General features: G+C 31.4%; 48 protein-coding genes (2 of these 48 cut by a window edge). 18 read left to right on the top strand and 30 right to left on the bottom strand.

Going from position 1 to position 57,671, the window contains the following annotated elements:
- From ITJ86_RS06740 to ITJ86_RS06710, 7 genes are all read left to right on the top strand, one after another.
- Positions 1-163, top strand: the 3' portion of a protein-coding gene (locus tag ITJ86_RS06740) for a glycosyltransferase family 39 protein (protein WP_195870864.1). 1,250 nt of this gene lie to the left of the window's left edge; 163 of the gene's 1,413 nt are visible here — the last part of the coding sequence; its start codon lies beyond the left edge, outside the window; its stop codon occupies positions 161-163.
- Positions 164-184: 21 nt separating this feature from the next.
- The gene (locus ITJ86_RS06735) at positions 185-658 is read left to right on the top strand and encodes an SRPBCC family protein (protein ID WP_195870863.1); all 474 of its coding nucleotides are present in this window, start codon (positions 185-187) and stop codon (positions 656-658) included.
- A 47-nt stretch (positions 659-705) separates the two neighbouring features.
- Positions 706-1,602, top strand: a complete 897-nt coding sequence (locus ITJ86_RS06730) for a DMT family transporter (protein WP_195870862.1) — start codon at positions 706-708, stop codon at positions 1,600-1,602.
- A 210-nt stretch (positions 1,603-1,812) separates the two neighbouring features.
- Entirely contained in the window at positions 1,813-3,672 is a 1,860-nt protein-coding gene (locus ITJ86_RS06725; RefSeq protein WP_195870861.1) for a DNA topoisomerase IV subunit B, read from the top strand.
- Positions 3,673-3,682: 10 nt separating this feature from the next.
- On the top strand, positions 3,683-4,567 hold the full coding sequence (locus ITJ86_RS06720; protein ID WP_195870860.1) for a hypothetical protein: 885 nt from the start codon (positions 3,683-3,685) through the stop codon (positions 4,565-4,567).
- Positions 4,568-4,580: 13 nt separating this feature from the next.
- Positions 4,581-5,051, top strand: coding sequence for a hypothetical protein (locus ITJ86_RS06715; protein WP_195870859.1), 471 nt, complete (start codon positions 4,581-4,583; stop codon positions 5,049-5,051).
- A 6-nt stretch (positions 5,052-5,057) separates the two neighbouring features.
- Positions 5,058-7,715, top strand: a complete 2,658-nt coding sequence (locus ITJ86_RS06710; RefSeq protein WP_195870858.1) for a DNA gyrase/topoisomerase IV subunit A — start codon at positions 5,058-5,060, stop codon at positions 7,713-7,715.
- On the opposite strand, the gene ITJ86_RS06705 is transcribed toward ITJ86_RS06710, so the two are convergent.
- The 4 genes from ITJ86_RS06705 to ITJ86_RS06690 form a co-directional block, all read right to left on the bottom strand.
- Positions 7,704-8,654, bottom strand: coding sequence for an SGNH/GDSL hydrolase family protein (locus ITJ86_RS06705; protein WP_195870857.1), 951 nt, complete (start codon positions 8,652-8,654; stop codon positions 7,704-7,706). The two genes, ITJ86_RS06710 and ITJ86_RS06705, sit on opposite strands and share 12 nt — an antisense overlap.
- Positions 8,655-8,657: 3 nt before the next feature.
- Positions 8,658-10,067 carry an MBOAT family O-acyltransferase gene (locus ITJ86_RS06700; RefSeq protein ID WP_195870856.1) on the bottom strand — a complete coding sequence of 470 codons (1,410 nt, stop codon included), beginning with the start codon at positions 10,065-10,067 and terminating at the stop codon, positions 8,658-8,660.
- A 226-nt stretch (positions 10,068-10,293) separates the two neighbouring features.
- A complete protein-coding gene (locus ITJ86_RS06695; RefSeq protein WP_195870855.1) occupies positions 10,294-10,680 on the bottom strand; it encodes a hypothetical protein in 387 nt (128 codons plus the stop codon).
- A 40-nt stretch (positions 10,681-10,720) separates the two neighbouring features.
- Positions 10,721-11,101, bottom strand: coding sequence for a helix-turn-helix domain-containing protein (locus ITJ86_RS06690; protein WP_195870854.1), 381 nt, complete (start codon positions 11,099-11,101; stop codon positions 10,721-10,723).
- 303 nt (positions 11,102-11,404) lie between these two features.
- Here ITJ86_RS06690 and ITJ86_RS06685 point away from each other — a divergent pair, with 303 nt between their 5' ends.
- The 3 genes from ITJ86_RS06685 to ITJ86_RS06675 all read left to right on the top strand — a co-directional run bounded on the left by ITJ86_RS06685 (position 11,405) and on the right by ITJ86_RS06675 (position 13,696).
- Entirely contained in the window at positions 11,405-12,547 is a 1,143-nt protein-coding gene (locus ITJ86_RS06685; RefSeq protein ID WP_195870853.1) for a M14 family zinc carboxypeptidase, read from the top strand.
- 82 nt (positions 12,548-12,629) lie between these two features.
- Positions 12,630-13,109: an Lrp/AsnC family transcriptional regulator gene (locus tag ITJ86_RS06680; protein WP_195870852.1), complete on the top strand. Its 480-nt coding sequence runs from the start codon at positions 12,630-12,632 to the stop codon at positions 13,107-13,109.
- 68 nt (positions 13,110-13,177) lie between these two features.
- Positions 13,178-13,696: a DinB family protein gene (locus ITJ86_RS06675; RefSeq protein WP_195870851.1), complete on the top strand. Its 519-nt coding sequence runs from the start codon at positions 13,178-13,180 to the stop codon at positions 13,694-13,696.
- Here ITJ86_RS06675 and aroB read toward each other — a convergent pair.
- Positions 13,693-14,763 (bottom strand): 3-dehydroquinate synthase, encoded by a 1,071-nt coding sequence (gene aroB, locus ITJ86_RS06670; RefSeq protein ID WP_195870850.1) that lies wholly within the window; start codon positions 14,761-14,763, stop codon positions 13,693-13,695. The two genes, ITJ86_RS06675 and aroB, sit on opposite strands and share 4 nt — an antisense overlap.
- Positions 14,764-14,863: 100 nt before the next feature.
- Here aroB and ITJ86_RS06665 point away from each other — a divergent pair, with 100 nt between their 5' ends.
- The gene (locus ITJ86_RS06665; protein ID WP_195870849.1) at positions 14,864-16,036 is read left to right on the top strand and encodes a proline dehydrogenase family protein; all 1,173 of its coding nucleotides are present in this window, start codon (positions 14,864-14,866) and stop codon (positions 16,034-16,036) included.
- A gap of 94 nt (positions 16,037-16,130) precedes the next feature.
- Here the strand turns inward: ITJ86_RS06665 and ITJ86_RS06660 are convergent, their stop codons facing one another.
- From ITJ86_RS06660 to ITJ86_RS06645, 4 genes are read right to left on the bottom strand one after another with little or no spacing between them, the layout of a single operon-like run.
- A complete protein-coding gene (locus tag ITJ86_RS06660) occupies positions 16,131-18,452 on the bottom strand; it encodes a GumC family protein (RefSeq protein WP_230080241.1) in 2,322 nt (773 codons plus the stop codon).
- Positions 18,453-18,509: 57 nt separating this feature from the next.
- Positions 18,510-19,286: a polysaccharide biosynthesis/export family protein gene (locus ITJ86_RS06655; RefSeq protein ID WP_195870847.1), complete on the bottom strand. Its 777-nt coding sequence runs from the start codon at positions 19,284-19,286 to the stop codon at positions 18,510-18,512.
- A 35-nt stretch (positions 19,287-19,321) separates the two neighbouring features.
- The gene (locus ITJ86_RS06650) at positions 19,322-21,217 is read right to left on the bottom strand and encodes a polysaccharide biosynthesis protein (RefSeq protein WP_195870846.1); all 1,896 of its coding nucleotides are present in this window, start codon (positions 21,215-21,217) and stop codon (positions 19,322-19,324) included.
- A complete protein-coding gene (locus ITJ86_RS06645) occupies positions 21,211-22,338 on the bottom strand; it encodes a DegT/DnrJ/EryC1/StrS family aminotransferase (RefSeq protein ID WP_195870845.1) in 1,128 nt (375 codons plus the stop codon). Before ITJ86_RS06645 ends, ITJ86_RS06650 begins: the two co-directional genes overlap by 7 nt.
- 392 nt (positions 22,339-22,730) lie before the next feature.
- On the opposite strand from ITJ86_RS06645, the gene ITJ86_RS06640 reads away from it, so the two are divergent.
- Together ITJ86_RS06640 and ITJ86_RS06635 are read left to right on the top strand one after the other, a co-directional pair.
- Entirely contained in the window at positions 22,731-23,702 is a 972-nt protein-coding gene (locus ITJ86_RS06640; protein ID WP_195870844.1) for an ATP-grasp domain-containing protein, read from the top strand.
- On the top strand, positions 23,686-24,342 hold the full coding sequence (locus ITJ86_RS06635) for an HAD family hydrolase (protein WP_195870843.1): 657 nt from the start codon (positions 23,686-23,688) through the stop codon (positions 24,340-24,342). The genes ITJ86_RS06640 and ITJ86_RS06635 overlap by 17 nt, the downstream gene beginning before the upstream one ends.
- A 3-nt stretch (positions 24,343-24,345) precedes the next feature.
- On the opposite strand, the gene ITJ86_RS06630 is transcribed toward ITJ86_RS06635, so the two are convergent.
- The 5 genes from ITJ86_RS06630 to ITJ86_RS06610 form a co-directional block, all read right to left on the bottom strand.
- Positions 24,346-24,963, bottom strand: coding sequence for a sugar transferase (locus ITJ86_RS06630; RefSeq protein ID WP_195870842.1), 618 nt, complete (start codon positions 24,961-24,963; stop codon positions 24,346-24,348).
- Complete coding sequence (locus ITJ86_RS06625) at positions 24,960-26,039, bottom strand: glycosyltransferase family 4 protein (RefSeq protein WP_317190618.1); 1,080 nt, start codon at positions 26,037-26,039, stop codon at positions 24,960-24,962. Before ITJ86_RS06625 ends, ITJ86_RS06630 begins: the two co-directional genes overlap by 4 nt.
- A gap of 75 nt (positions 26,040-26,114) precedes the next feature.
- Entirely contained in the window at positions 26,115-28,016 is a 1,902-nt protein-coding gene (gene asnB / locus ITJ86_RS06620) for an asparagine synthase (glutamine-hydrolyzing) (protein ID WP_195870840.1), read from the bottom strand.
- Position 28,017: 1 nt separating this feature from the next.
- Positions 28,018-29,169 (bottom strand): glycosyltransferase family 1 protein, encoded by a 1,152-nt coding sequence (locus ITJ86_RS06615; RefSeq protein WP_195870839.1) that lies wholly within the window; start codon positions 29,167-29,169, stop codon positions 28,018-28,020.
- A gap of 2 nt (positions 29,170-29,171) precedes the next feature.
- Positions 29,172-30,236: a glycosyltransferase gene (locus ITJ86_RS06610; protein ID WP_195870838.1), complete on the bottom strand. Its 1,065-nt coding sequence runs from the start codon at positions 30,234-30,236 to the stop codon at positions 29,172-29,174.
- Between the two features lie 584 nt (positions 30,237-30,820).
- Here ITJ86_RS06610 and ITJ86_RS06605 point away from each other — a divergent pair.
- The gene (locus ITJ86_RS06605) at positions 30,821-31,864 is read left to right on the top strand and encodes a hypothetical protein (RefSeq protein ID WP_195870837.1); all 1,044 of its coding nucleotides are present in this window, start codon (positions 30,821-30,823) and stop codon (positions 31,862-31,864) included.
- 207 nt (positions 31,865-32,071) lie between these two features.
- Here the strand turns inward: ITJ86_RS06605 and ITJ86_RS06600 are convergent, their stop codons facing one another.
- The 3 genes from ITJ86_RS06600 to murJ are packed head-to-tail and all read right to left on the bottom strand — an operon-like array spanning position 32,072 to position 35,708.
- Entirely contained in the window at positions 32,072-33,277 is a 1,206-nt protein-coding gene (locus tag ITJ86_RS06600; protein WP_195870836.1) for a hypothetical protein, read from the bottom strand.
- Positions 33,277-34,368 carry a glycosyltransferase family 4 protein gene (locus ITJ86_RS06595; protein ID WP_195870835.1) on the bottom strand — a complete coding sequence of 364 codons (1,092 nt, stop codon included), beginning with the start codon at positions 34,366-34,368 and terminating at the stop codon, positions 33,277-33,279. The genes ITJ86_RS06600 and ITJ86_RS06595 overlap by 1 nt, the downstream gene beginning before the upstream one ends.
- On the bottom strand, positions 34,365-35,708 hold the full coding sequence (murJ, locus tag ITJ86_RS06590; protein WP_195870834.1) for a murein biosynthesis integral membrane protein MurJ: 1,344 nt from the start codon (positions 35,706-35,708) through the stop codon (positions 34,365-34,367). The genes ITJ86_RS06595 and murJ overlap by 4 nt, the downstream gene beginning before the upstream one ends.
- Positions 35,709-36,300: 592 nt before the next feature.
- Here murJ and ITJ86_RS06585 point away from each other — a divergent pair.
- Positions 36,301-41,526 carry a T9SS type A sorting domain-containing protein gene (locus ITJ86_RS06585; protein WP_195870833.1) on the top strand — a complete coding sequence of 1,742 codons (5,226 nt, stop codon included), beginning with the start codon at positions 36,301-36,303 and terminating at the stop codon, positions 41,524-41,526.
- 440 nt (positions 41,527-41,966) lie between these two features.
- Here the strand turns inward: ITJ86_RS06585 and ITJ86_RS06580 are convergent, their stop codons facing one another.
- The 13 genes from ITJ86_RS06580 to porX form a co-directional block, all read right to left on the bottom strand.
- The gene (locus tag ITJ86_RS06580; protein ID WP_195870832.1) at positions 41,967-42,860 is read right to left on the bottom strand and encodes an SGNH/GDSL hydrolase family protein; all 894 of its coding nucleotides are present in this window, start codon (positions 42,858-42,860) and stop codon (positions 41,967-41,969) included.
- Positions 42,861-42,865: 5 nt separating this feature from the next.
- Positions 42,866-44,299, bottom strand: a complete 1,434-nt coding sequence (locus tag ITJ86_RS06575; RefSeq protein WP_195870831.1) for an MBOAT family O-acyltransferase — start codon at positions 44,297-44,299, stop codon at positions 42,866-42,868.
- Positions 44,300-44,370: 71 nt separating this feature from the next.
- Positions 44,371-44,613, bottom strand: coding sequence for an acyl carrier protein (locus ITJ86_RS06570; protein ID WP_195870830.1), 243 nt, complete (start codon positions 44,611-44,613; stop codon positions 44,371-44,373).
- Positions 44,614-44,621: 8 nt separating this feature from the next.
- Positions 44,622-45,476: a methionyl-tRNA formyltransferase gene (locus ITJ86_RS06565; protein ID WP_195870829.1), complete on the bottom strand. Its 855-nt coding sequence runs from the start codon at positions 45,474-45,476 to the stop codon at positions 44,622-44,624.
- Positions 45,473-46,969, bottom strand: coding sequence for an AMP-binding protein (locus ITJ86_RS06560; RefSeq protein ID WP_195870828.1), 1,497 nt, complete (start codon positions 46,967-46,969; stop codon positions 45,473-45,475). The genes ITJ86_RS06565 and ITJ86_RS06560 overlap by 4 nt, the downstream gene beginning before the upstream one ends.
- Positions 46,970-47,093: 124 nt before the next feature.
- Entirely contained in the window at positions 47,094-48,473 is a 1,380-nt protein-coding gene (locus ITJ86_RS06555; protein WP_195870827.1) for a nucleotide sugar dehydrogenase, read from the bottom strand.
- Between the two features lie 159 nt (positions 48,474-48,632).
- Positions 48,633-49,652, bottom strand: coding sequence for an NAD-dependent epimerase (locus tag ITJ86_RS06550; protein WP_195870826.1), 1,020 nt, complete (start codon positions 49,650-49,652; stop codon positions 48,633-48,635).
- An 86-nt stretch (positions 49,653-49,738) separates the two neighbouring features.
- Positions 49,739-50,116: a hypothetical protein gene (locus tag ITJ86_RS06545; protein WP_195870825.1), complete on the bottom strand. Its 378-nt coding sequence runs from the start codon at positions 50,114-50,116 to the stop codon at positions 49,739-49,741.
- Positions 50,117-50,164: 48 nt separating this feature from the next.
- A complete protein-coding gene (locus tag ITJ86_RS06540) occupies positions 50,165-51,358 on the bottom strand; it encodes an alanine dehydrogenase (RefSeq protein ID WP_195870824.1) in 1,194 nt (397 codons plus the stop codon).
- A 109-nt stretch (positions 51,359-51,467) separates the two neighbouring features.
- Positions 51,468-52,001: a hypothetical protein gene (locus tag ITJ86_RS06535; protein ID WP_195870823.1), complete on the bottom strand. Its 534-nt coding sequence runs from the start codon at positions 51,999-52,001 to the stop codon at positions 51,468-51,470.
- Positions 51,964-52,110, bottom strand: coding sequence for a hypothetical protein (locus tag ITJ86_RS06530; RefSeq protein ID WP_195870822.1), 147 nt, complete (start codon positions 52,108-52,110; stop codon positions 51,964-51,966). Before ITJ86_RS06530 ends, ITJ86_RS06535 begins: the two co-directional genes overlap by 38 nt.
- A gap of 163 nt (positions 52,111-52,273) precedes the next feature.
- Positions 52,274-52,732 (bottom strand): tRNA (adenosine(37)-N6)-threonylcarbamoyltransferase complex ATPase subunit type 1 TsaE, encoded by a 459-nt coding sequence (gene tsaE, locus ITJ86_RS06525; protein ID WP_195870821.1) that lies wholly within the window; start codon positions 52,730-52,732, stop codon positions 52,274-52,276.
- Positions 52,733-52,955: 223 nt separating this feature from the next.
- A complete protein-coding gene (gene porX / locus ITJ86_RS06520; protein WP_195870820.1) occupies positions 52,956-54,503 on the bottom strand; it encodes a T9SS response regulator signal transducer PorX in 1,548 nt (515 codons plus the stop codon).
- 41 nt (positions 54,504-54,544) lie between these two features.
- Between porX and ITJ86_RS06515 the strand changes: the two genes are divergently transcribed.
- From ITJ86_RS06515 to ITJ86_RS06505, 3 genes are all read left to right on the top strand, one after another.
- Positions 54,545-55,774 (top strand): HD domain-containing protein, encoded by a 1,230-nt coding sequence (locus tag ITJ86_RS06515; RefSeq protein ID WP_195870819.1) that lies wholly within the window; start codon positions 54,545-54,547, stop codon positions 55,772-55,774.
- Positions 55,775-55,931: 157 nt separating this feature from the next.
- A complete protein-coding gene (lpxD, locus tag ITJ86_RS06510; RefSeq protein ID WP_195870818.1) occupies positions 55,932-56,960 on the top strand; it encodes a UDP-3-O-(3-hydroxymyristoyl)glucosamine N-acyltransferase in 1,029 nt (342 codons plus the stop codon).
- Positions 56,947-57,671, top strand: the 5' portion of a protein-coding gene (locus tag ITJ86_RS06505; protein ID WP_195870817.1) for a bifunctional UDP-3-O-[3-hydroxymyristoyl] N-acetylglucosamine deacetylase/3-hydroxyacyl-ACP dehydratase. Its footprint extends 682 nt past the window's final position; 725 of the gene's 1,407 nt are visible here — the first part of the coding sequence; it begins with the start codon at positions 56,947-56,949; its stop codon lies off the right edge, out of view. The genes lpxD and ITJ86_RS06505 overlap by 14 nt, the downstream gene beginning before the upstream one ends.

The raw sequence follows: 57,671 nt of genomic DNA, 5'->3' as shown, positions 1-57,671 counted from the left end.
GCGTTATACGGATTTTAATATAGAAACAAATCAATTCATATTACTCTCTAATATAGATAATCAGACTAAAGATGAGGATTTGAATGAAATCATGTCGAATTGGACTTTAGTAAAACGGTATTCGCAGTTAGGAGTTTTTATGGAATTGTATAAAAGACAGTAGGTCGTTTTATTTAATAGAATTATGCCAATCATTGAAATCAAAACAATAATCAAAGCCGATATTAAAACTTGCTTCGATTTGTCTCGTAATATTGATTTTCATCAACAAAGTTTAGAACATTCTAACGAAAAAGCCATTGCTGGTAAAACTTCAGGCTTAATAGAGTTAGGAGAGTCTGTAACTTGGGAAGCTACTCACTTTGGTGTAAAACAAAAGCTAACGTCAAAAATTACAGCATTTGAAAGTCCCTATTATTTTGTAGATGAAATGACTTCTGGAGCTTTTAAATCGTTTAAACACGAACATATTTTTAAATATGAAGAAGGAAAAACCTTAATGGTTGATAAGTTTCAGTTTGAATCGCCTTTTGGTATTTTTGGAAAACTCGCTAATATTTTATTTCTGAAACGGTATATGAAAAATCTGTTAACGACTAGAAATGAGTGTCTAAAAATAAAAGCAGAAGAGGTTTCAACACTTGAACATCGTAATTAATCAGTTGTAAATTTCTAAGTATAAAAACTCTACTATAGTTTCGTTAAATGAAATCGCAGCAGAATGTTATTTATGGTGTTTTAATTGGTGTTTTGGGGATCGTCTTGTTTTCCTCAAAAGCCGTATTGGTAAAATTAGCCTATCGGTATAATGTAGACGCGATTAGTGTTTTGCTACTAAGAATGCTGTTTTCGTTTCCATTTTATATAATCATAGTCTATTTGTATAGGAAGGAGCAAAAAGAAACCACGGTTCCTAAAGATTATGCGTGGCTCGCTTTTTTTGGAATCGTAGGTTATTACTTAGCAAGTTATTTTGATTTTGTGGGTTTAACGTATATAAAAGCGAGTTTAGAGCGCATTATTCTTTTTGTTTACCCGACTATCGTATTATTATTTAATAAGTTGTTTCTGAAGAAAGCCATAACTAAAGTTCAAAAATTAGCAATATTAATTACGTATGTTGGTATTGTAATTACCTTTGGAAGTGAGGTTTCTATGTCTGGGAAGGATACTTATTTAGGTGGTTTTTTTGTGCTGCTAAGTGCTGTAACTTACGCTTCGTATCTTGTAGGAAGTGGTTGGTTAATTCCAAAATTTGGAGTCATGCGATTTACGGCATATGCGATGTTGGTGTCTTGTGTTTGTGTTTTTATTCATTTCGGCATTTTTTCTGATGTTGATATTTTTAATTTCTCTTGGGAAGTCTATGTTTTAGGCTTGTGTATTGCGGTTTTTGCAACAGTAATTCCATCGTTTTTAGTATCTATATCCATAAAATTAATCAGTTCTTCTAATTTTGCTGTAGTTGCTGGTATTGGTCCAATTTCAACGATTATTCTAGCTGTAATTTTCCTAAATGAAAGTTTGTCACTTCTTCAGGTTATAGGAACAGTTGTCGTTATTTTAGGAATTCTAATGGTTTCAAAAAGTAAAACAACGTAATTCAATTTATTATTAGGGGAATTCGGTGTTGTCATTTTAGAATAATAGCAGCAAATTCGTGCTGTACGTGTCAATTTGATGCAATTTTGACCTTATTTTCGATATCAACTTCAATTTCTCATAAGTTGTTAATTACTTTACGTCTTCAATATTTCATGTTTTAAGCTATAGTATTATATTTAGCCTTTCATCTAAATTTTGCCCACTTTTATGTCAGATCAGACTAGCTATACCGAAGATAACATACGCTCACTCGATTGGAAAGAACACATCCGAATGCGACCTGGTATGTATATCGGAAAGTTAGGTGATGGTTCATCTCCTGATGATGGTATTTATATTCTTTTAAAAGAGGTTTTAGATAATTCCATTGACGAATTTGTGATGGGAGCTGGTAAAACCATTGAGATTTCTATTCAAGGTGAACGCGTTATTGTGCGCGATTATGGTCGTGGTATTCCATTAGGAAAAGTGGTGGATGTAGTGTCTAAGATGAATACTGGTGGTAAGTACGACTCAAAAGCCTTTAAAAAATCAGTTGGTTTAAATGGTGTTGGTACCAAAGCTGTAAATGCGCTATCGTCTTATTTTAGAGTAGAATCTACAAGAGATAGCAAATCGGCATCAGCAGAATTTGAGCAAGGAAATCTTACCAATGAAGAACTTTTAGATGAAACCTCGCGAAGAAAAGGAACAAAGGTGTCTTTTATTCCTGATGAAATTATATTCAAAAATTATAAGTTTCGAAGCGAGTATGTCGTTAAGATGCTTAAAAACTATGTGTATCTAAATCCGGGATTAACCATTGTTTTTAATGGTGAAAAATTTTATAGTGAAAACGGTCTTAAGGATTTATTATCTGAGAATATTAACGAATCAGATATGTTGTATCCTATTATTCATCTTAAAGGAGATGATATTGAAATAGCTATTACGCATAGTAGAACACAGTATAGCGAAGAGTATCACTCGTTTGTTAATGGGCAAAATACCACGCAAGGGGGAACGCATTTATCTGCATACAGAGAGGCGTTAGTGAAAACTATAAGAGAGTTTTATGGTAAAAATTATGAAGCTTCAGATATTAGGAAGTCCGTTGTTTCTGCAATTGCTATAAAAGTCATGGAGCCTGTGTTTGAGAGCCAGACAAAAACAAAGTTAGGTTCTACGGATATGGGTGGCGACTTGCCAACAGTTAGAACTTATATCAATGATTTTGTAAAAACATATTTCGATAACTTTTTACATAAAAATCCAGATACTGCAGAAAAAATCCAACGCAAAATCCTTCAGGCTGAGCGCGAGCGTAAGGAATTATCGGGAATTAGGAAGTTAGCGAAAGACAGAGCGAAGAAGGCAAGTCTTCACAATAAGAAGTTGCGCGATTGTCGTGTGCATTTCGGTGACACAAAAAAGGATGGTTATTTAGACACGACTTTATTTATTACTGAGGGAGATTCAGCTTCGGGAAGTATAACAAAGTCGCGCGATGTTAATACACAAGCGGTTTTTAGCTTAAAGGGTAAGCCTTTAAATAGTTACGGTTTAAGCAAAAAAATTGTATATGAAAACGAGGAGTTTAACCTTCTGCAAGCGGCTTTAAATATTGAAGAATCGCTCGAGGATTTACGTTATAATAATGTGGTTATCGCAACGGATGCCGATGTGGATGGTATGCATATTAGGCTATTGTTGATTACGTTTTTCTTGCAATTTTTTCCTGAAGTTATAAAAGATGGTCATTTGTACATTTTGCAAACCCCTTTGTTTAGAGTTCGAAATAAAAAGGAAACGATTTATTGTTATTCGGAAGAGGAGCGACGCAACGCCATGGAAAAATTAAAGCCAAAACCAGAAATCACTCGATTTAAAGGTTTAGGTGAGATATCACCAGATGAATTTGTGCATTTTATAGGTGAAGATATTCGTTTAGATCCTGTGATGTTGGATAAAGAGATGTCTATTGAAGAGTTATTGTCTTTCTACATGGGAAAAAATACACCGACACGTCAAGAGTTTATTATTGATAACTTAAAAGTTGAACTTGATGTTATTGAGGAAGATGTTTAAATTATTTAATTTGAAATTCATTTCGATACTATTCGTGTTCTTTTATTTTTCAAGTATTATAAAGGCTCAGAATAAAGAAATCCCGATAGATAGTATAGATTATGAATTGAGAGCAAATGCTTTTCAATATGCTTTTGGAGCATTGAATTATTGTGAGTTAAGCGATTTTCCTAAGCTAGATGAAAGCAAGGCAACCAGTCGATTTTTGAATAGGTTCATTCCACAAAGAATTTATGATATGTGTGATTGGCTTTTTGATAGGTTTGGAAAGGTCAAAAGCGTTAAATTAAAAAATTTTGTCATTGACAGTTTAGACCGAATACACTTTAGGTATAAAGCTAACTATGCCGAATTTGATAGAGTTGTCGATTTTCGGGTTGTTTTTAATAAGGAAAATAAAGTGCATTGGATGCATTATCAAACACATTGGGATGAAGATTTTAGTTTTTTTAGTGACGAAGAGCTTCAAGTAGTACGCATTGATGACTTACCGTATACTTTAATGGAGCAGCATAAGGAGTTTGTGTTAAGTAATTATCAATATAAAGATTCTACTTTTTTAAACTATATTAAACCAGAGCTATTAGCTTACCCAAAAAAAGTTAAGTCTTGGACCGCAGATATCGTTCATGAGCGTGATTCTATTTATACAAAGTTAGGTGATTTTGAAAACCTAAAACTCAAAGAAAAACTTATTTCAAATAATGATTATTTAGTATATCGTTACAGTGTTAATTTTGATAAATTAGATGACCCTTCTGAGGTTAGACTTTATTGCGATTTAAAAGATAGATATGTAGGGGTTAGAGTGGTTGATATTTGGTGTAATGAATATTATAAAGCAGATGCCAGTTTGAAAGAAAGAATAGCGAAAGATATAATTAAAGGTAAATAATGACAGTAGTTGCATGAGAACAGACAATAGAGACATAAAAAATACTATAATTTCCATTTATTTTATATTAATCATTGCTGCCGTCTTATTGGCTACGGTTTTTCAATCGTATAATTTAGTAGAAGGAAGTTCGCTTTATGTTCTAATAGGCTTATTAGTAGCTGTTGTAGTTGTGCATTTTGTTGCTCGATTTTTTGAATATGATAGTGATGGTGCTAAGGTTATTATTACAAATAGTGGATTAATAGTTGCTGATTTTTTTAATTATAGAGAGAATAAAATTGAAGTCGCAAGAGAAAAAATATCTGGTTATAAAATCAATAACTATTTTCTATATAAAAGCTTAGTTGTTTATACAACATTAAGTAATGGAAAAATTGCGAAAGAAAGTTTTAATATCACCCTTTTAAAACGAAAAAAGGTGAAATATGTGAGGCAGTCGCTCAGAAAGATTATAAAAGAAAATAAAAGTATAAAGTTGTAAAGATAGATGATAGAAGAACATGACGAGTTGTTAAATGAAGACGACGGTAACCAGGAAACGATTACTAAGGTTACCGGAATGTATAAAGAATGGTTCTTAGATTATGCATCCTACGTAATTCTAGAACGTGCTGTACCTGCGATTGAAGATGGGTTTAAGCCAGTGCAGCGTCGTATTATGCATTCTATGAAAGATTTAGACGATGGTCGTTACAATAAAGTAGCGAATATCGTTGGTCATACCATGCAATACCATCCTCATGGAGATGCGAGTATAGCAGATGCTATGGTGCAAATTGGTCAAAAAGATTTACTGATTGATACGCAAGGAAACTGGGGTAATATTTTAACAGGAGATCGTGCAGCAGCATCACGTTATATTGAAGCACGACTTTCTAAGTTTGCTTTAGACGTAGTTTATAATCCGAAAATTACAGAATGGCAAGCCTCATATGATGGCAGACGTAAAGAGCCTATAAATCTTCCAGTGATGTTTCCGTTGTTATTGGCGCAAGGAGGTGAAGGAATTGCAGTTGGTTTGTCTACAAAAATATTACCTCACAATTTTATTGAACTGATTGATGCTTCGGTAAAACATCTAAAAGGAAAACGATTTACAATTTTACCCGACTTTCCAACAGCTGGTATTGCAGATTTTACCAATTATAATGACGGTATGCGAGGTGGAAAGGTGAGAGTACGTGCTTTGATTTCGCAACGCGACAAGAATACTTTAATGATAACTGAAGTGCCTTATGGAACAACAACATCATCGTTAATTGACTCTATTCTTAAAGCGAATGACAAAGGGAAAATTAAAATAAAGAAGATTGAAGATAATACTGCAGCTGAGGTTGAAATTTTAATTCATTTGCCTTCAGGATTATCACCAGATAAAACAATTGATGCCTTATATGCCTTTACGAATTGTGAAACTTCAATTTCGCCTTTAGGTTGTGTTATTGAGGATAACAAGCCTTACTTCGTTGGTGTTACGGAAATGTTGCGTCGTTCTACCGATAATACTGTACAGCTTTTAAAAAGTGAGTTAGAAATAAAGTTAGGGGAATTTCAAGAACAATGGCATTTTGCATCACTTGAACGTATTTTTATTGAAAATAGAATCTATCGCGACATTGAAGAAGAGGAAACTTGGGATGGCGTTATTAATGCAATCGATAAAGGGTTGCAACCGCACATCAAACATTTGAAACGTGCCATTACAGTTGAAGATATAACGCGTTTAACGGAAATTAGAATTAAGCGTATTTCTAAATTTGATATTGATAAAGCGCAACAAAAGATAGATGCTTTAGAAGACCAAATAGCTGAAGTAAAACATCACTTAGCGAACCTAATTGATTATGCTATAGCGTATTTCGAAAGATTAAAAGCTGAATACGGAGAAGGAAAAGAGCGAAAAACAGAAATCAGAATATTTGATGATGTAGATGCAACGAAAGTCGTAATAAGAAATACTAAACTCTACGTGAATAGAGCAGAAGGTTTCATTGGAACATCGTTAAAACGCGATGAGTATGTTTGTGATTGTAGTGATATTGACGATATAATTGTTTTCACCAACCAAGGTACTATGATGGTGACTAAGGTAGATTCTAAAACCTTTATAGGGAAGAATATTATTCATGTCGCTGTTTTTAAGAAAAAAGATAAGCGTACGATTTATAATATGATTTATCGAGACGGAAAAGGTGGTCCTTCGTATGTAAAACGATTTGCTGTAACGAGTATGACGCGAGATCGTGAATATGATTTAACGAACGGAAGTAAGGGTTCTGCACTTTGGTATTTTTCTGCAAATCCTAATGGAGAAGCTGAGGTCGTAACAATTATGTTGCGTCAAGTTGGTAGTATAAAGAAGTTGAAGTGGGATTTAGATTTTGCTGAAATTCTTATAAAAGGAAGATCATCAAAAGGAAATCGTGTAACAAAATACGCGATTAAGCGTGTGGAGTTAAAAGAAAAAGGGGTATCCACATTAAAACCACGTAAAATTTGGTTTGATGATACCGTTCGGCGTTTAAACGTTGATGATAGAGGTGAGTTAATAGGAGAATTTAGAGGCGAGGATAGGTTGCTTGTTATTAACCAATCGGGAATTGTGAAAACAATCATTCCAGAATTGACAACGCATTTTGATAGCGATATGATTGTGTTAGAGAAATGGATTCCTAAGAAACCAATATCTGCCATTTATTACGATGGTGAAAAAGAACGCTATTATGTAAAACGTTTTTTAATAGAACAAGAGGGTAAAGAGGAAGATTTTATTTCAGATCATCCAGATTCTCAATTAGAGATTGTTTCAACCGATTGGAAGCCAATGGTAGATGTAGAGTTTACTAAAGAACGCGGTAAGGATCGTAAGCCTAATATGGAGGTGAATCTTGAAGAATTTATTTCAGTTAAAGGGATTACAGCTTTAGGGAATCAGTTAACGAAGGATAAAATCAATCAAGTAAGTCTACTAGATCCGTTGCCTTATGAAGCACCTGAAGAAGTTCCTGCAGACGATATAGAGGTTGTTGATGAAGAAACACTTAAGTCTACAAGGTCTGAGTCTAGCGAAAAACCGCAGTCTAAGAATTCGTCAGAGAGAGATGATGTCGACTTGGGTGATAAAGGGCAAGGCTCATTGTTTTAACTGAAATGACTTATATTTTTGCAATAAATGGTTAGAAAAGGCTTCAGCACCTTTGTTAGACATGTGAGTTGCGTCTTTCCAGTAAGAATTATCCTTATTGTCCTTGTAAAGATTTGTGAAATCTGTATAAGTCAAATTCAATTCTTGCATTATTTCGTTAAGCATTTTGTTATCAATTTCACAGGTGTCATGATAAATTGGCGAGGTAATAAATATAAAAGTCTTATTTGGTGCTTTTTCAGAAAATGATTTAATAGATTTTAAATAGTTTAAAGCGGTTGTGTTGATTTGATGATTGTCAGTGCATTCTTTGTTTGAAATTGATTTAGCTAAAACTATGTCTCTTATTTTTTCTTGAGAAGAAGTGACCACTAAACCGTCATAGCCATTATAACTTTTGAAGTTATAATTTGGTCTAAAATAGTTTTTGAGTATACCTATAGATGTTCCATTGTAATTCATGCTGTAGTAGAATTTTTGTAAAGTAGACAGCTGACTCGTACTATCTAACACTTTTGTAATAATTGGGTTTCGGTGAAACTTTGTTTTTAAAGCATTAACATCAGATCCGGTATAATCATTATCAAAAAAATTCTTTGTATCAATGTGGACTAACACTATTTGTTTCAGGTCTTTGTTTAGGGTGTTAATCAGTGTGCTATTATAAGCAACACCAATGCCGTCAATACCCATGTTAAAGCCATTTTTGCTCAACATGGCAACATCTATGTGTCTGTTGGCTCGTGAGTTGCCAAATACTAATAAATTGGTAGAATCTTTTAATGATAAGAAATGGTTGAGTTTACCTATAGCTTGACCTGTCATTACTTTATCGCTAACCTTATTTAAACTGAAAAAGACTAGCTTATCCAGTCCATAACTTATTACTAATGTAAGTACAATGATTTGAATAATTTTTTTAGTTATATCTGAGTTCATCGTTTAAAATTGAAAATAAATAAAGTTTTCTGCTGTTGAATAGAATAGGCAGAGCATTATGATAATAACCGAAACAATAAATGTTAGTTTTATAGTACTGAATCGAATACCGTAATCTTCTAATGTAACATTAGATCTAAATATTTTTAAATCTATTAAAATACCAATTAAAAGTAATAGCAATCCGTTTACAAAAGCATTTATATCACCAATAAAAAGTGAGCCGTAATTGAAGCTAAATAGCTCTGTTATAATTGTTGATGCAGAATGAAAATCAGGAGCTCTAAAAAACACCCATGAAATAAGAACAACAATAAATGTGTACAAGTATCCAAACGTATTAAATGTTCTAATTTTTAACGCGGAAAACGTGTATTTTTCAAGACTTAGGAAAAGGCCATGAATTCCTCCCCAAATTACAAAATTCCAAGAGCTGCCATGCCATAATCCGCCAATCAACATTGTTAGAAGTAAGTTTCTGTATGTTATTATAACTCCTTTTCTGTTTCCTCCTAGTGAAATATATAAATAGTCTCGTAACCAAAAAGAAAGCGACATGTGCCATCGTCTCCAGAACTCAGTAAGTGTTTTAGAGAAATACGGAAAGTTAAAATTCCTATTAAATTTAAATCCAAACATTTTGGCACTTCCAATAGCTATATCTGAATAACCGGAAAAATCAAAATATATCTGAAAAGCATAAAAAATAGTTGCAACTAAAAGGGTGGAGCTGTTATGTATTTCATAATTAGCATATACTGAATCAACATAGACACCTAAGTTGTCAGCGATAGCTACCTTTCTAAATAATCCGATAAATATCTGAAAAACACCTGTTTTTAATAAAGTAAGGTTTAGGTTTCTTTTGTTTTGAATTTGTGGAATCAAATTAGAGGCGCGTTCTATCGGACCTGCTACTAGCTGTGGAAAGAGACTCACAAAAGTGAAAAAACTAACAATGTCTCTGCTAGCCTTTATTTGATTTCTATAAATATCAATACTATAGCTTAAGGTTTGGAAGGTATAAAAGCTTATTCCAACGGGTAATATTATATTTAAAGTTAGATCGTTTACTTCCCATCCTATAGAAGACATAGAAATAGCAAAAGTATCGGCAAAAAAATTATAGTATTTAAATATGCCTAGTAAACCTAAATTAGAGCAAAGGCTTACTAACAACCAACGCTTTTTGTGCTTTTGCTCTTTGGCTTCTTCAATTCTTTGTCCAACATAATAATCTAAAAAAGAACTGAATATTATAAGTGATAGAAATCTATAGTCCCACCAGCCATAAAACACATAGCTTGAAATCAGTAATAAAATATTTTGATTCTTATAATTTGCTTTAAGAGTCCAATAGATGATAAGTACTATTGGTAAAAAGATAAGATATTCTATTGAATTAAAAAGCATTAAATCAGCGTGTTATTTATTTGGAGTCTTAAGGTGTCTATATTAAATATTTACGAAATATAAGGAATCCAAATTTACGCATCTTAAAGTTCTGACTAATATTAGTTAAGCGGCTCTTAATTAACGTTCTATTGCTTTGTGAGGTTTATTTGTTGTTTTAACTTTTAGTAAAACCTAGTTTGATCTTAAGACAAATTAAAGCTTAACTTGGGGTGCTAGTAAGAGATCAATCTACTTTTACAGCAACCCCTTTTTCAACCCTTGAAGCTCTGCTAGGTCTTTTTATAGCGAGTTTATATTCAAAAGTATAAGAATCTTCTGTTGTAGACAGAATTTTCATGTGAATAGCCTCTTTTTCGGAGTTGTTTGTTGGGTGTAATTTCTTTAATATAAATTCACAATCATTAATCCATCGAATAGATGATGAATCTGCTTCTTCTTCATGATAATCAATGTTGAAATTCTCAGTGCGCTTAAAACGTGAAGTTTGCTCAATACCATCAACGATATATGTAAACTCAAAAGTCCCTGTTTTAAAATCGGAACAATTACGCTCTATTGAGTAGCAGCTTGTTAATAAAATCAACACTAACATTGAAAGAAAAAACTTCATATAAATCTTTTTGTAAAGATAATGAATAGTGTAATTAATACTAAGGCTTGTAGCTCTTAAAAGTTCCATTTTTATAAAAGATTACAATTTTATCAATTTCAGAACTAGATTCAGGCATAGAATTCGGACTAGGAAGATCAGGCTTTTTTTGTATTTCTGATTTGTTTGAGTTTGGAGATTCTGAAATTTTAGGTTGACTAGGGAAGTTTCCTTTCCCATTCATAAGCCAATACAATTCTACTTCCGGATAGGTGTTTAGTACCTTCATTACAAAGTCTAAACTGGGCTTGTTTCTGCCACTTAAAATGTGTGAAATACTTGAGCGCTGAACCCCGATTTTTTCAGCGAAACTTGAAGCAGATTCACTGTAAAAATCGATGACTTTTTGTAGTCGTTTTGTAAAATCGACAGAGTTTATCATTGTAAACTTGAGTTTTGTGGATGTAACGATACAAATGTAAACAATAGTATTTGTATAACCCTTAAATGTAATTAAATATTTGAAACACTATTAAAGTTTAGGTTTGGTGATTTGATATTGAGTACTGATAAAGAGTGTTTTACGGTGTGGAATTAATTCCTGTTGAATATTTTTCAATTAACTTTAGTTGTGATAGCATTTCAGAAGTCAAGGTTGTTTACCGTTGTAACGTTTTGTTGACTTTTGGTTGTTTACAATTGTAATTAATCAAATGATTACATTTGTAACCACTAATTTAGTCTTATGAATCTAGAGCTTTTAAATCGCCTCTTTGTAGAAGTTAAAACACCAGAACTTTTTGGTCGTTATATTACCAATTCTGATATAGAAAAATGTTTTGGAAATTTGTTAAAACCTCAAATTTCTTCACTTGGCTATTCGGTTGAGAAACGACCAATATATAGTTTGAAAATTGGTAATGGACCAATTAAAATTTTGTTGTGGTCGCAAATGCACGGCAATGAATCTACATCGACAAAAGCACTTTTTGATTGTTTTAATCTATTTGAAACTGAACATGAAATTTCAAAACTAATTTTAGAACAATGTACTTTAGTAGTTATTCCTATTTTAAATCCTGATGGTGCTAAATGTTTTACGCGTATAAATGCAAATGAAATTGATTTAAATAGAGATGCGCAAAATGTATCTCAGCCAGAAAGTAAAATACTACGTCAACTTTATATCGATTTTAAACCCGATTATTGTTTTAATCTTCATGGTCAACGAACCATTTTTAGTGCTGGAGAGACAGAAAATGTTGCGACACTATCATTTTTGTCGCCTGCACAAGATCAAGGTCGTCAGTTAACAACGAATAGAAAAGCTGCAATGACTATAATTGCCGAAATCAATGATTTGCTGCAAGCAGAGATTCCAAATGGAATAGGGCGTTATGATGATGGTTTTAATCTGAATTGTGTTGGAGATACTTTTCAAAGTTTTGGTGTGCCTACGTTATTATATGAAGCAGGACATTTTAAAAATGACTACAATAGAGAAGAGGTGAGAAGATTAATGTTTATTGCTATTTTAAAAGGGATAGATGTTATTATAAATAAGGTTGATATTGGTAAGTACGAAGCGTATTTTGATATTCCAGAGAATGCTAAATGTTTCTATGATATAATTATTAGAAATGCAAAATATAATGGTGTAGTTGATTTAGTTGATATTGCTATTCAATATAAAGAGACATTAATTGATGGTAAATTAGAGTTTGTTCCAGTTATTGAAGAAATTTCAAAACTAAATAATAAGTATGGACATAAAGAAATAGAAGCCAACGGGTACGTAGTGAAAACTACAGAGGGTTTTGACTTAAAAATAGGTTTCGAAATCGATTTCGTAATAGTGAATAATGAAAGAATCTCATTAAAATCGTAAAAATATTCAGTTATAATGCATAATTGTTAATGTAAATGTTTTATTTTTGCATTTACTTTAAAGATTATACAATTATACAATTATGGCAAAGTTTAAATTAGATGAAGTTGATCACCAAATTCTCGATATGCTTATCGATAATACGCGTATTCCTTTTACAGATATTGCGAAGAAATTATTGATTTCTGCAGGTACTGTTCATGTACGTGTAAAGAAAATGGAGGAAGCAGGGATTATAATGGGGTCATCATTAACCTTAGATTATCAAAAGCTAGATTATTCATTTATAGCTTATGTTGGGGTTTTTTTACAAAACACATCGCAAACTAAATTTGTTTTAGAGCGAATATCAGAAATACCTTATGTTACTGTAGCGCATATTACAACAGGGAAATTTAATATTTTCTGTAAAATTAGAGCTAAAGAAACCATGCACGCTAAAGAGATTATTTTTATGATCGATGACATTGATGGCGTTTATAGAACTGAGACTATGATTTCTTTAGAAGAAAGTCTTAATGATAAAAAACGATTGATGCATACTATTTTTAATGAACTATAATCATTAAATTATATTTTAACAAATGCCCTTTGTTTTTGTAACTCAGGGCATTCTTTATTTAAACGAATATGAGCTTGAATTCTATAAGTACGTCAGAATACAATACTTACTACCAACCCTATATTGATGCTATCAATGAGGATATAGGTATTTGTGAAGGATTAAAGCAAAATCAAAATTCTGTTGTTTCTTTTTTCTTAAGTATTCCTAAAGAAAAACATAGTTATGCTTATGCTGAAGGCAAGTGGACCATAAAAGATGTTCTGCTTCATGTTATAGATACGGAACGTATTTTTACATATAGAGCATTAAGGGTTGCTAGACGTGATAAAACAATCCTCCCAGGTTTTGAGCATGATGATTATGTAGTACATGCTGGAGCTAAGAACCGTTCTTTTGATAGTTTGTTAGAAGAATATAAGGCTGTAAGGCAGGCGACGCTTACTTTGTTTAGTACGTTTGATGCTGGTACATTAAAACTTATAGGTAATGCTTCGGGTTCACCAATTTCTGTTAGAGCAATAGGTTATATCCTTTTAGGCCATGAAAATCATCATATCAAAACTATAAAAGAACGTTACCTCTAATTCGCATAATAATCAAATGCTTCTAAAATTAGGTCATTACTGATGACACAGTCTAATTTTGGTTTCCCTATAGCTTCTAAAAGCACAAATTTTACAACACCATGGCTGTTTTTCTTATCATATTTTAATAATTCTATGATATGGTTTTGATCTGCTTTATTTATTTCGACTTTAGAGAATGTTTTTAAAATTCCATTAGTAATTTCAGCTAAATGCTCATTGCTTAGTCCACAAACCTTGGTCGATAAATAGGTTTCTAAAATCATACCTATAGCAATGGCTTCACCATGTAATAATGGAGTTTTGTCTGCATTTTCCAGGAAGTAGCTTTCGATAGCATGGCCAATCGTATGTCCAAAATTTAATATTTTTCTTAAGCCTTGTTCTTTAGGGTCCGATGTTACGACTTGGTTTTTTATGACAATAGACTCATAAATTAAACGGTCTAAGTCTGAAATGTCTAATTTTTCGAGATGTGTTAACGTATTCCAATAGGCTTCGTCGTAAATTAACCCATGTTTTAGCATTTCGGCAAAACCGGAAACCATTTCGTTTTGCGGAAGCGTGTCTAAAAATGATGTATCAACACCTACCAATTGACCTTCATTAATCACACCGACTTGATTTTTTAAAGCACCTAAGTCAACACCTGTTTTTCCACCAACAGATGCGTCAACCATAGCTAATAAGGAGGTTGGTATATTAATGTAAGGAATTCCACGCATGTATGTACTTGCTACAAAACCACCTAAATCTGTAACAACACCACCACCTAGATTAATCAATAAACTTTTGCGATCTGCGTTATATTCGGATAAAGCTTCCCAAACACCAGTGCAAATATCAATGGATTTATGTTCTTCTCCATTTGGCATTTCCATGACTTCAACGGCTATTTCGTCAGATTCTAATCGTTCTAGAAACTTAGGTAGGCAATAATCGTGCGTATTTGTATCTACAAGGACAAATATTTTAGACGGTTTTTTTGTTTTTATATAGTTGTTTAATTCTGTATAAACCTCAGAGTTAAAATGTACTACGGCATTTTTTGTTGAAATAGATTCCATAATAAAATTTATAAGCGAAAAATATGATGTGAAAATACTTCCTTTTTAGAAAAAAAAGTAAGACTATAATAAATATATTTGCATTTATATTCTTTAGCTAATGATAAATCGCTCCCTTTTTGAGGATACAGGTACGGCATTTACTTTAAAATCTGATTCAGAATTAGAGCGTGCCTATTTTTTGTTTAAAATGATTTCTTCAGAACCATTGGTTAGAATTGGTACTGTAGCAACGAGGTTTGCTTTAAAAGCACACTTGCCAGTAGAGAAATTAATTAGAGCTACAGTTTTTGATCATTTTTGTGGTGGTGTTAATGAAGAAGATTGTTTGTCGGTAATAGATAATTTATACACAGAAGGTGTTAGTTCTGTTTTAGATTATTCTGTTGAGGGTAAGGCTGAGGAAAATCAATTTGACAATGCACTTGAGAAAATATTGAAAATCATTCATTTTTGTGATGACAGAGAAGCTATGCCTATTGTTGTTTTTAAACCTTCTGGTTTTGGACGGTTTTTGTTGTATCAAAAAAAAACAGAGGGACAAAAGTTAACAGCTGAAGAAGAGGCGGAGTGGGATAGAATAGTAAATCGATTTGATACCGTTTGTAAGCTTGCTAAAGAAAAAGACGTTGAAGTTTTAATTGATGGTGAGGAAAGCTGGATGCAAGATGCTGCTGATGATTTAGTAGAAGAAATGATGTTGCGCTATAATAAGGATGTTCCCATTGTTTATAATACGTTACAATTATACCGCTGGGATCGTTTAGAGTATTTAAAAGCTCTGCATCAACGAGCTAGGTCTAACGGTTTTAAAATTGGAATGAAAATTGTTCGTGGCGCTTACATGGAAAAAGAACGAGAAAGAGCACTGGATAAAGGATATGACTCTCCAATTTGCGAAAACAAAAAAGCAACCGATGATAATTTTAATGATGCGCTTAATTACATTCTTAATAATTTAACAGATATTTCGGTTTTTATAGGAACTCATAATGAAGCGAGTTGTTATTTGGCTATGGACTTGATGGAAACCAAAAACATTTCTAAAAAAGATAATAATGTATGGTTTGGCCAGTTGTATGGTATGAGTGATCATATTAGTTTTAATTTGGCAGCTCAAGGTTATAATGTTGCAAAATATATTCCTTTTGGCCCAGTAAAGGATGTAATGCCTTATTTAATTAGAAGAGCAGAAGAGAACACCTCAGTAGCTGGACAGACGAGTAGGGAGTTGTCGTTATTAAAATCTGAAAGGCGTAGACGGAAGTTGTAGTTATTTTTTGAATTGTTTCTATTTAGAATTAAATTTAAAAATTCACCATAATTATATATAGTGGATTTAGTTATTAGTATTAAAAGCGACTTATTTAAGCTTTGCCAAATTGATACCATTTCTTCTTTTTATGAGGGTTGTCCCCATAACCGTAACCGTAGCCGTAGCCTTTTTTATCAAAATCAGTTCCGTTTAATAGCATATTCATATTAGGTAGTCTGTTATCGTCATAAAGTGGTTTAGCAACTGCTGATAATTGTCTTTTATCAACGTTATTTGCGCCAACGACGTAAATAAACATATCTGCAAATTTTGAGATTAACATGGTATCGCTTACTAAGCCTACAGCTGAAGTATCTACGATTATATAATCATATTTACCTTCGAAATAATCAAATAAATCTTTAATTCTATCACTCATTAATAATTCGGAAGGGTTTGGTGGGATGGAACCCGAAGGAATAATATCTAAATAAGTGTTGGTTTTTAATTTATTGACTATTTCATTTGGCTTGATTGATTTGTTGGCAATATAGTCTGATAAACCAATCTTTGATGTTGGTTTTTCATTAAGGTATTGCATTATTTTCGGAACTCGGATATCCATTTCAATTAGCAGTACAGATTTTTCTGAAAACGAAATTGATGAAGCTAAGTTGGTGCTTGTGTGCGACTTACCTTCTTGAGCTCTTGTGGATGTAATAAATACTTTTTTAGTTTTAGAGTCATTGTTTTTTAACAAGAAATCAATGTTAGATCTAATAATCCTGAATGCTTCAGCCTTCGGAGAATAGTCCACCTTAGTAATTAGCTTGGTTTTCTTACTCGTTAACGGTATGTCACCTATATACGGAATGTTCACCACATCTAGAAGGTCGTCTTTATCATAGATTTTTGTGTCGAGAAGGTCTTTAGTATAAATAAATCCTATAGGAATACCTAAGCCAAAAAGAAGTGCTCCTAAATAGGTAAGCATTCTGTTTGGTGCAACTGGGATTTGAGAAGAATATGCTGAATCTATAACTTTTGCATTAGGTGTGAACATGCCAAGCGTAATCGCTGTCTCTTCTCGTTTTTCTAATAAATATAAGTAAAGTGATTCTTTAATGCTCTGCTGGCGTTCAATATCTCTGAGTTGTCTTTGTTTTGTTGGAGCAGCATACAGCTGACCTCGAATCCTTGCGTCTTCTTGATTTAAATTGTTGAGTGTTATTTCACTTGATTTTCTCATGTTGTCAAGTGAGCTCGATAAATTTTCTTTTAAGGCATTAATTTGATTGTTTAAATTAATAACTACAGGGTTACTTTCAGTAGAGTTTTTTAATAGTTTATCTCGTTCTGCGACTAATTCGTTGTGGTTTTTTGTGACTTGAGCAATGTTTCCGTCGGATAATCCAACTGAGGGTAAAAGGTCAGAATTTTTATTCTTTTCTTTTAATTCCTGTTGCATGTAATCAATTAACTGTATATTATTGGTGGTATTGTTTATTTGGGATTCAGTTTGTCTTTCACTTTTTAAATAAATATCTGCCTGAGAAGCCAAAGCTGTTAAGTTATTACGTTTTTGAAGTTGTTCTGCAGTAAAGTCGACCTCTTCTAATTCTTTAAATACTAATTCTAATCGGTTATTAATAAAGTCGGACGTGACTTTTACAACCTCTTCTTTATCTGTTATAACATCATTGTTATATTCTTTGATTATTTGGTTTAATATATCAATTGCTCTTTTAGGGATATTATCTCGAAGCCCTAGTTTTACTACACTAGATTCGTCATTTGTCGAGATTGAAAGGTTTGATTTATACCTTCCAATAATAGAAGAAATACGTTTAATTGATACTCTTAAATTACTACCTATCTTTGGGCTGTGTTTTCCACTATTCGGAACAATTACAACATCACCAAAGCTTGTTTTTATACGATCACCAAAAGAATATGATATGCCTTGAGTAATATCACGATCCATAAGCGATTTTCCGTCATCTTTAAACATTAAAAATTCTGATGGGGATTTTATTTTAATAAAAAGCGTTGTGTCAATTTTATGTATAACCGTATCGTTAACGAAAAAATTTAGCTTAATTGGAGGGTTTTCATATATTTCTTGTTCCTTTATTTTACCTTGTTCAAAGTATGTAATGTTAAGTTTTAGGTCCTTAACTATTCTAGAAATTAATGTCCTTGAAGTTAAAATAGCAATCTCATCTTGTATAGCTTTCGATTTACTAGATAGAAGACTACTGCCACTTAATTCAGCTAAACTCGGGAGTTTTTGAGATTCCTTATCATCTTTAATTCGTATTGTAGCAGATGCGTTATATTGAGAGGTTGAATAGCGTAAATGTATAAATGCTAGAGATACGGCTATAATGCAAAAAAAAGCAATTAACTTCCACCGAGAAAGGTATAAATTCAACGTTTTTTTTAGCGCTTTCGTTGATAAACTATTTTTAGACTCCATATTTAACTATAATTATCTTATTAAAAATACGGCAATAATGGTAGTAAGTGTTCCAATAGCAGAAATCAATACACTGTTATTTTGATTATAAGTAGACGAGCGTATTTTAGCGTTGTTTGGTTCTACATATATTACATCATTTTGTTGTAAGTAATAAACAGGAGAATTTACGGAGTTAATTGAGGTTAAGTCGATATTAGCAAATTTCTTTTTCCCTTCAACTTCTCGTATTAATTTAACGGTTTTTCTTTTTCCGAAAATGGTTAAATCATTTGCGTAACCTAGTGCTTCTAAAATAGTGACTCTTTCATCTTGCATTGTAAATGTGCCTGGATTAGAAACCTCTCCAAGTACTGTAATTGTAAAATTTGCTAATCTTACATTCACAATTGGATCCTTTGCCATTGTACTAATACGGTCAGTTAATAAAGTAGTTAATTCTGATCGTGTAAGCCCTTCAACCTTTAGTGTTCCAAAAACCGGAAATTCAATATTTCCATTATAATCAATTAAATAAGTTTGTTGCGTTAAACTTCCTTGGGCACTTGTTAAATTTGATGTGTTATGTGAAACCACAGGTAAATTAAAAGGCATAACAGTCGCTGGATCTAATGCCGTTACGTTAATTGTTAAAATATCGTCTGGTTTGTAAATAATTTCTGTTGGTTCAGGAGATAATTGACCTTCTGAAAGCGGCTCATCTTGAAAGTAGATAAAGTCTTTTCGTGAGCTACATGATGTCGCTATAATTAGTGCTAGTATAGAAATAATTAGAATACGTGGTTTCATATAAGTAGTTGTTATAAGTTTGATAAAAGTGATAATTATTTTTTAATATCTAAAACTTCGTAAGTAGAATTGTTTGAGATATATTCTGGAATTAAATGCTTTATCGAAGATACAATTTCTAATGGTTGTGTTAAAGAATTTACAGCGGTTAGTTTATTAATCTGTTTTTCAGTACTATCGATATCAATATGCCTTGATTTTGCAATCATAATTTTATCATGATAGGTTTTTTTTGTGTTTTCCCCATCGGCTAAAAGTTCTTCATAAATTTTTTCACCAGGTCTTAAACCTGTGATTTTTATGTCAATATCTTCAGGGTAGCGTAAGCCGGATAAAATAATCATATTAGTAGCAAGATTAAAAATCTTTATAGGCTCTCCCATATCAAAGACGAAAATCTCTCCACCATTACCCATGGCTGCAGCTTCTATTACTAATTGACAAGCTTCTGGAATTGTCATAAAATAGCGTGTGATATCCTTATGAGTAACTGTTAACGGTCCTCCTTTTTCAATTTGTTTTTTAAATAACGGAATTACAGATCCATTAGAGCCTAATACGTTTCCAAATCTAGTGGTAATGAATTTTGTATGACCTTTTCCTTTTAAGCAGGTGACATAAAGTTCGGCTATACGTTTTGTAGCTCCCATTACATTTGTTGGGTTTACTGCTTTGTCGGTGGAAATTAAAACAAACTTGTCAACACTATGTTTTACTGCGATATCTGCAACATTTTTTGTGCCTCCAATATTTACACTAACGGCTTCAAATGGATTGTTTTCCATTAAAGGAACGTGTTTGTATGCAGCAGCATGAAAAATTACTTTAGGTTTATAATTATCGAATATTTGATCTATTCTACTTCTGTTACGAACATCTGCAACTATAGCTTCTACGTTTTCTAGACCTTGTTGTCTAAATTCTTGTTGAATATCATAAAGTGCAGATTCTGCATTATCAACTAAGATTAATTTTTTATAATTATAGAGACTAACTTTTCTGCAAATCTCACTTCCTATTGAACCAGCAGCACCAGTTATCAGAATTACTTTGTTATTATATAAGTCCTCAAGATCTGGGTTTTTTATATTAATTGGATCTCTTCCTAATAGGTCTTCAATTTTAACTTCTTTTATCTGTCCAACACTTAAGTCACCATCAATCCAGCTTTGAACAGGAGGAACTATTTTTACTTTTAGACCTAATGAAAAAAGGTTTCCTGTAATTTGAAGTAATCTTGTAGGATCTATGTTTTGAATTGAAATTATAACGTCTTCAATATTTTTTCTTTTAATGAAACTTTCATCAATAGATTCTATACCATAGACTTTTAACAAGTTTATTTTCTTGCCAATTTTACGTTCATCATCATCAATAAAACCAACAACTTCAAAGCCACTTTTAGTGTCATTTTGTATAGCATCGTAGGTTAACATTCCGGAACTACCAGCTCCAAAAATCAGGACCTTTGAAACTGACTTAAAGTCTTGGGTGATATGGTTGTATATTGATTTTATGAATAGTTTTGCGCCTATAAGGAACAAGATGTTTAAAAGTAAATTGATGTAAATAATTGAACCCGAAATATTGAAAATACTATCATTACCTAATGTCTTTCGACTTAAAAAAGTACAGAAAATTAGAATTGTTGCTAAAATATTTGCGCCAATAATAATATTTACAATGTCTTTGAATCCTGTAAATCTAACAACTCCTTTGTAAGAGCCAACAGCAATAAAACTAATTGCAGCAACAATTGCCACATATGGAATTTGATTTAAAAGGTCGATAAAGTCAAACTCTATTTGAAAATTAAATCGAATTAAATATGCTAGGAAAAATGAAGCTATTACAATCACGACATCAAATAATAGCACAAGCCATTTTGAAGCATATTTTTTCGATATTTTATCTAATAGTTTAGTTAACATGTTACAAAATACGCTTTTATTGTAGAAATAACTCTTTCTAATTCATTATTAGTAAGGTTTGAGCCACTTGGCAAACATAAACCTTTGTTAAATAACGCATCAGAAACACCATTAAGATAGCTAGGGTATTTTTTAAAAATTGGCTGTTGATGCATCGGTTTCCATAATGGTCTAGATTCAATATTTTCTTTTTCTAGTGCTAATCTTAACCCTTCACGTGTATTTTCAGAATCTAAAAGAATACAAGATAGCCAGCGGTTTGAAAAATAACCTTCAGGTTCATTAAGAAACGTGATTTTGTCAATATGTTTTAGGGAGTTTGAGTATAACTGATAATTAGAACGTCGTTTTGCAACATGACTATCTAAAATTGTCATTTGTCCACGGCCAATACCTGCAACAATGTTAGACATTCGGTAATTATAACCAATCTCTGAATGTAAATAGTGAGGAGCGTTATCTCTAGCTTGTGTTGCCAAGAAAACTGCTTTTTCTTTAAGTTTTAAGCTTTTTGTAACAAGAGCGCCACCACCAGAAGTGGTTATAATTTTATTGCCGTTAAAAGATAATATTGAAAAATCACCAAATGTTCCACAATTCCTACCATTATATTGACTTCCTAACGATTCAGCACTGTCTTCTACAATAGGAATATTATATTTTAAAGCAACCTTAGTAATTTCGTCAACGTTATAAGGCATACCATATAGGTGTACAGCAATTATAGCCTTGGGTTTTCTGCCTTTTGCTACTCTATCTTTGATGGCTATTTCTAGTTGTATAGGACACATATTCCATGTATCTTTTTCGCTATCTACAAAAACAGGAGTAGCTCCTTGGTAAATTATAGGGTTAGCAGATGCAGAAAACGTTTTACTTTGACAAATAACTTCATCACCATAATCAACGCCTAATAAAATAAGACTTAAATGTAATGCAGAAGTACCAGATGCCAATGCTGCAACATATCTATCCTCCATAAGGTAAGACTGTAAATCGTTTTCAAATCCATTAACATTAGGGCCTAATGGAGCCACCCAATTTGAATTGAAAGCTTCATTAATAAAAGGTAATTCATTACCACTCATATGTGGTGCGGAAAGCCATATTTTAGGTTTCATACGTAAAAATTGTTAAGTAATTAGTAAATTACTATTCAATTTCATGTCAATAGAGGGATCTGGGACACGATCTAATTAAAAAGTAAATATGCTTTTTATAATGGTACGACCCAAATTAAACCGATAAACTGTAAATATTTACGTTCTTTTTTGTGAAAAAAATATTTAAATGGATTGAATGCTGTTTGTTTGTAATAATGTTATTTAACTTGCCTATTATTAATAAATTGGGGATGCTAGTTCTTTAATTGTGTATGATTTTATTATTTACAGTTAATATATCTACTAATTTATAGACTTTATACGATTTATGGAATAAAAATAGTACGAACTACACTATATTTATAACCTGATAAAGTTAAAATGCTTAAATGTTAACTTAAATTATTTGAATGAATATCTTAATAACTTCAGCTGGGAGAAGAGTTTCACTGGTAAGGTCATTTCAAAAAGAATTAAAAAAATTAGACTTAAAAGGTGAGGTGTATGCTTCAGATGCAAATCCTATGTTATCAGCTGCTTGTCAGATTGCCGATGGGTTTTTTAAAGTCCCCATATTAGGTGCTACTGATTATATTGACGTACTATTTGATTTTTGTAAAAATTATAAAATTAGTTTAGTTGTTCCAACTATAGATACTGAATTACTTCAGCTTGCTGAACATAGAGATAAATTTAAGCAAGAAGGAATTGAGGTTGTAATTTCATCAGTTGATTTTGTTTCAAAGTGTAGAAATAAGCGTGTCATACATAAGTTTTTTGAAACTCATAAAGTTAAAGTTGCAAAAGAATACCCCAAGGAAAATTATAAACTACCTCTTTTTATAAAGCCAGTTGATGGTAGCAGGAGTGTGGATACTTATGTAATAAGATCAAAAGAGGACTTAACAGAATATCATTTCGCAAATAATAAATTGATGTTTTTAGAGTATTTAGATCATGATGATTTTGATGAATACACATGTGATTTATATTATAATAAAGATCATGATTTAAGATGTGTAGTACCTAGAAAAAGACTAGAGGTAAGGGATGGTGAGGTTTATAAAGCGCTGACTGTTAGTAATTCATTAGTAGATTATATAAAGGAAAACTTAAAGAAAATTGAAGGTGCGGTGGGCTGTCTTACAGCTCAGTTTTTTTTAAATAAAAATGATAATCAAAAAATTTATGCCATTGAAATAAATCCTAGATTTGGTGGTGGGTATCCCTTATCATATTTATCTGGTGCTAATTTTACAAAATGGATAATTGAAGAATATCTACTAGGAAAAAGCATTGAAGAAAAATTTGATGTGTGGGAAAAGGATTTATTAATGATTCGTTATGATGATGAAATTTTAGTACATGGATATAAAGGTTGATTATAGTACAGTAATAGTTTTTGATTTAGACGATACCTTATATAATGAATTAGATTTCTTAAAATCTGCCTATAAGGCAATCGCGGAATCCGTAGAACCTGAGAATTGGAAAGCCTTATATTCTAAAATGTTTTCTCTCTATAGATGTAAAGTTAACGTCTTTGAATTTGTTGCTAATACTTATAATATAGAAATAGGTCAGCTTATTGAAAAGTACAGGAATCATCAGCCTGATATTCAATTGTTTGATAGTGTATTAAATGTTTTTGATGCTATAAAATCTAAAAAAGGAAAAATAGCAATAGTTACAGATGGTCGTTCAGTAACACAAAGAGCAAAGTTAAATAGTTTAGGTATTTTAAATTATTTAGATAAAATTATAATTTCCGAAGAGATTGGATCTGAAAAACCAAATTTATCTAATTTTGAGGCTATCGAAAAGGCAATATCTGGAACTGAATATTATTACATTGCTGATAATTTAAAGAAAGATTTTATTGCTCCAAACGCTTTAGGATGGAAGAGCGTAGCGCTAATAGATAACGGAAAGAATATTCACTTTGAAGCTTATAAGTACACTAATTCTCAAAATTTGCCACAAGAATTTATTGTTGACTTTAAGGAATTAAAGATTATTTAATACTTAAGATTCATTAGTTCCTGTAAACTCTGGCATATCGATATTTTCAGAATTATTGATGTCTTTTCTATTTATAACCTTATCTATTGTTTTGAGAAGTATTCTAAAATCTAGAACAAAAGACTGATGTTCTACATAGTAAACATCATATTCAAACTTTTGTTCCCAACTAATAGTGTTTCTTCCATTAACCTGTGCCCAACCCGTAATACCAGGTAATACCTCATGTCTTCGATTCTGTCTTTTATTGTAGCGTTCTAAGTATTCAGGTAAAAGTGGACGAGGTCCAATCAAGCTCATATCTCCTTTAAGAATGTTGAGTAATTGAGGCAATTCGTCTAATGATAATTTTCTACAGATTCTTCCAACATTTGTGACCCGTTCCATAGCAGGTAATAAATCTCCATGTTCATCAGTTTTATCTGTCATGGTTTTAAACTTTATAATTGTAAAAAGCTTCCCATTTTTCCCAGTACGTGTTTGAAAGAAAAAAGGTTTACCATTATTAAGTATTAAAAGACTTATAATAAGAAAAACGAATAATGGTGAAATAATTAGAAGTCCAACAGATGCTGCTAAAAAATCGAAAAAACGTTTTATAATGTTTGTATAGAGTTTCATTCTAATGATTTATATAGTTTTAGAATTTCATTCCAGATATATTCTCTTTTATACTTTTTTACAATGTTTTGCCTACAATTACTAGCTAACTTAAGAGTTTGGTCAGGATTGTTTAGTAGGTTAAGCATTGCTTGCTTAAGAGAAATGATGTCTTTAGGTGGTATAATTAAACCATTATAGTTGTGTGTTATTAGCTCATTATTCCCATTAATATCAGTTACTATACATGGTTTTTCCATGCTATTTGCTTGTAATATGACATTAGGGAACCCTTCTCTAAAACTAGGAAACACAAAAATGTCGCTAATAAACACATAAGGTCTAATATCTACTATACTTCCTACGGCATGAATATTTTTGTTGTTTTTTATAATTTGTTCTGTTTCCGGATCAATAGGGTCTAGGTCTTTTTCACTTGGGCCAACAATTATAAGTTTTGTATTAATATTAGATTTGCTAATTTCATTAAAGGCAGCTACTAGTTCATTTATCCCCTTATCTGCGACAACTCTGCCAACGAAGACAAAAACAGTGTCTTTTTCTAAAATGTTAAGTTGTTGTTTTAAAAGGTTGGCTTCATTTAGATTAACTCCTTGGTTACTATAATGATTAACATCTATTCCGTTTGAACTTCCATTGCCTAAAACTTTAAGTTTAGGTGCTTTGCAAAAATTATGTTCTAAAATAATATCTCTTAGCCCAAAAGAATTTGGTAATACTAGTGTTGCACAAGCATAAGTGAATTTTTCTACAAAGTTTAAAAGTTTACGTTTGTTGCCACTAGCTTCTAACAATGGTAAACCTGCAATGGTATGTATTCTATTGGGAACACCAGCCAATTTTGCGGCTAGCATACCTAAAGTTCCTGCTTTTGGAGTATGAGAATGAACAATAAATGGTTTTTCTTTTTTAATTACTCGATATAATTTGTAGACGGCTACTAAGTCTTTAAAGGGAGTTATTTTTCTTGTCATACTAACGGCAATAGTTCTTATGCCTTCTGCTTTTTCTACATCCTTTAAGTTCTCACCATCATCACTACTCGCGACACCAATCATTTCATAATATTCATTCATAAAGTTTAATTGGCCCTTCAGCAAAACCTCTAATGAACTAGCAATTGTCGTAATCCTTATAATTTTTCTCATAGGTTATAAAATAGAATATGTGTTTAAATACCATTTTTGAAATGTATAAAAACACCACACCCTCATACTATTGTCTTGTTTTGAATTTATATGGTTATTAACCAATTTTGAAATATAATCAATATTAAATAAATTTTGAGATTCAATAAATTTTGGATCAATATATGACAGGAGTTCTGGCTTTAAGCTAGATCTTAACCAGTCTCCTACAGGTACTCCAAATCCTTGTTTAGATTTATCTAAAAATTTAGGTTCAAATTTATCAGCGAAAGCTTCTTTTAGGATATATTTCTTATTCCACCCTTTCATTAGGTAGTTTTCTGGTAAGGAGTTTGTTAAATCCCAAATTGCTTTGTTTAAAAAAGGTGCTCTGCATTCTAATGATGAGAACATACTTGTTCTATCGACTTTAACAAGCATATCTCCTTCTAGACTCACGTTTTTATCAACCATTCTAAAATCAGTTAGATTTTTTGGTTTGTGTTGATTGTGTTTATCCTTTAAATCTAAAAATGTATCTTTAATTAAAACATTGTTATTAAACAATTGAGATTTTTCCTCATCTGTAAACGCAAGTGAAATAATATTCCAATATTGGTTACCATCGTAATTAAATGCTTTTAATAATCTATTTAATTGAAACCTTCGACCTCTATTGTCATCTTTTGTCTTTAAAAATGAAGAAGAAAACTTTAAAACCTGTTGATGTACGTTTTTATGAACAATAGAAGTATATCGGTTGTTTAATTTGCCCATATAATATTTATTATATCCGCCAAATACCTCGTCGCCTCCATCACCAGTTAATGCCACTTTTACATAGTCGCTTGCATGTTTAGATACCAAATATGTTGGTAGAGCAGAGGAGTCTGCAAATGGTTCATCAAAATTTAATAAAATATCATCTATATTATTTTTAAAATCAGACTCCTTAACTATAAATTCATGATGGTTACTATTTACTAATTTAGCTACCACTTGAGACTTATCCGTTTCGTCATATATTTGTTTTTCAAATCCTATTGAAAATGTTTCTATGTTTTCACTAGAAATTTCTGCCAAACAATGGGTTACTACTGAAGAATCTACACCTCCTGATAAAAATGTTCCTAGAGATACGTCGGCAATAGATCTAGTTTCTACACTTTTCATCACCTCATCATGCACTTTTTTTTTGGCGTCATTGAATGAGATATCTAATTTTTCTACTGGTTTTTGTTTTTCAATATCATGAATTGAAAATGTGTCAGAAGTTAAATCAAATTCAATATAATGATTGCTTTCTAATTTGTGAATATTCTCATAAATAGAGTAGGGAGCGGGTATATAGGTTAATCTAAAATATAGATTCATACCTTCAAGGCTTATACTTGGTTTATTAGGAAGATAGTTTACAATGGATTTTAACTCCGATCCATAGATGAAATCTGTTTTAGTTTTTGTGTAATACAAGGGTTTCTCTCCAAAAAAATCTCTCGCTATAAATACTTTATTTTTTGTTTTGTCATGTATACTAAATGCAAACATACCATCTAACTCCTTAAAAGCATCGACACCTTTTTGTTCATAAAGTTTAAGAATGACTTCTGTATCACTTGTAGTCTTAAAAGTTACACCAATATTTTCAAGTTGTTGTTTTAAAATTCTATAGTTATAAATTTCACCATTAAAAACTAAGCCTAAATTATTGTCATCAGAGTACATAGGCTGTTTACCTGTACTTAAATCTATAATTGATAAACGACGCATTGCCATAGCAACTGATGCTGATTCTGAAATATCTAAATAAAATCCATCTTCATCTGGACCTCGATGAAAAATTAATTGATTCATCTCAGCCAATTTATTTCTTAAAATGGCTTTATCTGTAGCTGTATTAATTATTACTCCGTTAATTCCGCACATTCTAATTTATATTTAAATAAAAGTTTTGTAATTTTTTTGCGTTTTCAAAAATATCGTAACCCTCTTGTTTAATTTTACTTAAAGTATTTTTTCTTTTGTAATCAATGTTAGCCAAGACATAATCTGCCCACTCTTCCGCAGGTCTATCTAGATCTATGTAAGTTATTAGATTAGTTATATCTACTTCTTTGGTTACAGTGTTAGAGGTAATAATTTTTATTCCAGAAGCTTGAGCTTCTATTAGGGTTACAGGCAATCCTTCATATAATGATGGAAACAAAAATAAATCGAAGGCTTGCAATAGTTCAGGTATATTATCTCTTAAACCTAAGAAGTGGATGTTTTTATCAATATTCAATCGTTTAGCTTCTTCTTTCAATTTGGTTTTTAAGTTACCATCGCCAATAAGTAGTAATACACAGTTCTCATCTTTTTTATATAATTCATTGAAAATTTTAATTAAGAAAAAATGATTTTTCTGTTCATTAAATCTACCGATATGTCCAATAACTTTTTTATTCTCTAAGTTAAGCTCATTTTTTATTTTTTTTGCTTCTATAGCGTCATAAGTAAATAAGGATGCGTTAATTGCATTATTAATAATAGTAACTTTTGTCTTATTTTTATAACCAAAAAGCCAATTTCCGGCTTTTTCACCGCATGCAAAATAGTGCGTAGCTACTTTGGTTACTCTTCCTTTAACTAATGTTTGAATAGAATCTTTTATGGTAGCTTTAATATCTGTGTTTTTTTTAATTACCTTTTTGAGCACCAACGGTTCTACGGCTAAATGGCTATGAGCGATTCTAAAAGGGATATTTTTCTTTTTTGCTACACCTAATATAATACTACTTAGGGCATTTAAGTGAGAATGAACTATTTTATAATCTGGGTGTTTATCAAAAAATAAATTTAAATTTTTCTTATATATAAAATAGTTTTTTGGAGCAATAGCAGACATCCTGTAGATTTTGCCACCAAGAGATTCTATTTCATCATCAAAAAAACCTCTTTCTTGTCTATGAAGTAAAAAATCGAACTGCACTTTAGTTCTGTCTATATGTCTATAATAGTTCATTATCATAGTTTCAGCTCCACCAAGATTCATAATTGTTAAAACTTGTAAAACTCGTATAGGCTTGTCCTTATTCATAATTAATTAAATAATGATTCGTACTGTTTGAGAATTTTGTTTTTATCAAACTTCATTTTTACAGAATCTCTGACTTTTTGAGGCTCTAAAGTTAATTTATTGTTTAAATAGTAAAAATATTCTTCTTCGTTTTCAACTAAATATCCGTTAACTTGATGCTGTATAATTTCCTTTGTACCGCCAGGAACATTAAAAGCTAATACAGGCGTACCTACAAAGCAACTTTCTAAAACGGTATTAGGAAAGCCTTCAACGTAAGATCCTTGTAAAAACATATCATTTGAAGACATGTGTTTTGACACTTCTTTTGTAAAAGGGATATAAGTAAATCTATCTACTAATTGATTTGTTTTTATCGCTTCTAGAATGTCATCTTTTATAGGGCCATCTCCAATAATTGTATAATGAAACGGAAATTTTAATTTAGATAGTAATTCGATAACTCGCAATTGTCCTTTTTCTTTACTTAACCTACCCACAGTAATAAATCTAATAGGTTTTTGGACAGCTGAATCTACTTTTTTTAAGGGGGGATAATTTGTTATAGGGTTATTTATTATGGCAATATTTTGTTTTTTTACGTTGTAAATATTAATAAAATCATCAGCCATATCTTTCGATTGACAAATAATCTTATCAACCAATTTATAACTTGCTCGAGATAAAATTTCATATATGCTAAAAGACTTCTTTGTAGTTCGTTCATTATGTATTTGATCCATTAGCGAAATAACGCTCGCCTCTCTAATAATGAATTTAGTTTTTAAAAAAAACGGAGACATTAACCCCATAACCGTATTTAAATGCCCTATTGAACTTACTACTACATTAGGTCTGTGTTTTAACAAATAAATAAATATATTAGAAACTGCATTTAATACTCTTTTTTTTTTAAAAAATTCTACTTCTATATCATCTATTAAGTAAGCAGCATCTTTTTCGTAACCAGTGACTAATAGTTTACTATCAAATTTGGATTTATTTATGTTTTGCGCAATAAATGAAATAACTCGTTCGGCACCTCCAGCAGTTAGAGTGGGTAAAATAAAGAGTATTTTCTTTTTCATATAGTAAATAAACTATAGGTTTATATTAATTTAGCAGATATTTCTTTAGAAAGTGGCAAATTAAGTAATTCTTATATATGATTATAATAGAACCAATTATAAATTAAAAATTTTCCACGAATTCTATCATTAATATTTTAACTAATGTTTGAAGTTGAAATCCAGGATATGAAAATTACATTTTTAATTAATTATTTCTAAATAAAATATATATTTTTATTTCAGCCACCTAATTTTTTACTAGATTTTGTAATTAGGCTTCTTTTAATGGCTTATCTACAGCTATAAATTTCTTGTGTAGCACTTTTTATCTTACTTTAAATTATTATATAGGAAATTTGGAAATTGTTAATTAATAAAAACTGTACAGACTTATTGTTTTAATTGGGATTAAAGGATTTGTTCAATTACGATCAAAGTCTTAAAAATATATTCTGATATAATTTCTTGTTTTAATCAAATTAATATTTCTGTTAAAACGTAAAACTCTGTAACTTGCAATGACTATGAATAATTGATTAAAACTTATTTTTAACCATTAGCCATAATAAAGTTTTATAATTGTTATTAAAGAATGATAAAAAATGAAACCACTGTTTAAATGTGAACTTAATTATTTCCCTTCTCGACACTTGAGTCATATATACGATGGATTTGAAAAACTCAGAAAATTTGGAGTTATCGAGACTACACTTATACCAGCGACCACTAATCAAACCAAGCCTCTTCTCAATGTAATGGTTAATAATAAGTATAGAGTTATTTATGATACGCTAGATGGGTTTAATTGGATAAATGGCTCAATAGATGAAAATCTGGATTATTTTAGTAAAAATATAGAAGCTGATTTTTATTTTAAACGTAGTTTTAATAATCAGATTCTTGATCATGCTCCTAAGAATTGTAAAGTTTTTCCATTAGGTCTTTATTTTCCTTTTAAATCAGAAGGCAAATACCCTACTAGATTCTATGAAAAATTTAAGGGTTTACTCAAGGAGAACTTAATCATTTCAAAATATTATAATAAAACTTCCTTTACTAATAAAGACTTTGAATACTATCCAATCCCTAATAGAGAAAATAAAATTTTATTCTTAACCCAGCTTTGGAATCCCGATGATGTCAAACTAGAACATTTAAAATTAGAAAGAAAGCTTATTAATGAAAATAGGATTGATTGTATAAAAGCACTTAGAAAAGAGTTTGGTAAGGACTTTTTTGGAGGGCTTCAGCATAATAGTTATAGGGTATCAGATTTGGACTCATTAATGTTGCCTTTTTCAATGACAAAAAGAGAAGCATTTTTACAAACTGTAAAGAGACATAATATTTGTATTGCAACCGCTGGATTACATAATTCAATTGGGGCAAAATTTGGTGAATATATTGCTGCTTCAAGAGCAATTATTACAGAGCCAATAGAATATACGTTACCAGGTGATTTTGAAAATAATAAGAATTATTTAATGTTTTTCGATAAGTATGAATTGATTGAAAACATACATAGTTTACTTAGGTCTGAGGATAAATTAGTTGATATGATGAGAAGAAATTACCAATATTATAATAATTACCTAAGGTCTGATTCGTTAGTTCTAAATACATTATTGAAAATATTAGAAAAATAATGATTGAGGGTTTTTATGTCTTTGACAAGGTTAATAAAAACAATTTAGCACTCTTAGTTAGTAGATTTTTTTTTGAGTAATTTATATTTTCATAATTTGAAGTCTAATTCTTAATTCAAAAATTCAAATATCAAAGAGAAACTGTTTTAGGTGATACATTTTTTATTAAAAAAATAAAGTGAAATAGACTCTAATTACATTTTAGTATTAATTAAAAAAATCTAAATGTCCCTCATCCATTTTACTGTAATCTATCAAATAGCCTACAAATACAAATAAAACAATTAAATAAGGCTGGTTGATCACAGTTTGCAGGCTCATCATAAAAACATAAAGAACAATTAAAAGAGACATGGCAAAAAAGCGAAGATGTATTTTTAAAGTTAATGTTTTAAAAAAATAATAAAATAAAATAAACATAAAGAATAGAAAAGTTAATATACCAGCATCTACCCATACACCTACGTACGTGTTATGTCCAGTATGAGCTACGGAAAAGTCAACTCCGTTTCCAATAATGGGGTTTTCATAAAGGTAATATAGTATGTTTTCTAGTAAATGATCTCTCCCTGAATTGTTCACTTTATCTAAATTTAAAGTTAAAACATTGATGATATTATCTATTTTAGAGATTTGAGCGTCTGACAAATCAAGTTCTTTAGTTTGAGATTTAAACGCAAAAATTCCTATATAGAATAGAACTAATATAGTCCCAAGTAAAATCAACTTTAAGCCATTGAAAAACTTGTAGTTAGTAATAAAAAGAATAATAGTAAAAACGAATAAGCCTGTTGTTGAAAATGTTACAAACAGACTGTAAAAAATAATTAATAACACTAAAATTTTAAATGCTTTAAAGAGAAATTTTGAGGGATTATAAAATTTGTCAAATAAAGTATAAGCGATGATACTTGCTAATGCAGCGTTGTTCGCGTCACCATATAACCCATCGGCACGATCAAGGGCCCAACCATGTGTTGTATTTGCTGCTAAGTTAAAATTAAGTTTAAAAAGAAGAACCGTGAAGAATGAGGATATTACAAAAGTTATAGTAATAACTTTAAAAAAGGTTTTAAATTGCTCTTTATTACTTAAAAGAAAATAAAAGCCGATAAAGTAAATTACAGGTATGAAAGTTGGTAAAATTGAACTTTGAAATCCATTCCTACCCAAGGCTAGGAATCCGAAGCAATAGTAAATGATGAAGTAAATAATCCATAGTCTACTTGTCTTAGATGTTGTATTTATTTTATTTCTAAATAGAACTGTACCAGTGATTATAAGCCCAAGATTAATATATGCAAGGTTTACCGCTAGGCTTTGAGAGATTGCGTATGTAATGTAACCTTGAAGTTGTAAGCAACTAAAAAAAAACGGCCAATAAAAGCAAGTAAAAACAATAAGCTTGTTCATTATGCATTAATTACTTTATTAAATAAGATTTCGTAGCGTTTAGTGATTTCTGAGACATGATATTTTTCAAGTGACTTAATACCTTCTATAGATAGTCTCTTTCTGAGTGGTTCATTTTTTATAAGTTCATCTAAACCGTTCTGCATCTTAAGCATATTTTGATCTTCAATTAGTAAACCATTGATATCATCTTCTATGATATCGGAAGGACCTGTTTTACAATTATATGCTATACAAGCCATGCCTTGTGACATTGCTTCAATTAATACCATGGGTAGGCCTTCATTTCTAGAGCTTAAAACGAATATAGATGAATTTTTCATTACATCAGATACATTGGATATAAAACCAGTAAAAATAATTTTGTTTATGATATTATTTTGTATAGCTATGTTTTTTAAATATTCTAGATCATCTTTGTCAGATCTTCCTAAAATTTTTAATCGCCAGTCTGGATGTTTTTTTAATACAGGCCCTATTAAATGAATTAAATTATCAAACCCTTTTAAATGGTATCTGTTTAAACCACCTACAGCTAAAATAACTTTTTCTCTTTCTATAGAAAAATTCGTTATGGCTCTAAAGCTGCAAGGGTTTGGCATTACTGAAACTTTAACGTTATGTGATTTGTAATAGTTGACATCAAATTTTGTCAAGACAGTGACCGCATCTGCCCATTTGTAAATGTGTTTTTTAGTAAAATTTGTTAGAATTTTACGTCCTTTCATAAATCTTAGGTGATGCGTATGTTCCTGAGCAATAATTTTAATTGAAAAAAGTTTAGCTACAATTATAGCCATTAAATTATTCAATGTTAAAAAAGAGACAATGACATCTGGCCTGTTTGATTCGTAATAATAATACCTAATTAGATTAATTATACTTCTAAAGGTATGACTAGGTATGTATTTAATTTGCTTTAGTTTTATTCTTTTTACATTAGGTTCAAATTGGTATACTTCTTCTCCATCAAGCAAGATAATGACAGAAATTTTATAATCGTCACTCTTTGACAAGCTGTTTGCCATTAGAGCAAAAACACGTTCAGCACCTCCGCCTCCTAAAGAAGATATTATAAAATCTACTTTCATATATTTATTTTTTTGTATTGCTTATAAGTAAAACCAAAATAAAAACAACTACTAATGATTAATACTAAAGTAGTGCTTAATGCTAAACCAAATACACCATAGTGCTCTATAAAAAGCATATTTAATATGATGTTTACAAACAAATTTACAAAAGAAATTTGTGCCATAAATTTATTTTTATTTATACTAGTCAGAAATTTTACAATTATCAATGTGCATAAGTAGAATGGAACATTCGCTAGCATTATTTTTTGGATTGTTGAGACCTTTAGGGTGTCTTCATGCGTAAATTCATTACGTTCAAGCCACATTTGAACAATCCAATCAGAAGAGAAAATAGTTATAATAGTAATAATGATACCAACACCTACAACCAATTTCAATATCTTAAAAAGATAATGATAAGCGGATTTAAGATCTTCATTAACGAGTCTAGAAAAATGAGGCAATAATACACTACCTAATGCCATAATAACTATTGTTACGCCAAAAGCGGGGACTCGGTTTCCATAGTTTAATGCAGCAATCGAACCTACTACTAATTGGCCTGCAAAAAACTTATCTATAAAGCCATTCATAACGGATAAAAAACTAGCTATTATTTTTGGTGGCAGTTGCTTTAGCATTTGGCTAGAATTAGTATTTATTCTTGGAGTACCCAATGATAAATCCTTATGCTTAATAGAAAAATATAATAAGAAAATGAAACCAATGACGCTTCCTGCTAAAGTTCCATAAGCCAAAACCATATCTCCTAAATTATCTTTTAGAAAGAATAAAAAAAGTAGCATGGTTACTAAAGGAAAGAATTCAGATAAAGTTGATACTAAAAATCGATTTTCAATCTCTAAAAGACCTGATATGACCGAAGAAAATCCCCAAAACAAGAGGCTAGGTAATATTATGTACAACTGATATTTAGTAAGTTGATAATAATCTTCAGACTTCCCTGGAAAAATAAATTCTAAAAAAAAGTCTACAAAAAAATAAGCTAAAATAATTGAAGAAATGGAAACAGCTAAGGTTATTAAAAAAATAAAAGATTGAAAACTTGATTTATCCCCATTATTTTTAAGTTCAACTATATAATTTGGAATAAACAAATTTTTTAATGAACTTATGAACACACTCTGTACAAATGATGGGACTAATACCGCTACTAAAAATGTATCTAAAATTTCTGATAAACCAAAAGTCCCTGCAATAATCGTTTCTTTATAAAAAGCCAATGCTTTTATAAAAAAGGTAATCACAGCAACCGTAGCCATACTTTTTACTACAGGATTACGAAAAGCGATTTGGATTTTATCGATTATTATTTTTTGATCAAAAAATGACATTGTATATTTTCGTTAGTTTAATTTCTCTATATAAGGTTTGTGCTTAATTTAATAGCTTGAAAGTCTTGTAGTTTTAAAAATTAAAATTTAATACATATTTATAATAAGATCACTATACTGTGAAATGGTATTTAATTTCCCGGATTTTATTGGTTATGTTTTTTCTTTAGGTTATAAATAATATGAAAAGCAAATAAAGACTTTTTATGATAAAATCCATCTTTTAAGGATTATAATCATAAAGTAGCGATTAAATACATTGTAGTTGTTTTTATAAAACATTGCATTTGTAATTATTCAGTTCAATTAATTGAATAGGTGTAGTATTTTACTTTTAGGTGTTAAAGTTCAAATTAAAAGATCCATTTTTAAGTTTATAGCGTATTTATATCTGATTAATATGCATTTGGTCGTATAATATGTAAATATATGTTCAAACATAACAGTATATTTATATATAGCATGTAATTACTTACAAACAAATACATGTTATCGAATAATAATGATTTTAATCTTATTCTAATTTAAAAAATTTTTAGATTAGCTGAAATTGAAATTGAGCAAATCCCGAATCACTCGTATTTTTTACCTTATGAAAAACGTTACAAAACCTACTCATAGTATTGTTAGAATATTATTATTTTTATTTTCATTCCAATTATTATCAGCTCAACAGCGAGCATTTCCTACAGCTGAAGGAGCTGGTGCATTAGCCACTGGTGGTAAAGGCGGCACTGTTTTACATGTCACTAACTTGCTATGGAATAATTCGCCAGGTTCTTTAAAATGGGCATTAGAACAAACGTATCCTAGAACTATAGTTTTTGATGTATCTGGAACAATAGATGTAACAAGCACGAATAGATTTTATGAATTACATGGACAACAATATTCGGATTTAACTATTGCTGGTCAAAGTGCTCCAGAAGGGGGAATCACCATAGAGCATAATTGGTTTAATATTTTTGATATTGATAATGTAATTATACGATATATTAGATTTGTCCACGTAGGTTATTTTGATTCAGATGGAATTATTAATGCTACAGCATTTAGTTTTGGACCAACAGGATATGGTATTATTGACCATGTAAGTACTAGATATTCTTGGAATAGTGCTGGTATTGGAATTAGAAATAACAATAAAGGTCAATTAGGTACATCTATACAGAATTCACTATTTGGTGATAGTAAAACAGGAATAATGGTAGGTGAAAATCCAAATATTGAAGAATACATGGTAAATGGTGCAGATCATTCTGTACATCATAATTTAGTAGCGCATATAAGCCATAGATTCCCAAGTATGAGTGGTAATGGTAATTATGAGGCTATTAATAACATAATTTACAATCCAAGAGAAAGATTAGCACTTTCATTCGGAACGCCTAACGTGAATTTCATAGGTAATTATTTTAAAAATGGAAACCAACCTTTGTTAGGTGTAAATAAAATTGGAACTTATGTTGGTTTATGGGACACTGATGTTAAACCTAATGCACAATGGTACACAGAGGGTAATATAATTGAAGGTACAAATTATGAGAAAACAGATACAGACTGGACAGATGACCCTTCTACATATCCATCACCAGTTGATGCAAATATAATGGTTAAGTGGGGAGATGGTTCTGGAGATACACATGAGTATGCCGACCCAAGTATATATCGTTCTTTAACTAAATTCCCAGATATCAATCCTAACGCACCAATATCCATTCAGGATGTAAACGATGCTTATTCAAGTGTATTAAGTGATGTAGGTGCAAATAAGTACTTAAATGCAGATGGTACTTATGGAACTTTTATAGATAGTGTTGACCAAAGATATATAACAGAGACAACAAATGGAACAGGAACGTACTCTACTCTTTCTGATCAGAGTTCTTTAGTTTACCCTGAATTACCAAATAATACAAGAAATGCTAACTTCTATTTAAGTAACCCACACATCCCAGAAATATGGTTCGCAGCTAATGTACCAGAAGGACAAGACCACAACGACATAGCTCCAAGCGGATACACATGGTTAGAAGAATACCTAAACCAAGTAGATGTTGATGTCACTGCAGTTATAGATGTAGAAAGTATTGCTGTAACCCCAAATACAGCAGAATTACAATTAACAGACACACTTCAATTAACAGCAACAAGTACACCATCAAACGCTACAAATCAAAACGGTACATGGACCTCGAGTAATGAAGATATTGCAATGGTAGATTTAAATGGTCTAGTTACACCAGTTTCTGTAGGTGAAGTCATTATAACTTTTACAACAGAAGATGGCGACTTTACAGACACCTCCGAAATAACGGTTTTTCCTGAAGCGCTCAATCCGAGCGTAGGTGATGACCAACAGATTTGTGAAGGTGAAAGCATAACACTTACAGCCAATGGAGGTACAAATTATGTCTGGAGTACAGGAGAAAATTCTGAGAGTATCGAAGTATCACCAAATGAAACTACAGTTTATACGGTTACAGTCTCTGATGATTTTGAGCAATCAGAAGATGTTAATGTTACAGTCACTGTAAATCCTATCCCAACGGCCAATGCTGGTGAAGATCAATCTATTTGTGAAGGTGATACAACAACATTAACAGCTACAGGAGGAACGTCATATTTATGGAGCACAGGAGAAACCACTGCTTCCATAGAGGTGAGCCCTACAGAAGAATCGACATATAGTGTTGAAGTAAGCGATTCCAATTGTTCTAGTGTTGATGACATTATAGTTTTTGTAAATACAGCTCCACAACTTGTCATTTCTGAAGATATTGTAATTATTGAAGGCGAATCTGCAACGCTTAATATTAGTGGAAGTGACACGTATGAATGGAGTACTGGTGAAACATCTGAATCTATTATTGTAAGTCCAATCGTTACAACAACTTATACTGTGAGTTCAATTGGACCTAATGGGTGTTCAAGTTACGCGGAAGTTACAGTTACAGTAATTCCAGAAATTATAGCTAATGCAGGTGAAGATGTATCCATTTGTAGTGGTGAATCTGTTACGTTAACTGCTGAAGGCGGGTCATATTACACTTGGAATACTGGTGGTTTAGAATCAGAATTAACTGTAAGTCCAACTGAAACAACGACATATACTGTAACAGTTGAAGATGATTATGGTTATACAGATACAGACGAAGTTACTGTTTTTGTAAACGAAATACCAAGTATTACTATCAGTGATGATATTTTTATTATGATAGGTGAATCTGCGACGCTAACAGCTACAGGTGGAAACACATATTCTTGGAATACTGGTGAGACAACTTCTGAAATAAGTGTAAGTCCAGAAGTAACAACTACATATACCGTAACTGGGTTTTCTGAAAATGGATGTCAAAATACTGCTGAAGTTATTGTTAATGTTATCGAAGAATTAAATGCTAATGCTGGAGAAGATACTTCAATTTGTTTAGGAGAAAGTATCACTTTGAGTGCTTCAGGAGGAATAACATATACTTGGAATACAGGAGATACAGGCGCATCACCAACATTTACACCTACAGAAAACACAACGTATACCGTTACTGTTACTGATGATTTTGGAAATACAGATACGGACGAAGTTACAATTACTGTAAATGCAGTGCCAGTTGCAAACGCCGGAGAAAATAAGACCATATGTGAAGGTGAATCAGTTACTTTAAATGCAGAAGGAGGTGATTCATATTTATGGAGTACAGGTGCTACAACGCAATCTATTTTAGTAAATCCTGAAGAAGACACAACATATAGTGTTGAGGTATTTACAAATTCATGTTCAGATATCGATGAGGTTACTGTTTTTGTATCACCTAAACCAGATTTAACGGTTAGCGAAGAAATTATTATTGTAGTAGGTAGTGCCACTACGATTGAAGTTTCAGGTGCCGATACTTATTTATGGAGTAATGGTGAAACTTCAAGCTCAATAGAAGTTAGTCCTAGTGAAACAACTACTTATTCGGTGACTGGTTTTTTAGCAAGTGGTTGTCAAATTACTGAAGAAATTACAGTTACTGTATTGCCAGAGGTTAATGCAAATGCTGGTAACGATGTGTCTATATGTATTGGTGAAACTGTAATTTTAAATGCTACTGGTGGACAAAATTATGAATGGAGCACAGGAGAAACAAGCGCATCAATTAGTGATAATCCAACTGAAACAACAACATATACCGTAACAGTATTTGATGATTTTGGAAATTCGGATTCTGACAGTGTAACTGTTACAGTTGATCAATTGCCTAGTTTAACTATAACTGACGATATTACAATTCTTGAAGGCGAAAGCACAAATCTCTCTGTAAGTGGAGCTGAAAGCTACCAATGGAGTACAGGTGAAACTTCAAGTACCATAACTGTTTCACCATTAGAAACAACAACATATAATGTTGCTGGTTTCTCAGTTAATGGATGCGAGGCAATAGAAGAAGTGACAGTAAATGTTGTTGCTGAAGTTGATGCAAATGCGGGTAATGACGTGTCTATCTGTATTGGTGAAACTGTGATACTAAACGCCTCTGGTGGTTCTAATTATGAATGGAGTACAGGTGAAACTACAGCGTCGATAACTGTTAATCCTTCGGAAACTACAACATACACTGTTACGGTATATGATGATTTTGGAAATTCGGATTCCGATAGTGTAACTGTTACTGTAAATGCCTTACCAAGTATCTCTGTTAGTGAAGATATCACTATAGTTGAAGGTGAAAGCACAAGTTTATTAGTAAATGGAGCAGAAACGTACTTATGGAGTACTGGAGATATTTCAAGTTCTATTACTGTAAGTCCGACACAAACTACTACTTATAATGTCATAGGAATAACAAATTCATGTAATAGTGAACTCGTAGAAGTAACTGTTACTGTAGAAGCGCTATTTCAGGCAAGAGCAGGAAATGACGAGCGTGTGTGTGATAATGAAAGCTATGAAGTTGTTTTAACTGCAAATCAAGGTGATAGTTATTTATGGAGTACAGGTGAAACTACACAAAGTATTTCCGTTAGTCCATTGTCTACAACAACTTATTCGGTTACAGTCTCTCTAGGAGAGCAATCAGATTCAGATGAGGTAATGGTTTATGTGGATCCTAGTCCAGAAGTTTTGATTGCAAATGGTGATAGTGTTGAAATTTTAAGTGGAGACTTCGTTACCTTATCTGCTTCTGGTGCAAATAGATACGAATGGAGTAATGGTGCAACACAACCTAACGTTGCTGTAAGTCCGTCTTCAACTACGACGTATGAAGTGAAAGGGTTTATTGGGGAATGTTATGATGATAAGCAAGTCACTGTAAATGTTTTACAACCAGTTGTAGCAGATGCTGGTGAAGATGTTATGATCTGTGTAAATGATATAACAACCTTAACCGCCAGTGGTGGAGATGACTATGTTTGGAGTACTGGTGAAACTACAGAAACAATTGAGGTGTCACCTACTGAGACAACGGAATATACCGTTACTGCTTTCAATGCCTTAGATTTTGATGAAGCAACAGTTAGAGTAGAGGTAGACCTAAACTGTGCTATAGATTCAAATGGTCCAATAGAGGATGACACAGAGTTGTCGTTTGATATTTATCCTAATCCAGCTTCAGATTTAGTAAATGTAAAAATAACTGGGGCATTAAATGTTTCAGATATAAACATCTATGATGTGACTGGAAAGTTAGTTAAGCACTCTAAAATTACTAATGAAAACTTAAGTTATACAACTACGACTCAAATAAGTGTAAATTCATTTCAATCAGGTGTATATTTCGTTAAACTCATTGATAAAGATAAAGTAATTACGAAAAAATTAATTATAGATTAAACTGAATTTATATAAAATGAAAAAGCACTAATCTCATAAAAGGTTAGTGCTTTTTTCATAAATCATTTTAAATGTGATTACTTCTCTATAGAATAGTATTCTTATCCAATATATTTCTACTTTTAAAAAAAGTTAGTTTTTATTTTATCATGTATCCCCAATGAAGCTAGGTTTTTAACTTATAACATTTTGTGATAATTGTTATTTAATGAGCGTCATATGATGCTATCTAAGAATTCTATAAGTGGAGTTTTACTAAATCAACATTTTCTTAGCAGATCTTGTATAAAAGTAGCTTTGATTCTAACGGGTTATTTTTTTGAATCCTAAGAGAGTTGAAAAAGAATAGACATGACAAATATTATGAGGTATCTAAACGTTAGATTTTTGTTTAGAAAATATGTCGCGGCTCAAAGTTTTTTTATCTTTTTCTTTGATAACTAATAGATACTATCATTTTTAATTTTAGCAAGAACCTTATCCATTAAAACTTTAGCTCCATTGTGATTTAAATGAATTTTGTCGTTGAAGAGATCTTTACGATCAAGTAGCGAATAATCAGTAGAGAAATCCATTAGTTTTGCACCCGAATTTTTTGTTATGGATTTAATTGTATTTAAATATGGTATATTTATTTTTTCCAAAACAGGTGGAACATAAACATAGACTGTTGCACCGCTAGATACTGCACTTTCTAGAAATTTAATAAAATAGAATTTAATATTACTAGGGATTTTATGAACTTCACCCGCTGGTAGTTCAACTAGGTTTTGCGTTTCATTAATATCTGACCTTGGTTCTAATGGCACATATCCCTTTGTATTATCGTTTCTGCCGTCAAAAATTCTGATAATTTGAGAATTATAAACATATCCCTTTAAAGCAAGTTTTATCGATTCGTTAGGAAGTACATCATCAACAACTTGTTTTACATGTTCATTATTTTTATAATAAGGAAAGATTCGTGTCAAATAATCAGATCCTTCTAATGTTAATTGATAAGCACTTATTAAAATAACTTTTGGCGTATGTTTTTCTAAAACCGTTTCAAGTAATGGATATTGATAATAGATACCACAACCATCAGAGGCTAAATTATAACTTGACAAACCAGTTTCTTCGGTAACCATGCTACTTATAAAACTATGCGATACTTCAGAGGCACCAAAGAATAATATATCATCATTATCATAATGTAAAAAACCATAGTTAGCGTTCTGCAGATTAATGTTTTTTGTTTTTAAATGATATTTGCTCAAAACATTTCCTGAGAGAAAGTCTGCTGCGAAAAGCAGCAACACAAATAACAATAATTTACCAATAAACAATTTCATAATAACTAAAATTTAAAGTAAATAAATTGACCTCCATTTAAAACTCCAATCCATAATATAAGAAGTGCTACACATAAATATGATACTAAGCGAATAACGAAAACTTTATTGTTGAAAAACAGTAATGTTTTAGGAAAATACTCATCTCTAAATTCACTTAAAAACAGCATAAAAACACCAATAAATGCATAGGCCAATGTTGTTTTATCCAAAAAAAGAGAACCTCTTTTAAATATAATTTTATCAAAAACCATTAATGCATCTTTAAATGAAGCATCGTATGCGAAAACTAGAGACACTGCGAATAGGACATAAGTTAAACAAACAGAAAAAATCAAATAGAAAAAGTTAGATTTTAACCCGTATTGGTTTTCTATTTTTGATTTTCGTTTATTTATAAGCGCCTCAATGCTTAAAAAAGTACCTTGCATTAAACCCCATACAACATAGTTTAAAGTTGCTCCATGCCAAATGCCACTTAAAGCAAATGTAACCATTAATGCTAATACAATGCCAAATATACGATATTGTCTGAAGCTAAAGGCTAAAGGTGTATATACGTAATCGGTGAGCCATGTAATTAACGACATGTGCCAACGTCTCCAAAACTCAGCCATAGATGTAGCGAAAAAAGGTCTATTAAAATTCGGCATAACATTTAAACCTAATATTTTTGACACTCCAATTGCTATTAATGAATATCCACCTAAATCTGCGTATACTTGGATGGGATATAGCAATGAAGTAAGTAAGATGGTATCACCATTGTGATGAGATAAATTACCATAAACAGCATCTACATAAATCGCTATGCGATCTGCAACCACCAATTTCATAAAATAACCCCAAAGCATTAGTTTTAATCCTGTTGAAAAATTTGTATGATTTAATTTTAAATCCGATTTAAACTGGGGAATCATATTTCCAGCCCGTTCAATAGGACCAGAAAGTATTAAAGGGAAGAAAGAAATAAATAAAGCGACAATTCCTATATTCTTTTCAGCCTCTACTTCTTCATTATAAACATCTATAGTGTATCCAATAGCCATAAATGTGTAAAAAGAAATCCCCACTGGTAATAGAAAATGGATCTTTGGCAAAAACCATCTCATTTCATACATTTCAAGTATATTAAATATACCATCATTTATTGCAGTAAAATATTTAAAGAAAAATAGTGGCATTAATACGACAGCAATATTTATATACATAAATTTACTTTTCTTCTTATCATCTTTTACTTTGTCAATTAATCGTGTGAAAAAATAGGTAGATAAAGTAATTATAGCTGTTAATAACCCAAAAACAGGTTCAATATTTAAATAAAAAAAATAACTTGCGACAAGCAAGGTTACCCATCTATATTTTATTGGAGTAATATAAAATAGAATAATAACAGCAGGAAAAAATAATAAAAAATTTAAGGACGTAAATACCATGTATTAAAAAGCCTTGTTAAAAATATTCTTATAGTTTGCACTACTTTACATAGCGCTTATTCGGGTTTAAATTAGCTAATTTTTGAAGAGATAATATCAATCAAAGCACCAATATTTCTCATTTTATTTAGGTCTTTTAATTTAAATTTGATTTTAAATTCCTCTTCTATCGAAGAAATTATAATCATATGTGTTAATGAGTCCCAACCACTAACGTCAGCTGCTACTAAATCATCAGTTAATTCAAATCCTTCGTGCTCTAAAACTGAGATTAGAATTTCTTTTACTTTTTCTACTATATTATTTCTTTGCATATTTATAATTATTTAATTTCAAAATCTTCACTTATCAAAATGCCATCTTTAAAGCATAGTATTAATATATCATCATTTAAGATTTGTGGTCCTATTTTTTTAGAATCAAAAGTAACGCTATCTAATGTTTCTTTAGAGGGAATTTCAGCTCGCCAAATTGTTATATTATTGGTGTATGCACCTTTGTAAGGGTATGATACTGCTCTAATTAGATTTAGTGCTTCTGTTTTTGTTTTTGAAAACACAATTTCTCTATCTTTTAACTTTAAGGCATGAAAATAGCTTATTTCAGACTGATTTTGAACTATTGGGATAAACTCTGTCTTTGATATACGATCAACGGCGGTTATGATAATTGATTTATATACTGTTAACATTTTTAATTGAAAATCAGAGATATAATCTTCTGGCTTTATAGGTATCTTCGTTTGAGCTACGATATCGCCTGTATCAACCGTTTCTTCTATAAAGTGAACCGAGACTCCTGATTCTAAATCTCCATGGATAATAGTTTGGTGTTGTGGTGAGAGCCCTCTATATTTTGGAAGAAGGGAGGGGTGGAAGTTTATTGCTCCATAAGTAGGAATGGAAAAGATTTCTTTATCTAAGATTTTTCTTAAATGTACAGACACTAATAGATCGGGTTCGGTGGCAATTAGTAGCTTTTTAATATTCTTAGAGTTAACGTTTTCTGTTCGAATAAAATCGATGCTATTATTATTAGCAATCGACTCAATCTTTGAATGACTGTTGTTATTTATATAAATAGGGCAAACAGCCATTAATACTTCATGGTTCTCATCTAATAGAGATTGAAAAACCGCGGCAGTAAAAACATCTTCTCCAAATAATACTATTTTCATAATTTAATGATTAATTCTTTTAACTGCTTTCTATCAACCTTATCACTTGTGTTTAAAGGAAATTTATCTAGGTTATAAATTTTTGTAGGTATCATATAAGAAGGTAATTTAGCTTTTAATGAAATTATAATAGCGTTTTTATCCAGCTTATCTGTTTCCAAACATAAGGCAATTTCATCACTTCCTGTTTGCCCTTGATATATAAATGCTACTGCGCTTTTACCACCAATAGTTCTTCTTGCATGAAATTCAATTTCACCTAGTTCAATTCTATAACCTTGAATTTTTACTTGATTATCAAGTCTTCCATAATATAGGATATCATTATCATCATCTAATAAACATAGATCACCAGTTTTGTAAAATCTATGGGAAATCCCATCGTAATCTAGTTCTATAAATGCTTCAATATTACGTTCATGGTTTTTCCAATAACCCTGTGTAACCTGATTACCAGAAACATACATCTCTCCTTTCTTTCCATTATCAACTATGCCTAAATTACCATCTAGTATCACAGCTTTAACTCCTTTAAATGGTTTGCCAATAGCTAACATGCCATTTGCCTCTTTTACAAATGAATTTCTGATAAACTCGTAGCATGTACAATAAATAGTAGCTTCTGTAGGACCATAAAAATTAAAAACTCTTGCGTTTGGAATGCATTCAGCCCATTCATTAATTAAATCTATAGGTGAAGCTTCAGCAGTCAATATGCTGTATCTTAATTTTTTAAGATCAATTTCATCAAAATATGGTTTTAACATATTAATCATGCTTGGTGCGAATATGCCGAATGTTATATCATGGTCGTCTAACAGTCCAAAAACATAACTATATTTTATCTGTTCGTGTGGTACCGTATAGACACACGCTCCATGTATTAGCGGGACTAAAAAACACTGTACAGATACATCAAAGGTTAAGTCAAAACACTGTAAACACCTGTCAGTGTTATCTAACTTAAACCCAACATCTAAAAAAGCATCTATAAAACTGTCTAAATTCTTAAATGAAATTTGAACACCTTTAGGTTGACCTGTACTTCCTGATGTAAATAATATATAGGCTAATGAATCATCTTGAACGTCTATAATTCGAGTAGTTGGTTTTAACGATTTACACGCGTTAGTCTGTATAACTAGTTCGTCATCAAATTCAGAGTCTATGTTAGAGTCTAAAACTTTATGTAATTCTGCTTGTCTAATGATTTCCAAATTGCGATCAGTAGGGAATTTTGGGTGAAGAGGAACATAGCCCATACCTTCCATCCATACAGCAAAAATACTAGCGTAAGTAAACAAATCATCATTAACTACCAAACCAACTTTTTTGTCTGTTAACTTTTGATTTATAATTAAAGTTCGTTGTTTACATACCAAGTTCCAAAAAAAAGCATATGTGTAAAAAGTATCATCAATACAAAAAGCATTACTCTCGGGATATTTGGAAACTATTTCTACAAATTTTTTAATTATATTTTTACAAAACATCACTACATAGTTGATTTAGAAATAATTAAGATAAAATCATACTTTTCAAAATACGGTAATTTAAAAACGTCAAGCAAATTTTTATAACAAAAGTCGATTAACTTATATAATTAATGGTTTAACCTTACTTCCCTATTGAAGAATACTCAAATCCAATACTTTCCATTTCAGTTTTATCTAATATGTTTCTGCCATCAAAAATGAATGCTGGCTTTTTCATGTTGTCATAGATTTTTTGCCAATCGTAGGTCTTAAATTCATCCCATTCTGTCATAATAGCAATCGCATGAGCATCTTTTGATGTTTCGTAGGGATCATTATATGATTTTACTAAGGTGTTATTTTCTTCCGCAGTTCTTGTGTTAAGGTAGTTAAGGTCTGCTTGTACTTTTTTACTAGTTACTTTAGGGTCGTAAACAGCTATATTTGCTTGTTCGTTCAACAAGTGATCAGCAACATAAATAGCGGCTGATTCTCTTGTATCGTTTGTGTCTTTTTTGAAAGCCCAACCTAACATTGCTATCTTTTTACCAGAAACAGTATTGTATAATGTGCTTATTAAATTATCAGAAAAGCGTCGTTTTTGATGATCGTTTAATAAAATGACTTGTTCCCAATAATCGGCAACCGCGTTTAGACCATAACTTCTAGCAATATAAACAAGATTTAAGATGTCTTTCTGAAAACAAGAACCTCCAAATCCTATTGATGCATTTAAAAACTTTGGTCCAATTCTAGAATCCATACCAATAGCTTTCGCGACTTCATTAACATTTGCTTCTGTATGTTCACATAACTCCGAAATTGCATTAATTGAAGATATACGTTGCGCTAAAAAAGCATTTGCCGTAAGCTTAGACAATTCTGAAGACCAAACGTTGGTTCTTAATATTCTGTCTTGAGGTACCCAACTTCCATATATATTCGCTAAACTTTCAATAGCGTCTTCAGATTCACCTCCAATTAATACACGATCAGGATTTAACAAATCTTGGATTGCAGTGCCTTCTGCTAAAAACTCTGGATTGGATAGTATACTGAAGTTGACACCATTTCCTGTATTGTGTAAAATACTCTTTATTGCTTGGGCTGTTCGTACAGGTAAAGTAGATTTTTCAACAACTATTTTGTCGGTTTTAGCTACTTCAGCTATATTCCTAGCACATAATTCTACATACTTTAAATCTGCAGCCATACCTTTACCTTTGCCATAGGTTTTAGTTGGAGTATTTACTGAGATAAAAATCATTTCAGCTGCTGCAATAGCCTCATCAATTGCTGTAGAGAAAAATAGGTTTTTTCCTCTTGTTTCTTCAACAATTTCGGCTAAACCTGGTTCATAAATTGGTAATTTGGATACATCTTTATCATTCCAGGCGGCAATACGCTCTTCATTAATGTCAACAATTGTAACTTCAATGTTTGGATTCTTTTTTGCTATTACAGCCATCGTTGGTCCTCCAACATAACCAGCTCCAATACAGCAAATTTTTGTAATTTTCATGTTTTATTATTTGTAATGATTTGAGTCAAATTTTCTAATATGTGTGTGAAATTGACGTTTTTAATTTAATTCAGTAAATATTTTATATAAACGACACCTTTTCAACGATAAGAATCCTATTCATACTTTCAAAAAAGGTGTTTTTTCAAATTTAAGCTATTAATTGTAATAGTCTTTAAACCAATCTACGAAAGATTTTACACCAACTTTTATTGATGTACTTGGTTTGTAATCGTAATCTTTAATCAATTCATCTACATCTGCCCACGTGCGCTCTACATCGCCTGGTTGCATTTCCATCATGTCTTTTGTGGCATTTTTACCTAAGTTAAGCTCTATTTCTTTTATAAAATCTAATAACTTCACTGAGTTATTGTTTCCAATATTATAAATTTTGTAAAAGTTCTTAGTCTCTACTCGTTTTGCGGATGATTTTTCTATAATTCTAACGACACCTTCTACAATATCATCAATATAGGTAAAGTCACGTTCCATATTCCCATGATTAAACACTTTAATTGGTCTATCATTTACTATGGCATCTGTAAATAAAAACATGGCCATGTCTGGTCTTCCCCAAGGGCCATAAACGGTAAAGAATCTTAAGCCAGTGGTTGGCACTTTGAATAGATGACTATAGGTGTGTGCCATAAGTTCATTGCTCTTTTTAGTGGCAGCATATAAACTAATTGGGTTGTCTACATTGTCATCAGTTGAAAACGGAATTTTTTTATTCATTCCGTAAACACTAGAACTACTAGCATATACGAGATGTTTAATGGCGTTATTTCTACAACATTCTAGAATGTTTAAAAATCCAACCACATTAGAATCTACATAGGTTTCAGGGTTTTCAATACTATAGCGGACTCCAGCTTGTGCAGCAAGATTACATACGATATCAAATTTTTCATTTTTAAATAGCTTTGGCAATTCCTCTCGATCTTCAAGATTCATTCTTATAAACTTGAAATCGCCAGATTTACTTTTACAAATCGTGTTAAACTCACTGGCTTCCGTTTTGTCTATTCCTAATTCATAAAGTCTATCATATTTTAAGTTAATATCATAATAGTCATTTATATTGTCTAGTCCAACGACTTGATGACCTTTAGATATTAGAACTTTTGAAGTGTAAAATCCTATAAAACCTGCTGCTCCAGTGACTAATATTTTCATTTGATAGGTGTTTTAATTAAATGGTGCTTCAAATATTAATATTTAGATTGTAACCTCTAAATAAATCATGAAACAATTTCAGCTTATTAGTTGTTTGTATAATTAATATCGAGGATTGTCGCTAACTCATCACAGTTTTTGACTTTTAATTCTAAATTTCGTTCCTTATAGCTATTCTCAATGCGATAAATTTTACAAGAATCTATTTTCGTTTTACTCTCAGAAAAATCTACATCTCCATATTTGACGAGGTTTTTAACCACGGTAGAATCTAATGATTGCTCTGTTATAAAAATGGCAGCATTATCAGAATATTGAAACGGTTTAGAACTAATATTTTTAACTGTTCTGGCATTTGGCCCATAATCACATGAAGCATCTTTACCGTTTAAAAAAAACATAAGAAGTATTAATCCAAGGGCAAAACCACCTAAATAATAGGCAAAACGATGTATAAATTTCATAGAAGAGAAAACTTTCTGATAAATGGTAGTTGGTTGATTATAAGTAAATTAAAAAATTAATAAGTTGGCGTCACTATATTCTAACCCAAACCATTCTGCAACGGATTTGTTAGTTAAAATGCCGTGGTAAAAATACAAACCATTTTTTAAACCGCGATCAAAACGAAGCGCATTTTCTAAGCCACCATATTCACCGATTTCTAATAAGTATGGTGTAAAAATATTGCTAATAGATACGGATGCCGTTCTAGAATAACGTGCAGGAATATTTGGAACACAATAATGAACAACCCCATTGTATTCAAAAGTTGGTCGGTCGTGTGTGGTAACTTCGCTTGTTTCAAAGCAGCCTCCCATATCTATACTAACATCAATAATAACAGAACCTGTTTTCATGTTAGAAACCATACTTTCTGTTACAATTACTGGAGCACGATTAGTTCCTCTTACAGCACCAATGGCAACATCGCACCGTTTTAAAGCTTTTATTAGATTTTTGGGTTGCATGGTTGAGGTGTAAATAGTACGTCCCAAATTATTTTGAAGTCGTCGTAGTTTGGTAATAGAACTATCGAACACTTTTACATTTGCGCCTAAGCCAATTGCAGAACGCGCGGCAAATTCACCAACAGTACCTGCACCTAATATAATTACTTCAGTTGGCGGAACACCATTGATATTACCCATCATTAAGCCATTACCACCATTTACATTAGAAAGCAGCTCTGAAGCAATTAATATAGAAGCAGTACCTGCAATTTCACTTAAAGAGCTTACAGCTGGATATTGACCATCATCATCTTTAATATATTCGAAAGCTAAGGCTGTAATTCGCTTTTTTGCTAATGCTTCAAAATAAGATTTATCTTGAGTTTTTATTTGAAGTGCAGAGATTAAGATGGTCTGCGGATTAATAAGCTTTATTTCATCTAATGAAGGTGGTTCAACTTTTAGAATAATAGGGCAGGAGTACACTTTTGAAGTGTCTTTGGTAACTTCCGCACCAGCTTCACTATAATTTTTGTCTTTAAAATTTGCACCTTCACCAGCACCGGACTCAAATAGTACGCGATGTCCATTAGCTGTTAATGCTGAAACGGCGTCTGGAGTTAAACAAACACGGCGTTCTTGAAAATGCGCTTCTTTAGGAATGCCAATGAAAAGCTCCCCTTTTTGTTTAAGAATTTCTAAGGTTTCTTCTTGTGGTAATAACTGGGCTTTGGTAAATGGTGATATACTCATTAAGTCGAATGCTTTAGTATTGTCTTTGCAATATAACGAAATACGCAAAACAAAGGGCAGTAATAAAACAACTTAAATTAAGAATATTTTTTGAAAATGAATTCTAACTCTAAAAATACTGTTTAATTTTTCCCCAAACACCTTTTGGTTTAATCATAAATTCTTCTTCGAGTTCTTCTAAGGTTTTGTTTGCATTGTTAATCTTGTTAAACATTTTAGCTCTGATAAGATATATTGAAGGAACTACAATTACTAAAACAGGAAGTAACACTACAAATGTGCCTTCATCAATATTTCCAGCTTCACCATTCCAGCTTATAACCGCTTGAAATGCAAACATGACAATAGGTACTAATATGGCATGATACCACCAATGGCGGCACGTAAAAAACCAAATAATCATTAATATAAGGGGAATAATTTTACTCGTATAAACCCACATAGCATATTGAGCATCTTCCCAAACTCCACTCTTATAGGTAAACAAGAAAGTGTCCCAAACTGCATCAGTCGGAACACTTTCATGTAAAGAATATAAAAGAGGAGTAGAGGCTATAATTGTAGCAATAAATGTTCCTACAACGACACTTCTACTTAGTTTACTACTATCCCCATTTGATAAGCTTTCTTTTCTTCTTTTCAATTTCTGTTGTTGTCTGTCCATCTAAGTCAATTAGATTAGTTGCTTGTACAGTAAATAAAACTCCACCGAAGATTGCGATTGCAAGGACTAAATTTTTTTTTGTTTTCATAATATAAAGGGATTTAATTAATTAATTACTTCAAATGTAGGGGCATAGCTAAACCCTTACAAATCAGAAATTGTTAAAATCCAAAAAATATGAAATTGTAATTACGGTTTTTCCGTAACACTAGTCCAATCTTGTAGGAAAAATAATATAGTTTTATTTAAAACTACTGTAATATCATAGCTGAATTTTCGGTTAAATTGTTTGTGTTTATAGTTAGTTTGAGGGATCTCTTATTGTCTCGTAAGTCAGTAATAGTGATGGTTTGTGAATTAGTGGGTAAAAGTTCTTCAATACGTTCTGCCCACTCCATAAATAACCAATGTTTACTGTTTAAATAATCTTCTATTCCAAAATTATAAGCTTCATCAATAGATTCCACCCTATAAAAGTCAAAATGATAGACTTTATCATTAGGTAGACTATATTCATTCACAATTGAAAATGTTGGACTGGTAGCAACATCGTTACTTTGCATTGCTTTTAAAAGAGCACTTATAAATGTTGTTTTTCCGGCTCCCATTTGTCCATTAAATAGCACTATTTTGGTGTTTAAATGCTCTAAAACCTGAGCCGCAACAGTGTCTATATCATCTAAATGGTATGTAATTTCAATTGTTTTCAATTTATAAAATAAACAGATTTAGGTTACAATAGTAGGAATATTATTTGAGATAACCTAAGAAAATGTGCATTTCGTCGGGTTTTTGTGCGTTTAAAGGATTTTATTGACAATAGTCTCAATAAGAAGTCAATAGTGTTTTGCTTGTTACATTTGGTTTATAAAAAAATGATGCAAAATTAAATTCTGCATCATTTATTGTTTCCAATGTGTTAATAAAGATCAGTTATTTAGGATCCATCACTACAAACGGAATAATCATTTCTTCTAACGAAACACCTCCATGTTGATAGGTGTTTCTGTAATAGCTTACATAATGATTAAAATTATTTGGATAGGCTAAAAACAAATCACCTTTTGCAAAAATAAAAGAGCTACTCATTGTTAACGATGGTAAATGAATAGATTTCGGATTCTTAACGGCTAATACATCTTTGTTTTCATATGTTAAACTACGACCTGTTTTGTAACGCAGGTTTAAACTTGTATCTCTATCGCCAATCACTTTTGTTGGTGCTTTAACGTTTATAGTACCATGATCTGTCGTTAATATAAGTTTAAAGCCTAGTTGTTGCGACAGTTGAATCATTTCTAATAAAGGCGAATTCTTAAACCAACTCACAGTTAGTGAACGGTAAGCTTTATCATTAGATGCTAACTCTTTAACCACTTCCATTTCGGTTTTTGAGTGCGATAGCATATCAACGAAATTATATACAATAACATTAAGGTCATTGTTTTTTAGGGACTTAAAGTTTTCGACTAATTTTTTTCCAGCCTTAAGATTGGTGATTTTATGGTATTCGTGTGTAATGTGTCCTAAGCCTAATCGTTTTAGCTGTTCCTTTAAAAAATCACCTTCGTGCATATTTTTACCACCTTCATCTGTATCGTTTTTCCAGTATTGCGGAAATAAACTTTCCATATCAGCAGGCATTAATCCAGAGAAGATAGCATTACGTGCATATTGTGTTGCCGTTGGTAGAATACTGTAAAATGCCAATTCAGACGCTTTCTTATAGTAATTATTAACTATTGGCTCAAAAGCTTTCCATTGATCATATCGTAAATTATCTATAACCACTAAAACTGTGGGCTGTTTGTCGCTTAGCTCTGGTACTACTTTGTCCTTAAATAAGGTATGAGACATAACAGGAGCATCGGTTTTAGGTTGAAACCAATCCTCGTAATTTTTCTCAATAAATTTACCGAACTGCATATTGGCTTCTGTTTTTTGCGACTCTAAAATATCAGTCATTCCAACATCTTCAATACCTTCAAGTTGTAATTCCCAATAAATTAATTTCTGATATAACTCAACCCATTCTTCATAAGAGTTTACCATAGATAAATCCATCGCAATCTTTCTAAATTCTTGCTGGTAATTAGATGTTGTTTTCTCAGATACCAATCGCGAATGATCTAAATTCTTTTTTAAACTCAATAAAATCTGATTCGGATTTACAGGTTTTATTAAATAATCGGCAATTTTATTACCAATGGCTTCTTCCATTATATATTCCTCTTCACTTTTGGTAATCATTACAATGGGCAAATTGGCACGACGTTCTTTAATTTCGTTCAAAGTTTCTAGACCAGTTAATCCTGGCATATTTTCATCTAAAAAGACAATATCAAAATTAGTGTCCGTAATAACTTCTAAAGCTTCAGTACCGCTTTGGCATTTTGTAACCTGATACCCTTTTTGCTCTAAAAACATAATATGTGGTTTTAGTAAATCGATTTCATCGTCAACCCAGAGAATATTTATCATGTTATGGTATATTTGTTTATTAATTTTTGAATTCTATAATTTTGCCTACAAAAAATAAGCTTAAAATATTTAACGATCCAATTTACGGATTTATTACGATTCCAAATTCGTTAATTTTCGATATAATCCAACACAAGTACTTTCAGAGATTACGACGTATTAGTCAAATGGGATTGTCGTATTTGGTTTATCCAGGCGCACATCATACACGTTTTCATCATGCATTAGGTTGTATGCATTTAATGCAAAAATCTATCAATGTACTTCGTTTTAAAGGAGTTGCAATATCTGATAAGGAAGAAAATGGCTTGTTAATCGCAATACTTTTACACGATATTGGCCATGGTCCTTTTTCACATGCCATGGAGCACAGTATTGTAAATAACGTTTCTCACGAGGAAATTTCGCTGCGATTTATGGAAGAACTCAATATAGAGTTTAACGGAAGTTTAACGTTAGCCATTTCTATTTTTAAGAAAGAATATCCACGTCAATTTATGTGCGAGCTTATTTCTAGCCAATTAGACATGGATAGAGCCGATTATTTAAAACGCGATAGCTTTTATACAGGAGTTGCTGAAGGAAATATAAATAGTGAGCGACTAATTACTATGCTTAATGTTGTTGACGACCAGTTAGTGGTTGAAGAAAAAGGTATTTTGAGCGTAGAGAAATTTTTAATAGCAAGACGTTTTATGTATTGGCAAGTTTATATGCATAAAACGGGTGTTGTTGCAGAACAATTGTTAGTTGGAACTTTAAAAAGGGCCAAAGAATTAGTGCAACAAGGTGTAAAGCTAAATTGTAGCGATGCTTTGTTTTACTTTTTGTTTTCTGAAATAAATGCCGATAATTTTAATATTGAAACTTTAGCCGTTTTTTCAAAATTAGATGATTATGATATTGTCGCAGCTTTAAAAGATTGGCAAAATCACGATGATTTTGTATTGCGAAATCTATGTCAAATGATTCTTGAAAGAAACTTATTAAAGGTGAAGTTAAAGAATAAACCTATTAAGTCTTCTGAACTAATCACACATTCAAAAGCATTAATTAAAAAATATAATATCTCTCAACATGAAGCTGATTATTTTGTGTTTCAAGGTGAGTTAATTAATCAAGCCTATCAGAATAAACATCAAAAGATCAACGTTTTATTTAAGTCAGGAAAAATTAAAGATATCGTTAAAGCATCAGATCAATTAAACCTTAAAGCACTAAGTAAACCTATAACTAAATATTATATGTGCTATCCTAAAAAGAAAATGTAATCCTTTTTTTCTATTTTTGCGAAACGTAATCGAGACTTTAAAATCAATTTGTTGAAACATCTCTATAAAAAATATAAAAAGGATGGTTATTTGGAATGTTTCATGTCTGTATTAAGCACAGTCGAAGTGTTACCGTTGAAGAACAATAGATAAACACATGAAATTTACAGCAGAACAAATAGCAGACATTCTAGAAGGAACAGTAGTTGGTGACCCAAATATTGAAGTTACTAAACTTTCAAAAATAGAAGAAGGTACACAAGGAACGTTAACATTCTTATCCAATTCAAAGTATACACCTTATATCTATTCAACTAAAGCATCTATAACAATTGTAAACGAAGATTTTACGCCAGAAAAACCAATAGAGACAACACTTATCAAAGTTGACGATGCTTATGAAGGATTTTCAAAATTGTTAGAATATTATAAGCAAATTAAGATGAATAAACTAGGTGTAGAGCAACCTAGCTTTGTTTCAGAATCGGCTAAGATTGGAGATAATATCTATATAGGCGCATTTGCATATATTGGTAATAATGTCGAAATTGGTAATAATGTAAAAATTTATCCAAACGTTTATATTGGCGATAATGTTCAGTTAGGCGATAATACAGTAATTTTTTCTGGTGGAAAAGTCTATTCAGATTGTATAATTGGTAAAAACTGTGTTATAAACTCTGGTGTTATTGTTGGAGCCGATGGGTTTGGATTTGCACCTAATAAAGATGGTGGTTATTCTAAAATTCCACAAATTGGAAATGTCATTTTAGAAGACGAAGTAGATATTGGAGCAGGTACAACTATAGATCGCGCAACAATGGGCTCAACCATTTTAAGACATGGTGTAAAACTAGATAATCAAATTCAAATTGCTCATAATGTAGAAATTGGTAAAAATACTGTGATTGCAGCGCAGTCTGGTGTTGCCGGTTCTACAAAAATTGGAGAGCATTGCCAAATTGGAGGCCAAGTTGGTATTGCTGGTCATTTAGTTATTGGAAACAATGTAAAAGTACAAGCACAATCCGGAATTGGGAGAAATGTAAAAGATAATGAAGTTTTACAAGGCTCACCTTCTTTTGGGTATGCTGATTGGAATAAATCTTATGTGTATTTTAAAAATTTACCTAAGCTCGCAAAAACTATTAACGAATTAGAAAAAAAAGTAGATGGCCATAATTAAAACGGAAACGAAACAAAAAACCATTGAAAAAGAAGTTACACTTACAGGTGTAGGACTTCATACTGGTGAAAATGTAAAATTAGTATTTAAACCTGGTGCGGAAAATACTGGATTTGTATTTCAACGAACAGATTTAGAAGGGTCGCCAAAAATAGAGGCAGACGCTAATTATGTTACAAGTACGCAACGTGGTACTTGTTTAGAGAAAAACGGAGTCACTATTCAAACGTGTGAGCATGTATTAGCCGCTTTAGTTGGTTTAGATATAGATAACGCACTTATAGAACTCAATTCTTCTGAGCCACCAATTATGGATGGGTCGTCTAAATTCTTCGTAGAAGCTATAGAAAAAGCAGGTGTTGTTGAGCAAAATGCGTTTCGTGAAGAATATGAAATTACGCAAGTTGTGTCTTACACAGATGAAGAGTCTGGGAGCGAAATTATTCTAATGCCTGCAAATACCTATCAAATTACAACCATGGTAGATTTTGGGACTAAAGTTTTAGGCACTCAAAACGCAACTCTTAATAAGGTGTCAGATTTTAAAACTGAAATTGCAGATGCCAGAACATTTAGTTTCTTACACGAGATTGAAATGCTATTAGAGCATGGTTTAATTAAAGGAGGTGATTTAAATAATGCCATTGTGTATGTCGATAAAGAATTGTCTACAGAAACCATGGAGAAATTGAGAATTGCGTTTAATAAAGA

The organism is Winogradskyella marina (assembly GCF_015645385.1).
Taxonomy (GTDB): domain Bacteria; phylum Bacteroidota; class Bacteroidia; order Flavobacteriales; family Flavobacteriaceae; genus Winogradskyella; species Winogradskyella marina.
Note: the sequence above shows the minus strand (reverse complement) of the source record. Positions and strands in the feature narration are given on the sequence as shown.

Coding starts and splice junctions, on each gene's coding strand:
- ITJ86_RS06735 (WP_195870863.1), top strand. CDS start 185: ATGCCAATCATTGAAATCAAAACAATAATCAAAGCCGATATTAAAACT.
- ITJ86_RS06730 (WP_195870862.1), top strand. CDS start 706: ATGAAATCGCAGCAGAATGTTATTTATGGTGTTTTAATTGGTGTTTTG.
- ITJ86_RS06725 (WP_195870861.1), top strand. CDS start 1,813: ATGTCAGATCAGACTAGCTATACCGAAGATAACATACGCTCACTCGAT.
- ITJ86_RS06715 (WP_195870859.1), top strand. CDS start 4,581: ATGAGAACAGACAATAGAGACATAAAAAATACTATAATTTCCATTTAT.
- ITJ86_RS06710 (WP_195870858.1), top strand. CDS start 5,058: ATGATAGAAGAACATGACGAGTTGTTAAATGAAGACGACGGTAACCAG.
- ITJ86_RS06705 (WP_195870857.1), bottom strand. CDS start 8,654: ATGAACTCAGATATAACTAAAAAAATTATTCAAATCATTGTACTTACA.
- ITJ86_RS06700 (WP_195870856.1), bottom strand. CDS start 10,067: ATGCTTTTTAATTCAATAGAATATCTTATCTTTTTACCAATAGTACTT.
- ITJ86_RS06695 (WP_195870855.1), bottom strand. CDS start 10,680: ATGAAGTTTTTTCTTTCAATGTTAGTGTTGATTTTATTAACAAGCTGC.
- ITJ86_RS06690 (WP_195870854.1), bottom strand. CDS start 11,101: ATGATAAACTCTGTCGATTTTACAAAACGACTACAAAAAGTCATCGAT.
- ITJ86_RS06685 (WP_195870853.1), top strand. CDS start 11,405: ATGAATCTAGAGCTTTTAAATCGCCTCTTTGTAGAAGTTAAAACACCA.
- ITJ86_RS06680 (WP_195870852.1), top strand. CDS start 12,630: ATGGCAAAGTTTAAATTAGATGAAGTTGATCACCAAATTCTCGATATG.
- ITJ86_RS06675 (WP_195870851.1), top strand. CDS start 13,178: ATGAGCTTGAATTCTATAAGTACGTCAGAATACAATACTTACTACCAA.
- aroB (WP_195870850.1), bottom strand. CDS start 14,763: ATGGAATCTATTTCAACAAAAAATGCCGTAGTACATTTTAACTCTGAG.
- ITJ86_RS06665 (WP_195870849.1), top strand. CDS start 14,864: ATGATAAATCGCTCCCTTTTTGAGGATACAGGTACGGCATTTACTTTA.
- ITJ86_RS06655 (WP_195870847.1), bottom strand. CDS start 19,286: ATGAAACCACGTATTCTAATTATTTCTATACTAGCACTAATTATAGCG.
- ITJ86_RS06650 (WP_195870846.1), bottom strand. CDS start 21,217: ATGTTAACTAAACTATTAGATAAAATATCGAAAAAATATGCTTCAAAA.
- ITJ86_RS06645 (WP_195870845.1), bottom strand. CDS start 22,338: ATGAAACCTAAAATATGGCTTTCCGCACCACATATGAGTGGTAATGAA.
- ITJ86_RS06640 (WP_195870844.1), top strand. CDS start 22,731: ATGAATATCTTAATAACTTCAGCTGGGAGAAGAGTTTCACTGGTAAGG.
- ITJ86_RS06635 (WP_195870843.1), top strand. CDS start 23,686: ATGGATATAAAGGTTGATTATAGTACAGTAATAGTTTTTGATTTAGAC.
- ITJ86_RS06630 (WP_195870842.1), bottom strand. CDS start 24,963: ATGAAACTCTATACAAACATTATAAAACGTTTTTTCGATTTTTTAGCA.
- ITJ86_RS06625 (WP_317190618.1), bottom strand. CDS start 26,039: ATGAATGAATATTATGAAATGATTGGTGTCGCGAGTAGTGATGATGGT.
- asnB (WP_195870840.1), bottom strand. CDS start 28,016: ATGTGCGGAATTAACGGAGTAATAATTAATACAGCTACAGATAAAGCC.
- ITJ86_RS06615 (WP_195870839.1), bottom strand. CDS start 29,169: ATGAATAAGGACAAGCCTATACGAGTTTTACAAGTTTTAACAATTATG.
- ITJ86_RS06610 (WP_195870838.1), bottom strand. CDS start 30,236: ATGAAAAAGAAAATACTCTTTATTTTACCCACTCTAACTGCTGGAGGT.
- ITJ86_RS06605 (WP_195870837.1), top strand. CDS start 30,821: ATGAAACCACTGTTTAAATGTGAACTTAATTATTTCCCTTCTCGACAC.
- ITJ86_RS06600 (WP_195870836.1), bottom strand. CDS start 33,277: ATGAACAAGCTTATTGTTTTTACTTGCTTTTATTGGCCGTTTTTTTTT.
- ITJ86_RS06595 (WP_195870835.1), bottom strand. CDS start 34,368: ATGAAAGTAGATTTTATAATATCTTCTTTAGGAGGCGGAGGTGCTGAA.
- murJ (WP_195870834.1), bottom strand. CDS start 35,708: ATGTCATTTTTTGATCAAAAAATAATAATCGATAAAATCCAAATCGCT.
- ITJ86_RS06585 (WP_195870833.1), top strand. CDS start 36,301: ATGAAAAACGTTACAAAACCTACTCATAGTATTGTTAGAATATTATTA.
- ITJ86_RS06580 (WP_195870832.1), bottom strand. CDS start 42,860: ATGAAATTGTTTATTGGTAAATTATTGTTATTTGTGTTGCTGCTTTTC.
- ITJ86_RS06575 (WP_195870831.1), bottom strand. CDS start 44,299: ATGGTATTTACGTCCTTAAATTTTTTATTATTTTTTCCTGCTGTTATT.
- ITJ86_RS06570 (WP_195870830.1), bottom strand. CDS start 44,613: ATGCAAAGAAATAATATAGTAGAAAAAGTAAAAGAAATTCTAATCTCA.
- ITJ86_RS06565 (WP_195870829.1), bottom strand. CDS start 45,476: ATGAAAATAGTATTATTTGGAGAAGATGTTTTTACTGCCGCGGTTTTT.
- ITJ86_RS06560 (WP_195870828.1), bottom strand. CDS start 46,969: ATGTTTTGTAAAAATATAATTAAAAAATTTGTAGAAATAGTTTCCAAA.
- ITJ86_RS06555 (WP_195870827.1), bottom strand. CDS start 48,473: ATGAAAATTACAAAAATTTGCTGTATTGGAGCTGGTTATGTTGGAGGA.
- ITJ86_RS06550 (WP_195870826.1), bottom strand. CDS start 49,652: ATGAAAATATTAGTCACTGGAGCAGCAGGTTTTATAGGATTTTACACT.
- ITJ86_RS06545 (WP_195870825.1), bottom strand. CDS start 50,116: ATGAAATTTATACATCGTTTTGCCTATTATTTAGGTGGTTTTGCCCTT.
- ITJ86_RS06540 (WP_195870824.1), bottom strand. CDS start 51,358: ATGAGTATATCACCATTTACCAAAGCCCAGTTATTACCACAAGAAGAA.
- ITJ86_RS06530 (WP_195870822.1), bottom strand. CDS start 52,110: ATGAAAACAAAAAAAAATTTAGTCCTTGCAATCGCAATCTTCGGTGGA.
- porX (WP_195870820.1), bottom strand. CDS start 54,503: ATGATAAATATTCTCTGGGTTGACGATGAAATCGATTTACTAAAACCA.
- lpxD (WP_195870818.1), top strand. CDS start 55,932: ATGAAATTTACAGCAGAACAAATAGCAGACATTCTAGAAGGAACAGTA.